At 61.4% G+C, this 56,355-nt stretch carries 54 protein-coding genes (1 of these 54 only partly in view); 21 read left to right on the forward strand and 33 right to left on the reverse strand.

Going from position 1 to position 56,355, the window contains the following annotated elements:
• The coding region (locus M2366_RS12955; protein ID WP_259269900.1) for a hypothetical protein at window positions 1–280 on the forward strand (280 nt) is incomplete at its 5' end.
• A gap of 150 nt (window positions 281–430) precedes the next feature.
• Here M2366_RS12955 and M2366_RS12960 read toward each other — a convergent pair.
• The 3 genes from M2366_RS12960 to M2366_RS12970 form a co-directional block, all read right to left on the reverse strand.
• On the reverse strand, window positions 431–1,474 hold the full coding sequence (locus tag M2366_RS12960; RefSeq protein ID WP_259269901.1) for a nitronate monooxygenase family protein: 1,044 nt from the start codon (window positions 1,472–1,474) through the stop codon (window positions 431–433).
• Window positions 1,475–1,529: 55 nt separating this feature from the next.
• Window positions 1,530–1,790 (reverse strand): helix-hairpin-helix domain-containing protein, encoded by a 261-nt coding sequence (locus M2366_RS12965; RefSeq protein ID WP_259237055.1) that lies wholly within the window; start codon window positions 1,788–1,790, stop codon window positions 1,530–1,532.
• A 96-nt stretch (window positions 1,791–1,886) separates the two neighbouring features.
• Window positions 1,887–2,534 carry a ribonuclease T2 family protein gene (locus tag M2366_RS12970; RefSeq protein ID WP_259269902.1) on the reverse strand — a complete coding sequence of 216 codons (648 nt, stop codon included), beginning with the start codon at window positions 2,532–2,534 and terminating at the stop codon, window positions 1,887–1,889.
• Between the two features lie 247 nt (window positions 2,535–2,781).
• Here M2366_RS12970 and M2366_RS12975 point away from each other — a divergent pair, with 247 nt between their 5' ends.
• Window positions 2,782–3,342, forward strand: a complete 561-nt coding sequence (locus tag M2366_RS12975) for a carbonate dehydratase (RefSeq protein WP_042039636.1) — start codon at window positions 2,782–2,784, stop codon at window positions 3,340–3,342.
• An 82-nt stretch (window positions 3,343–3,424) separates the two neighbouring features.
• On the opposite strand, the gene M2366_RS12980 is transcribed toward M2366_RS12975, so the two are convergent.
• Complete coding sequence (locus tag M2366_RS12980) at window positions 3,425–5,320, reverse strand: PhoX family phosphatase (RefSeq protein ID WP_259269903.1); 1,896 nt, start codon at window positions 5,318–5,320, stop codon at window positions 3,425–3,427.
• 198 nt (window positions 5,321–5,518) lie between these two features.
• Here M2366_RS12980 and M2366_RS12985 point away from each other — a divergent pair, with 198 nt between their 5' ends.
• The 4 genes from M2366_RS12985 (at window position 5,519) to mauJ (ending at window position 9,768) form a co-directional block, all read left to right on the forward strand.
• Window positions 5,519–6,007: a hypothetical protein gene (locus M2366_RS12985; RefSeq protein WP_259269904.1), complete on the forward strand. Its 489-nt coding sequence runs from the start codon at window positions 5,519–5,521 to the stop codon at window positions 6,005–6,007.
• 218 nt (window positions 6,008–6,225) lie between these two features.
• Window positions 6,226–7,467, forward strand: coding sequence for a DEAD/DEAH box helicase (locus M2366_RS12990; protein ID WP_259269905.1), 1,242 nt, complete (start codon window positions 6,226–6,228; stop codon window positions 7,465–7,467).
• Window positions 7,468–7,503: 36 nt separating this feature from the next.
• The gene (locus tag M2366_RS12995) at window positions 7,504–7,959 is read left to right on the forward strand and encodes a GNAT family N-acetyltransferase (protein ID WP_259237050.1); all 456 of its coding nucleotides are present in this window, start codon (window positions 7,504–7,506) and stop codon (window positions 7,957–7,959) included.
• 480 nt (window positions 7,960–8,439) lie between these two features.
• Window positions 8,440–9,768, forward strand: a complete 1,329-nt coding sequence (gene mauJ, locus M2366_RS13000; protein WP_259237049.1) for a methylamine utilization protein MauJ — start codon at window positions 8,440–8,442, stop codon at window positions 9,766–9,768.
• A 227-nt stretch (window positions 9,769–9,995) separates the two neighbouring features.
• Here the strand turns inward: mauJ and M2366_RS13005 are convergent, their stop codons facing one another.
• Window positions 9,996–11,699 (reverse strand): amidase, encoded by a 1,704-nt coding sequence (locus M2366_RS13005; RefSeq protein ID WP_259270043.1) that lies wholly within the window; start codon window positions 11,697–11,699, stop codon window positions 9,996–9,998.
• 139 nt (window positions 11,700–11,838) lie between these two features.
• Window positions 11,839–12,936, reverse strand: a complete 1,098-nt coding sequence (gene aguA, locus M2366_RS13010) for an agmatine deiminase (RefSeq protein WP_259269906.1) — start codon at window positions 12,934–12,936, stop codon at window positions 11,839–11,841.
• 146 nt (window positions 12,937–13,082) lie between these two features.
• Here aguA and M2366_RS13015 point away from each other — a divergent pair, with 146 nt between their 5' ends.
• Both M2366_RS13015 and M2366_RS13020 read left to right on the forward strand, forming a co-directional pair.
• Entirely contained in the window at window positions 13,083–13,994 is a 912-nt protein-coding gene (locus M2366_RS13015) for a LysR family transcriptional regulator (protein WP_259269907.1), read from the forward strand.
• Window positions 13,995–14,494: 500 nt separating this feature from the next.
• Window positions 14,495–14,830 carry an endonuclease domain-containing protein gene (locus tag M2366_RS13020; protein WP_259269908.1) on the forward strand — a complete coding sequence of 112 codons (336 nt, stop codon included), beginning with the start codon at window positions 14,495–14,497 and terminating at the stop codon, window positions 14,828–14,830.
• 122 nt (window positions 14,831–14,952) lie between these two features.
• Here the strand turns inward: M2366_RS13020 and M2366_RS13025 are convergent, their stop codons facing one another.
• A complete protein-coding gene (locus tag M2366_RS13025; RefSeq protein WP_042040478.1) occupies window positions 14,953–15,519 on the reverse strand; it encodes a TetR/AcrR family transcriptional regulator in 567 nt (188 codons plus the stop codon).
• A gap of 159 nt (window positions 15,520–15,678) precedes the next feature.
• Between M2366_RS13025 and M2366_RS13030 the strand changes: the two genes are divergently transcribed.
• On the forward strand, window positions 15,679–16,716 hold the full coding sequence (locus M2366_RS13030) for an alkene reductase (protein WP_259269909.1): 1,038 nt from the start codon (window positions 15,679–15,681) through the stop codon (window positions 16,714–16,716).
• Between the two features lie 242 nt (window positions 16,717–16,958).
• Window positions 16,959–17,870: a bifunctional helix-turn-helix transcriptional regulator/GNAT family N-acetyltransferase gene (locus M2366_RS13035; protein ID WP_259269910.1), complete on the forward strand. Its 912-nt coding sequence runs from the start codon at window positions 16,959–16,961 to the stop codon at window positions 17,868–17,870.
• Between the two features lie 85 nt (window positions 17,871–17,955).
• Here the strand turns inward: M2366_RS13035 and M2366_RS13040 are convergent, their stop codons facing one another.
• The 4 genes from M2366_RS13040 to M2366_RS13055 form a co-directional block, all read right to left on the reverse strand.
• A complete protein-coding gene (locus M2366_RS13040) occupies window positions 17,956–18,909 on the reverse strand; it encodes a bile acid:sodium symporter family protein (protein ID WP_259269911.1) in 954 nt (317 codons plus the stop codon).
• Window positions 18,910–19,022: 113 nt separating this feature from the next.
• A complete protein-coding gene (locus tag M2366_RS13045) occupies window positions 19,023–19,361 on the reverse strand; it encodes a nuclear transport factor 2 family protein (protein ID WP_259269912.1) in 339 nt (112 codons plus the stop codon).
• A gap of 170 nt (window positions 19,362–19,531) precedes the next feature.
• Window positions 19,532–21,118 (reverse strand): peptide chain release factor 3, encoded by a 1,587-nt coding sequence (gene prfC / locus M2366_RS13050; RefSeq protein ID WP_259269913.1) that lies wholly within the window; start codon window positions 21,116–21,118, stop codon window positions 19,532–19,534.
• Between the two features lie 234 nt (window positions 21,119–21,352).
• Window positions 21,353–23,245, reverse strand: a complete 1,893-nt coding sequence (locus M2366_RS13055; protein WP_259269914.1) for a GGDEF domain-containing protein — start codon at window positions 23,243–23,245, stop codon at window positions 21,353–21,355.
• Window positions 23,246–23,447: 202 nt separating this feature from the next.
• On the opposite strand from M2366_RS13055, the gene M2366_RS13060 reads away from it, so the two are divergent.
• The gene (locus tag M2366_RS13060; protein WP_224431273.1) at window positions 23,448–24,455 is read left to right on the forward strand and encodes a sensor domain-containing diguanylate cyclase; all 1,008 of its coding nucleotides are present in this window, start codon (window positions 23,448–23,450) and stop codon (window positions 24,453–24,455) included.
• Here M2366_RS13060 and M2366_RS13065 read toward each other — a convergent pair.
• A complete protein-coding gene (locus M2366_RS13065) occupies window positions 24,448–24,915 on the reverse strand; it encodes an Lrp/AsnC family transcriptional regulator (protein WP_224431274.1) in 468 nt (155 codons plus the stop codon). The genes M2366_RS13060 and M2366_RS13065 overlap by 8 nt on opposite strands.
• A 133-nt stretch (window positions 24,916–25,048) precedes the next feature.
• Between M2366_RS13065 and M2366_RS13070 the strand changes: the two genes are divergently transcribed.
• Complete coding sequence (locus M2366_RS13070) at window positions 25,049–25,966, forward strand: DMT family transporter (protein ID WP_259269915.1); 918 nt, start codon at window positions 25,049–25,051, stop codon at window positions 25,964–25,966.
• Here M2366_RS13070 and viaA read toward each other — a convergent pair.
• Together viaA and M2366_RS13080 are read right to left on the reverse strand one after the other, a co-directional pair.
• Window positions 25,913–27,370 (reverse strand): ATPase RavA stimulator ViaA, encoded by a 1,458-nt coding sequence (gene viaA / locus M2366_RS13075; protein ID WP_259269916.1) that lies wholly within the window; start codon window positions 27,368–27,370, stop codon window positions 25,913–25,915. The genes M2366_RS13070 and viaA overlap by 54 nt on opposite strands.
• A gap of 95 nt (window positions 27,371–27,465) precedes the next feature.
• Window positions 27,466–29,079, reverse strand: coding sequence for an ATPase RavA domain-containing protein (locus tag M2366_RS13080; RefSeq protein ID WP_259269917.1), 1,614 nt, complete (start codon window positions 29,077–29,079; stop codon window positions 27,466–27,468).
• A 161-nt stretch (window positions 29,080–29,240) separates the two neighbouring features.
• On the opposite strand from M2366_RS13080, the gene M2366_RS13085 reads away from it, so the two are divergent.
• Together M2366_RS13085 and rimI are read left to right on the forward strand one after the other, a co-directional pair.
• Entirely contained in the window at window positions 29,241–29,687 is a 447-nt protein-coding gene (locus tag M2366_RS13085; protein ID WP_224431278.1) for a DNA polymerase III subunit psi, read from the forward strand.
• Window positions 29,688–29,754: 67 nt separating this feature from the next.
• Window positions 29,755–30,216: a ribosomal protein S18-alanine N-acetyltransferase gene (gene rimI, locus M2366_RS13090; RefSeq protein WP_042044161.1), complete on the forward strand. Its 462-nt coding sequence runs from the start codon at window positions 29,755–29,757 to the stop codon at window positions 30,214–30,216.
• 52 nt (window positions 30,217–30,268) lie between these two features.
• Here the strand turns inward: rimI and M2366_RS13095 are convergent, their stop codons facing one another.
• Window positions 30,269–30,811: a hypothetical protein gene (locus tag M2366_RS13095; protein ID WP_259269918.1), complete on the reverse strand. Its 543-nt coding sequence runs from the start codon at window positions 30,809–30,811 to the stop codon at window positions 30,269–30,271.
• 184 nt (window positions 30,812–30,995) lie between these two features.
• On the opposite strand from M2366_RS13095, the gene M2366_RS13100 reads away from it, so the two are divergent.
• The gene (locus M2366_RS13100; protein ID WP_259269919.1) at window positions 30,996–32,786 is read left to right on the forward strand and encodes a long-chain fatty acid--CoA ligase; all 1,791 of its coding nucleotides are present in this window, start codon (window positions 30,996–30,998) and stop codon (window positions 32,784–32,786) included.
• A 191-nt stretch (window positions 32,787–32,977) separates the two neighbouring features.
• On the forward strand, window positions 32,978–33,691 hold the full coding sequence (locus M2366_RS13105) for a lipopolysaccharide kinase InaA family protein (RefSeq protein WP_224431281.1): 714 nt from the start codon (window positions 32,978–32,980) through the stop codon (window positions 33,689–33,691).
• A 69-nt stretch (window positions 33,692–33,760) separates the two neighbouring features.
• Here the strand turns inward: M2366_RS13105 and M2366_RS13110 are convergent, their stop codons facing one another.
• The 5 genes from M2366_RS13110 to M2366_RS13130 all read right to left on the reverse strand — a co-directional run bounded on the left by M2366_RS13110 (window position 33,761) and on the right by M2366_RS13130 (window position 41,189).
• Window positions 33,761–34,975 (reverse strand): aldose 1-epimerase family protein, encoded by a 1,215-nt coding sequence (locus M2366_RS13110; protein ID WP_259269920.1) that lies wholly within the window; start codon window positions 34,973–34,975, stop codon window positions 33,761–33,763.
• A 264-nt stretch (window positions 34,976–35,239) separates the two neighbouring features.
• Window positions 35,240–36,835, reverse strand: coding sequence for a glutamate--cysteine ligase (gene gshA / locus M2366_RS13115; protein ID WP_259269921.1), 1,596 nt, complete (start codon window positions 36,833–36,835; stop codon window positions 35,240–35,242).
• A 61-nt stretch (window positions 36,836–36,896) separates the two neighbouring features.
• Window positions 36,897–39,710 (reverse strand): pitrilysin family protein, encoded by a 2,814-nt coding sequence (locus M2366_RS13120; protein WP_259269922.1) that lies wholly within the window; start codon window positions 39,708–39,710, stop codon window positions 36,897–36,899.
• 27 nt (window positions 39,711–39,737) lie between these two features.
• Window positions 39,738–40,163 carry a YqaA family protein gene (locus M2366_RS13125; RefSeq protein ID WP_224431284.1) on the reverse strand — a complete coding sequence of 142 codons (426 nt, stop codon included), beginning with the start codon at window positions 40,161–40,163 and terminating at the stop codon, window positions 39,738–39,740.
• A gap of 63 nt (window positions 40,164–40,226) precedes the next feature.
• A complete protein-coding gene (locus M2366_RS13130; protein ID WP_224431285.1) occupies window positions 40,227–41,189 on the reverse strand; it encodes an NADP-dependent oxidoreductase in 963 nt (320 codons plus the stop codon).
• A 56-nt stretch (window positions 41,190–41,245) separates the two neighbouring features.
• On the opposite strand from M2366_RS13130, the gene M2366_RS13135 reads away from it, so the two are divergent.
• Complete coding sequence (locus M2366_RS13135) at window positions 41,246–41,413, forward strand: hypothetical protein (RefSeq protein ID WP_259270048.1); 168 nt, start codon at window positions 41,246–41,248, stop codon at window positions 41,411–41,413.
• A 115-nt stretch (window positions 41,414–41,528) separates the two neighbouring features.
• Here M2366_RS13135 and M2366_RS13140 read toward each other — a convergent pair whose 3' ends face one another.
• Window positions 41,529–42,593, reverse strand: coding sequence for a Preprotein translocase subunit SecY (locus tag M2366_RS13140; RefSeq protein ID WP_259269923.1), 1,065 nt, complete (start codon window positions 42,591–42,593; stop codon window positions 41,529–41,531).
• 232 nt (window positions 42,594–42,825) lie between these two features.
• On the opposite strand from M2366_RS13140, the gene M2366_RS13145 reads away from it, so the two are divergent.
• Window positions 42,826–43,140, forward strand: coding sequence for a hypothetical protein (locus tag M2366_RS13145; RefSeq protein WP_042044173.1), 315 nt, complete (start codon window positions 42,826–42,828; stop codon window positions 43,138–43,140).
• Window positions 43,141–43,157: 17 nt separating this feature from the next.
• Here M2366_RS13145 and M2366_RS13150 read toward each other — a convergent pair whose 3' ends face one another.
• The 4 genes from M2366_RS13150 to rpsF form a co-directional block, all read right to left on the reverse strand.
• Entirely contained in the window at window positions 43,158–43,901 is a 744-nt protein-coding gene (locus tag M2366_RS13150; RefSeq protein WP_259269924.1) for a ferredoxin--NADP reductase, read from the reverse strand.
• Window positions 43,902–44,003: 102 nt separating this feature from the next.
• Entirely contained in the window at window positions 44,004–44,450 is a 447-nt protein-coding gene (gene rplI / locus M2366_RS13155; protein WP_042044176.1) for a 50S ribosomal protein L9, read from the reverse strand.
• 49 nt (window positions 44,451–44,499) lie between these two features.
• The gene (rpsR, locus tag M2366_RS13160) at window positions 44,500–44,730 is read right to left on the reverse strand and encodes a 30S ribosomal protein S18 (RefSeq protein WP_005313392.1); all 231 of its coding nucleotides are present in this window, start codon (window positions 44,728–44,730) and stop codon (window positions 44,500–44,502) included.
• Between the two features lie 32 nt (window positions 44,731–44,762).
• Complete coding sequence (rpsF, locus tag M2366_RS13165; RefSeq protein ID WP_005895384.1) at window positions 44,763–45,149, reverse strand: 30S ribosomal protein S6; 387 nt, start codon at window positions 45,147–45,149, stop codon at window positions 44,763–44,765.
• A gap of 299 nt (window positions 45,150–45,448) precedes the next feature.
• Between rpsF and M2366_RS13170 the strand changes: the two genes are divergently transcribed.
• On the forward strand, window positions 45,449–46,687 hold the full coding sequence (locus M2366_RS13170) for an Nramp family divalent metal transporter (protein WP_404972799.1): 1,239 nt from the start codon (window positions 45,449–45,451) through the stop codon (window positions 46,685–46,687).
• Window positions 46,688–46,773: 86 nt separating this feature from the next.
• Entirely contained in the window at window positions 46,774–47,622 is an 849-nt protein-coding gene (locus tag M2366_RS13175; protein WP_259269926.1) for a hypothetical protein, read from the forward strand.
• A 45-nt stretch (window positions 47,623–47,667) separates the two neighbouring features.
• Here M2366_RS13175 and M2366_RS13180 read toward each other — a convergent pair whose 3' ends face one another.
• The 6 genes from M2366_RS13180 to rnr form a co-directional block, all read right to left on the reverse strand.
• Window positions 47,668–48,504, reverse strand: a complete 837-nt coding sequence (locus tag M2366_RS13180) for a DMT family transporter (protein ID WP_259269927.1) — start codon at window positions 48,502–48,504, stop codon at window positions 47,668–47,670.
• Window positions 48,505–48,637: 133 nt separating this feature from the next.
• Complete coding sequence (locus tag M2366_RS13185) at window positions 48,638–49,498, reverse strand: DMT family transporter (protein WP_042044181.1); 861 nt, start codon at window positions 49,496–49,498, stop codon at window positions 48,638–48,640.
• A 255-nt stretch (window positions 49,499–49,753) separates the two neighbouring features.
• Window positions 49,754–50,203: a GNAT family N-acetyltransferase gene (locus M2366_RS13190; RefSeq protein WP_259237024.1), complete on the reverse strand. Its 450-nt coding sequence runs from the start codon at window positions 50,201–50,203 to the stop codon at window positions 49,754–49,756.
• Between the two features lie 109 nt (window positions 50,204–50,312).
• Window positions 50,313–50,870, reverse strand: a complete 558-nt coding sequence (locus tag M2366_RS13195) for a Crp/Fnr family transcriptional regulator (protein ID WP_224431294.1) — start codon at window positions 50,868–50,870, stop codon at window positions 50,313–50,315.
• Window positions 50,871–50,879: 9 nt separating this feature from the next.
• A complete protein-coding gene (rlmB, locus tag M2366_RS13200) occupies window positions 50,880–51,629 on the reverse strand; it encodes a 23S rRNA (guanosine(2251)-2'-O)-methyltransferase RlmB (protein ID WP_042044185.1) in 750 nt (249 codons plus the stop codon).
• Entirely contained in the window at window positions 51,626–54,004 is a 2,379-nt protein-coding gene (gene rnr, locus M2366_RS13205; RefSeq protein ID WP_042044186.1) for a ribonuclease R, read from the reverse strand. Before rnr ends, rlmB begins: the two co-directional genes overlap by 4 nt.
• A 133-nt stretch (window positions 54,005–54,137) precedes the next feature.
• On the opposite strand from rnr, the gene M2366_RS13210 reads away from it, so the two are divergent.
• The gene (locus M2366_RS13210; RefSeq protein ID WP_224431296.1) at window positions 54,138–55,160 is read left to right on the forward strand and encodes a GGDEF domain-containing protein; all 1,023 of its coding nucleotides are present in this window, start codon (window positions 54,138–54,140) and stop codon (window positions 55,158–55,160) included.
• A 74-nt stretch (window positions 55,161–55,234) separates the two neighbouring features.
• On the opposite strand, the gene luxS is transcribed toward M2366_RS13210, so the two are convergent.
• Complete coding sequence (luxS, locus tag M2366_RS13215) at window positions 55,235–55,744, reverse strand: S-ribosylhomocysteine lyase (protein WP_005895411.1); 510 nt, start codon at window positions 55,742–55,744, stop codon at window positions 55,235–55,237.
• A gap of 18 nt (window positions 55,745–55,762) precedes the next feature.
• Window positions 55,763–56,355: the 3' portion of a transglycosylase SLT domain-containing protein gene (locus M2366_RS13220; RefSeq protein WP_042044188.1), read on the reverse strand. 4 nt of this gene lie beyond the right edge of the window; 593 of the gene's 597 nt are visible here — the last part of the coding sequence; the start codon falls outside the window, past its right edge — the gene reads right to left on this strand; it ends in the stop codon at window positions 55,763–55,765.

Below are 56,355 nucleotides of genomic sequence, written 5' to 3' on the forward strand. Positions count from 1 at the left end.
GGTCACTTCACCAGACATTGAAAATCAAAAATTAATTTTGATGCTCGATGCTGTGAGTGCCCACACAGATTGCTTGATTCAAATTGTTAAAGAGCGTTGCAACGTTTCGTCGCTGCGGGAGTGGCATTCTACTCAACCGCCTTCTCGAGTCAAGCCTTATTTGGTAAGGCTTTTCCGAGGCACCGACCGGCTTGTTTGCGTTGCCGCTTGCCCTGTCGATGTGGCGCATTATAGAGAGATTGATCGCGCTGGCAAGGGGCCAACTGCAATAAAACTGTAAAAATCGGCACTTTATGAGTTATTCATAACCAACCACAGCTTTTATACAAACTTATCCACAGAAGAGGCACTTTCGGCCTATTTCCCCCCCTCCTTTCATCTATCCTGGCGCCGGTATCGTCCGGACTTGATGGCTGAAAGATGCGATGGCTTAGTCCCTGAAGGCAGCTGACAACTGCTGGACCAAGTCGGCGGCAGCCATCTCATAACAGCCCGTCATATTCTGGCCCGCCCAGAGCGGTGAGAAATCCCCCCGCTCCAGTTGCTCCGCTGCGGCGCGCAAGGGTGCCAGCGCGGAGCTGGCATGAGGAAAGGGTGGCGCCAGTTCACTGAGCGGTCCCAGCTCCCTCATCAGCCGATTGACGATTCCCCTCGCCGGACGCCCGCTGAACAAACGGGTCAGGGCCGTATGGGAGCCGCCATCCGAGCGCAAGGCCATTCGATGCAGGGGCGATGTGGTTGCCTCATGGCAACAGAGGAAGGCCGTCCCCAGTTGCACGCCACTTGCACCCAATGCCATGGCGGCGCGGATCCCCTTGGCATCGGCAATGCCCCCGGCCGCAATCACCGGTAAAGAGACCGCCTCGACTATCTGTGGCAACAGGCTGAAGGTGCCCTGCTGCAAGCTGAGATCTTCCGAGAGGAAGTGACCGCGATGGCCACCCGCCTCCAGCCCCTGAGCGATGATGGCGTCCACTCCCCTGGCCTCGAGCCAGCGCGCCTCGGCCACCGTCGTTGCACTCGCCAAGATCCGGCTCCCCTGTTCCTTGACGCGCGCCATCAGCCTTTCATCAGGCAGGCCAAAGTGAAAGCTCACCACAGGCGGGGCAAATTCGGCCAGGATCTCGGCTTGAGCCACGCCGAAGGGGGAGCGGCTGGCACTCCGGGTCACCACATCCGCTGCCAAGCCCAGCTCCTGATAGTAGGGCGCAAGCGCCTGACGCCAACGCGCTTGCTGCTGGGCATTGGCTGGCAACGGCTGATGACAGAAGAAGTTGACGTTATAAGGAGAGGTCGTAGCGGCACGGATCCTGGTCAACTCATCACGCAGCCCGGTTTCATCCAGCATGGCGGCAGGCAATGAACCCAAGCCGCCCGCCTTGATGACGGCAATGGCCAAGGCGCTGCCTTGCACCCCGGCCATGGGAGCCTGGATAAGCGGAACGCGGATACCCAGCAGTTCAGTCAGCATCATGATCTCGCCTCAATCCCTTTCATGACTCCGGATGCCATCACGACGGTGCCTCTGTTCATATCCGATGAGCCTCCCGAATGCCAACCTCCTGCCTGGCCAACGCGATGGCACCTTCTATTGCTCCTCTGGCCTGAGGGCTGTTTTGCCAGCAGCTGGATCCCAGCATGCTGGCCACCAACTGGACTATCTCCTGACTGCTGGCCTGGGCCAGTTGCTCGAAGGAACAGAAGCCCAGCTGTTCCAGGCGTGACACCACTGTCGGCCCCACCCCCTTGATGGCAAGCAGTAACGCTCTGTCTCTGGTATCAAATCCCATGCTGACTCTCCTCTCTCTTCTCTTTATACAGGGCGCCTGATCGGGCCAGGCCGCCACAGGCTCCCCACCGCTGGTTCGCTCACTGACCCGGCGGGACTAGCGGACATTGCGCAGCAGAAAATCTGGCTGGGCACAGGAGCGGCGTTCTCGCCTCACCATCTCATCCGGGCAGGTCATGGACTCGGTACCCGCCTTGTTGACGCAGATATAGATCTCCCGCAGGAAGCGGCCACCATCGGCGCAGGCAAGGGTGATGGTATCCGGGGCCAGCCACTCATTGGCACTGGCCAAGTCCGCCTTGAGCTCGAAGTTACTCTTGCGCAGCGGTTGCGCTGGGGATTGGTAATCGGCGGGGATCTGCACCTTGTTGCGCAGATCCTCGGCTAGCTGGTGAAATGCCGGCTGGCTCAGCCCGGAGCAGGTGCCGTGCTTTTGCCACTCATGGCGATAGAGGAAACGGCTGGGGTAGAGGCCGGGGAAGTCGCGCTCCACATCCCCTGCGAGGCTTTCAGTGCTGCAATCGGAGGGATAGCCCTTCAGATACTGCGGCCAGAGACCGTGCAGCACGAAGCCAAGTTTGCGGCTGCACTGCTCCCGATCCGAGGGCTTGGCGGCGCAGTGCTCCGGTGACCAGGAGAGGGTCAGGGCATAGTAGTCAAAATCACCGCTGCGGCCCTTGGCCTGCACGGAGGCGGGCAAGGCGAGCAAGGTGATGAGGGCGAGCAGGCCCACTGTTCTTGTCATGGCATCTTCCTTATCGCCTCAACACTAGCCGTCACTGTCCGGCCATGGCGATGAGGCGGACTGGGCATGGATAGCGCGATAATCCCACAAACCGCCCAGATTGACAGCCATTTGAAGCCGCTTGTCCCGACAGGGTCAGACCAGTAAGGGGTTCCGCACCCGCGGCCGCGGGGGTAAGCTCGGGGACATGTGCGCGCCGTGCTGGCGCCGCGCCCCTCAACTTCCCATAGCCAAAACAGGATACGACATGATCCGCAAAAATCCCTCCGGCCACCTGCCGGTCATCGACGAATCGGCCTATATCGACAAAACCGCCATCATTTGCGGCAAGGTGATCATCAAGGAGAATGTCTTCGTCGGGCCCTACGCGGTGATCCGCGCCGACGAGGTTGATGAACACGGCGAGATGGAGCCCATCGTCATTGGCGCCAACTCCAATATTCAGGATGGGGTGGTGATCCACTCCAAGTCCGGCGCCGCCGTCACCATCGGCGAGTTCAGCTCCATCGCCCACAGATCCATCGTCCATGGCCCCTGCGTGGTGGGCAACAAGGTGTTCATCGGTTTCAATACGGTGCTCTTTAACTGCCACATCGGCGAGGGCTGTGTGGTGCGCCACAACTCGGTGGTCGATGGTTGCGATCTGCCCCCCGGCTTCTATGTCCCCTCCACCACCCGCATCAACCAGCAGAGCGATCTGGCCGAGATCCCGCGCGTCACCGTGGACGCCACCGAATTCTCCGAAGACGTGGCCCACACCAATATCGATCTGGTCAAAGGTTACAAGGCGCTCTCCAACGAATTCTGACGCCGCCCCCTTCATGACAAAAGCCGCCCGAGGGCGGCTTTCTCATTTCTGACGATGTCTCTGCTTATATAAGCATGCCGACTCAGGCCCCTATGATGCCGCCATCGTCGCGGGTGATGCGCAGCACGGCTGAGCGAGGGATATGCTTGCCGCCATCCGGGAAGTGGGAAGGGGCCAGCTCTTCACCCGGATGCTGCACCCCGACAAACAGGGTGCGCCAGTCCGGGCTGAAGGTGAGACCGGTTATCTCGCAGGCGATGGGGCCGGTCAGGAAGCGGCGTACCTCACCGCTCGCCGGATCCGCGCACAACATCTGGTTGTTGCCCATGCCCGCGAACTTCTGCTCGTTGGAGTAGTCGCCATCGGTCTGGATCCAGAGCCGTCCCGCCTCATCAAAACCGATCCCGTCCGGGCTGTTGAACATGTTGTCTGGATTGATATTGGCGCTGCCCGCCATCAGTCCCTCTTTGTTTACCTGGGGGTTGCCCGCCAGCAGGAAGAGATCCCACTCGAAGTGCTCGCTACTGTGATCGCCACCGGCCGGACGCCAGCGAATGATCTGACCATAGGGGTTCTCGGCACGGGGGTTGGCACCATCCAGCGGCTGATTATCCTTGAGGCCCCTGTTCTTGTTATTGGTCAGGGTGCAATAGGCCTCGGCACGATGGGGATGCACCGCCACCCACTCGGGTCTGTCCATGGTAGTGGCACCGAGCCGGGTCGCCGCCTCCCGGGCGAAGATGAGCACCTCCCCCTGATCGGCGAAGCCGTTCTCCTTGGTCAAACCATGCAGACCGTGCTCCAGGGGCAGCCACTGACCCGTGCCCTTGAGCTCCCCTTCCTTGGCATCGAAGCGCGCCACATAGAGGGTGCCTTCGTCGAGCAAGTCCCGGTTCGCCGCATCATTGCCCGGCGCCACCTTGTTCTTGGAGATGAAACGATAGATGTGCTCGCCCCGCTCGTCATCGCCCAGATAGACCACGGCGCGGCCATCCTGGTTGATGGTGAAGGCGGCATTTTCATGCTTGAAGCGGCCCAGGGCCGTGCGCTTCTTCGGGGTCGAGGCGGGATCCTTGGGGTCTATCTCCACCACCCAGCCAAAGCGGTTCGGCTCCTGGGGATGTTTGGCGAGATCGAAGCGCTCGTCAAACTTGTGCCAGCCAAAGCCCGCATCCTCGGCGGCCAATCCATAGCGGGCGGCCCGTTTGTCCAGATCTGGCTTGCCCTCACTGCCGAAGTAGCCGTTGAAGTTCTCCTCGCAGGTGAGGTAGGTGCCCCATGGAGTCTGGCCGTTTGAGCAGTTGTTGAAGGTGCCGAGGGCGGTGCGCCCTTCGGGATCGGCCTGGGTCTTGAGCAGGGCATGACCCGCCGCCGGGCCGCTCAGGGTCATGGGGGTATTGGCGGTGATACGACGATTGAGCGCGCCCTTGGGATTGACTTGCCACTTGCCGTCGGTCTGAACCAGCTCGACCAGGGAGACGCCATGGGCCGCCTGGGCCTTGGCCACACCGGCAGCACTGAGCTGCTTGCCGCCATCCCTGAACAGGTATTCGTAGTTGGTGTATTCGTTGTTGACCACCAGCAGGGCGCGATCCCGGCCAAGCAGGAAGAAACTCATGCCGTCATTGTTGTCACCAAACTGACGGGCCTGGGCCTTGGCATCATTGTCCTGGCTAAAGGCGGGCGCATCGGCGAACAGCGCATCTCCCCAGGCGATCAGCACCTCGGCCTTGTAGCCGGGCGGCACCACCACGGTATCTGCCACCGAGGCGGGCACGGCCTGGAAGCCGAGCAAGGGTTGGGTCGCGGCCGCCACGGCGCGGGCAACGGGACTGGCGGCAAAGAAAGCCACCATGCTGGCGGTGCCAACGCCCTTGATAAAGCCCCTGCGGCTCAGCCCCGCCTCGATCAATCGACTGAATTCGGGCTCTTGTTCACGGGGGTGGTTGGCGCTATCAATCTCGTCAAAACGGCTCATCTGCTCTTTCCTTGTTATCTGCTCTTACGTCATTGTCCACTCACTGCGTCCGGCCAAAGGATGGCGACGTTTTATTAAACAATGATGACAAAGAGCGCCAATCTTGTCCGGCCAGCGCCACCGCCCCCTAGGCAGCCTTCACAACTTGTGCCTCAATAGGGGTGGATTGATAAGCCCCACCATCAGGGAGAGTGCAACATGGATGAGTCACAGAAAGAGCAGGCTGGTGCAGGGGAAGGAGATCTCTGCCTGCTGACCATAGGCGAACACGAGAGCTGGCTGGTGCAGGGACGGCAGGAACCCCTGCGCCTTGCCATGGGATATCGAGCCCTGGTGCCCGGCCAGACCCTGGGCCAGTTTCACCGCGAGCCGCCCAGCCCCCTCGAACTGGAGCAGGCCATCGCCTGGGTGGAGGATATCGTCATGCCGCTGGCCACCGACCTGGCCCCCTGCTCGGCCTTGCGGCTCGGTCCAAGCCCCCTCACCCCACTTTTTGGCCCCGTCACGCTGCCCCTGGCCCGCATCGAGCAGAGTTTTGCTCAGCTCGCCGCCATGGCAGAGAGGGATCCCCTGGCAGCCAGAGACTTGCCTGCCGGAAGGGAGTTTGCCGCCACCTTGCTTATCTTGCGCGAGTTCATGCACCACCTCGGCTTTATCGAGGTGAGCCTGCTCGCGGCTCAGCCGTGATGACAGGCCCTGTTTTCGCCTCAAACCTGCAGCGACCATGACAATCCAGGGCTGCGAACGGGAGCAGCCCGCCCCCTCGCTATCAGGAGAAGCACGGAGCGATCAACCGGGCATCCCTTCAACCGTCTTCTGCCAGGGGCACCGCTTCTGCTACCATCCCGGCCACGATCACTGTTCCCGTCACGGCCCTGGCCGCGATAACCCCACACTGGTGCCCTATGTCCATTGCCTCCTTTGCCGAACTGGCCCTCTCCCCCCGCCTGCAGCAGACCTTGCGCGAGCTCGGTTATGTCTCGCCGACCCCCATTCAGGCCAGCGCCATTCCCGTCATTCTGGCGGGGCGAGATCTGATGGCGGGGGCCCAGACCGGCACCGGCAAGACCGCCGCCTTCGTGCTGCCGCTGCTGGAGCAGCTGATGCAGCAGCCGCAAGCTGGCTCCTCCCGTCCCATCCGCGCCCTGGTGCTGGTGCCGACCCGCGAGCTGGCGGTGCAGGTGCACGAGAGCGTGCTGCGCTATGGCCAGAGCACAGGTCTCACCAGCGCCCTGGTCTACGGCGGTGTCAGCATTGCGGCCCAGGTGGAGGCGCTAAAGAACGGGGTGGATCTGCTGATCGCCACCCCGGGCAGGCTGCTCGATCATCTGCGCCAGGGGGCCCTGAGCCTGTCCCGGCTCGGTCATCTGGTGTTCGACGAGGCGGACAGGATGCTCGACATGGGCTTTATGGACGAGATCAAGGCGCTGCTAAAGCAGATCCCCGCCGATCGCCAGACCCTGCTGTTCTCCGCCACCTGCGATGACAACCTGTTTGCCCTGAGCCGTGTGCTGCTGCGCGACCCCGAGTTGATCGAGGTGGCGCCGCGCAACACCACGGCGGCGGAGGTGGAGCAGCGGATCTATGCGGTGGACGGCGATCGCAAGCTGGCACTGGTGGAGCACCTGCTCAAGGTGAAGGGCTGGGCGCCGGCGCTGATCTTCAGCCGCACCCGCCAAGGGGCGGACCAGCTGGCCCAGCGGCTCGGCAAGGCCGGCATCAACGCCCTCGCCTTCCATGGGGATCTCTCCCAGGGGGCGCGGGAGAAGGTGTTGCAGGAGTTCAAGGCCGGCAGCCTGCAGGCCCTGGTCGCCACCGATGTGGCCGCCCGCGGGCTGGATATCAGCGATCTCAACTATGTGATCAACCTGGAGTTTCCCCATCAGCCGGAGGATTACGTGCACCGCATCGGGCGCACCGGCCGCGCCGGCAACAAGGGGCTCGCCATCACCTTGTTCAGCCCGGAGGATGCGCCGCTCTTGGAGAAAGTCGAAGCCGTGCTCGACACCCGCTTGCCCCAGCAGTGGTTCCCGGGTTTTGAGCCCGATCTCACCCGCTTCGACCCAGAGCCCCGTCGCAGCGGCAAGGCCGCCCAGAAGCAGAAGGCCAGAAAGCAGGCGCTCGCGGGTGGCAAGGGTAAACGTTGAGCCCCCTTAACCAGACACTATGCGCCTTGGAGAGATATGACACCCCCACATGAAATGGCACTGATCCATTGCGAACAAGACTCGCCCTATTTGGCGCGGCTGGAACAGCTGTTCCAATCGGCGTGGCCAGACTTTCTGTTTTGCGATACCTACACCGACAGTGCGAACCTGCCGCCGGTGCTGGTTGCCGTCATGAATGAGGTGGTGATGGGAGGGTTGGCTTACTCTCGCTTCAAGGAGCCCCATCGCAGCGGTGAAGTCATCTGGATCAATGCCGTGTTTGTCAGTGCAGAATACCGGGGTAAAGGCCTTGCCAGCCGACTCATCAATGCCGGTGTGTCACAGGCATTGGCATCGTCACAAGACTATCTCTATGCCTATACGAATGTCCCGGCACTGTATCAATCCTTGGGTTGGTCTGAGGTTGATATTGAAAGTGAGCCAGATCATAAGGTCATGGGCATTTCACTCAAGCCCCGGCTACCCGAATAAAAAGCGTCGAGGAAAACAGCCAGGATCCGCTAGGGAACAGGTGCAACTCCCTGTGTTTATCTGCCCCAAAACGGCGGCGCAATCTTGGGTGAGCTGCACTTCCGCCGCCCGCACGCTACCGCCCCAGAAGCTAGCTACCAGTATCAAGGCCCCGGCCAACCCGTATTTGATCCACGATTTCATCGTCTTGCTCCCCTCTCACCGGCCCCTCGCCACCCCTGTGGCAAGCGGGCCCTTTTATCAGTGGGCAGAAGATAGGGGGGATTTGTGAGGAAAAAATGAGGTTGTGTGAAGCCAAGGTGAAGTCTGGGGAAATCGCGGCTGAAATTGCAGTTGGCAAAATAATATTGAACATCCAACAGATCAGAGCATATTAAAAATCCCTTACTTTCATCATCTTTGGCTCATTACCTCGCTGGAAAGCAGTCTTGTAGGACTGGCGAATATCTATCTGCACAAAATCATCTTGAGGCTAATCATATGCTGGCGACACAAGACCCTTTCGAAGAAGCGGAGAAGCTGCAACAGCGACGTGGGCATTGGATAACAGCAGGAGTGGAAACGAGGGTCTTTTGGCCCAAGCGATCACAAACGCTATCCTTCGAGGGCATACAGTTCTTGCTGCAACCTGCTGAACGTGGCGAGCACGGGGAAATTCTGCCCGCTATAGCGCTTCATACCGATGGCTTAGGCCTGACCGACCACCAGTGCAAAGCGGTAATCATGCGGCTCGCAACCGCCATAGCATGGCGTGAAGGTCAAAAAGTAGAACTTGTCATGTGGGGAGGCGGGAGCTCACCTTTCCGGTTAGGTATGTCACGGAATAATACTATTTCGAACTATTTTTCGGCTGACAACCTATGCGCTCCAAGCAGTAATGAAGCGCGCAAAGCCCTGGCTTATTACCGAGAAGGCATGTCCATCGATAACCCCTTTTACTCATTTCTTGGGTTCTATAAGGCCTTCAGTCGGTCACTGCCTAATGGGAAGGAGAGAGGGCCTTGGATCACGGCAAAACTACCTCAACTAACCGACAGGGCAGCCATCGAACGAAGGGATGAGCTGATTCAATCAGGCGAGGATATTTCGACCTATGTAGCCAACCAAGGTCGCCATGCGATCGCTCACGCCGAACGGGATGACATTGTTGACCCTGACGACCCAGCAGACCATCAGCGCATCATTCAGGACCTTCCTCTCATGCGCCATTTGGCTGAAATTGCCATGGAAGAGCGCCTTGAGGTTCCTCAGCCAGACACTTACTGGAGAGACCATCTCTATGAGCTCGCAGGTTTCAGGGAGCTTTTCAACAAAATCGAACTAGAAACACTTCGCCGCGGAGAGATGGCACCAGATGAAAATTACAAATGTCCGGATCTCTATTTCGTCCTCGCCCGTAAGCAAGGTAAATGCTCTCCGTTGGGGAAAATGAAAATCTCCGGGGGCGGGTTAATCGAAGGGGGCCTAGTTATTGATCTCGAAAGTGGGAGCCAGAACTTCTTGGTTCGAATTACGCTCGATTTCGCCAACGAACGCTTACTGTTTGATCCATTACGGGATGTGCGCTGCCGCCAAGATAGAAGCAGCCGTGCTTCAGTTCGGGAAGAGCTAGCACTCAGGGAGTTTCTCTGGTGCATGTACTGCAATGGTCGAATAGAAGTGTGGGATGAAACGGGGGAACGACGAATGGCAATGTCGCAACCTTGCATCCTTACGAATATGGAGCTGAGCCCAGCAAGTCATCAGCAGCATGTAGACGAACTGACCACGTTACTTGATCAATTCCCGTCTGACGAATCAGTTATATGATCCTTAAAGCACGAAGTCCCCAATGTGGCTTATCCTGCGATACTCTGCGTTATGTTATGTGGGCTCAGGTGCATCTGTAAATATTTGCCCATTCTTCGCGTAAGAACGCACAAGAAAAAATAGCGCCCAAAAGCGTATTGCCAGTCAGTTAAGCCTGACTGGCAAGAGACATCACGCCTCCCTCTCGCTTTGCCCCTGATACCTCGCGGACAGGGCGCTACAACAATCTACCCCAACGGCGGCGTACGCGGCGGCACCCGGCGCTTGCTGCCGGTGGACTCGAAGGCCGAGGCGACGCGCAGCAGGTTGTTGTCGTCATAAGCGCGACCGGCGAAGGTCAGCCCCACCGGCATACCGATATCGGCCATGATGCCCATGGGAACGGTGACGGTCGGCACGCCGAGATGGCGAATGGCGAGGTTGCCGTTGGCGACCCAGATGCCGTTGCTCCAGGCGATATCGGCGGAGGCCGGATTCACGTCCGCATCGGCGGGGCCGACGTCGGCGACGGTCGGGAACAACACGGCATCGAGCTTGAGCCTGTCCATCCACTCTTCCAAGTCCAGCTTGCGGGTCTGCTCCAGGCCGCGCAGGCCGTCCGGCACAGAGGCTATCTCGTCCCAGGATTTCAGGCCGCGCTTGGCCATCTTGACGTACTCGTCCATGCCCGCCGCCAGATCCCCCTCGCGGTTCGGCAATGTGCCCGGATCGTGGGGGAAGATCTTGGGGCCATCCACGTCGGCCAATTTGCTCAGCTTGGGATCGCCGTTGGCACGCAGGAAGTCGTCGAAGGCCCAGCCGGACAGCTCCCACAGCTCGTCATTGAGGAACTCTGGCGAGACGATGCCGCGATTGAACACGGTCGGTGCGCCGGGCCTGTCCCCTTCACAGTTGGAGACCAGCGGAAAGTCCACTTCAACAACGATGGCGCCAGCGGCTTCCAGCGCCTGACGGGCCTCTTCCCAGAGGGCAATCACGGATTCGCGGGTATGGATGCGCTGGCCGGTCGGGCCGCCGATGCCGGGGTTGTCGCTGGTGCCGGCCAGCTCATCCTTGTTGATAAACATGCGCGGCACCCCGAGGCGCTTGCCCTTGAGGGCATCGGGCTTGGCAGCCAGCTCCAGGTAGGAAGCCGGACGCACTTCCGAGGCCTTGGGGATCTTGACCCAGGGCTGCATGCGCCAGAGATCCCCACGGGTATCGGCATCGTCGGCGACCACCACATCCAGCACTTCCAAAAGGTCTGCCATGGTGCGGGCGTAGGGCACGACGACGTCCATGGTCGGGGTCAGGGGCCAGTTGCCACGCACCGAGATGACGCCACGTGATGGTGTGTAGGCACAGAGGCCGTTGTTGGAGGCAGGGCCACGGCCGCTCGACCAGGTCTCTTCGGCGAGACCGAAGGCGGCGAAGCTGGCGGCGGTGGCGGTGCCGGCACCGTTGGAGGAGCCGGAGGCAAAGGGCGCGGTCAGGTAGTCGGCGTTGTAGGGGCTCTCGGCACGGCCGTAGACGCCGCGCTGCATGCCGCCATTGGCCATGGGCGGCATATTGGTCTTGCCCAGGCAGATGGCACCGGCGGCGCGCAGGCGCTCCACGGTAAAGGCATCGCGCTGGGCCACCAGATCCTTGAAGGCAGGGCTGCCGGAGGCGGCGGTCAACCCCTTGACCAGATAGCTGTCCTTGGCGGTGTAGGGGATGCCGTCGAGCGGCCCCAGGGTTTCGCCACGGGCGCGGCGGGCATCGGAGGCTTTCGCCTCTTTCAGGGCATCGGGATTGGGCACCACGACGGCATTGAGGCGGGTTTGTGTCTCGGGGCCATCATAGGCGGCGATCCGGGCCAGATAGGCCTTGACCAGTTCGACCGCGCTGGTGCGGCCCGATTCGAGCGCGGCACGCAGCTCGGCAATGGAAACCTCGGTGACATCTACCATTTTGGGGATCATGTTGATCTCCTGTAAAAGGGTGACTGTTTGTCATGATGATCGCCGCATCGGCACCTGCGACCATCACATTATCAAGAGATAAAACCCCACGGCGTGGGGTTTTGAATTTCTACACTCTTCGGCCAGATTACTGACCAGATGGGATCTGCTGAGTAATACAGTGAATATTGCCACCCCCCAGCAGGATTTCCCGGGCGGGCACGCCGACCACTTTATGCTCGGGGAAGATCTCTTCCAGAATGCGCTGGGCCTCGCCGTCGGTGGCGGCATCCAGCAGCGGGTAGACGATGCTGCCGTTGGTGATGAGGAAGTTCACATAGGAACCGGCCAGACGACCTTCGGCCTCGCGCGGCACACCGCTGCCGCTCTCGACACCGGCGGACTCCTCTTCGGTGCAGTAGAGCGGGCCCGGCTGGGGCAGCTTCCACACTTTCAGCTTGCGACCCTTGGCGTCGACCGCCGCTTCCAGAACCTTGAGGGCAGCCAGGGAGCGCTCGTATTGCGGATCTGTCTGGTCGTCGGTCCAGTGCAGGGCCACTTCACCCGGGCGCACGAAGCAGCAGATGTTGTCGATGTGGCCGTCGGTTTCATCCATATAGACGCCTTCGTCCAGCCAGATAAAGCTCTTCACCCCCAGATAGTCGCGAAGCAACGCTTCGATCTGATCCTTGCTCAGGTGCGGGTTGCGGTTCTCGTTGAGCAGGCACTCGGCCGTGGTCATGCAGGTGCCTTCGCCGTCCACGTGGATGGAGCCCCCTTCCAGAATGAGCGGCGCGTCATAGCGATCCATGCCGTGCTGCTCCAGCATCCGGGCTGCCACTTCCTCATCCTGATTCCAAGGCGCGTAGAGGCCGCCCTTGAGGCCGCCCCAGGCGTTGAAGCCCCAATCCACGCCACGGCACTCGCCTGCGCGGTTGGTGACCACGGTCGGGCCGCTGTCGCGGGCCCAGCAGTCATCGCTGTTCATCTCCACCAGGGTGACGTGGGCGGGCATGATGGCGCGGGCCTGCTCCATGAACTGGGCGGGGACCCCCATAAAGACCGGGGTGGCCTGACCTATGGCATCCGCCACCTTGGCGAAGGTGGCCTGCGCGAAGCGACCGGCCTCCCGCCAGTTGTCCGGGCGGAACGGCCAGATCATCCAGACGGCCTGCTGGTGCGCCCACTCGGCGGGCATGGTGAAGCCGTCGGCGGCCGGAATGGAGTTGATGGTCTTGATGCTCATCGCAAGGCTCCTTGCATGGATTGAGGCCCCCACCTTGACCTGGGAACCCTGGAAAAATAAGAGTGGGTCGCAGTGTAAGAAGTTGCGTGCCCATCCATCAAATGAATAGGATGGATTGTCCCATAAACACGGCGAATAATCCCTCCATGAAACTGCACCAGCTCGACCTCAATCTGCTGCTCGCCCTTGACGCCCTGATGACGCAAGGCAGCGTGACCCGCGCCGCCGAGTCGCTCTTTATCAGCCAGCCCGCCATGAGCCACGCCCTCAATCGCCTGCGGGCCTTCTTTGACGATCCGCTGCTGGTGCGCACGCCTCAGGGGATGCTGCCGACGCCCCGGGCCCAGCGGCTGCATCTGGGGGTGCAGCAGGTGCTGCGGCTGCTGGAGCAGCAGCTCTGGGAAGAGGAGCTGTTCGAGCCGCGCCAGTCGAAGCGCCGCTTCGTGCTCTGCACCACGGATTACGTGGAGTGCGTGCTGATCCCGCCCCTCATCCAGCGCCTCAAAAAGCTCGCGCCCGGGGTCACCATAGAGATCCGCATACTGCGCGACACCCTGCCGGAGGCGGAGCTGGCGAGCGGCGAGATCGATCTGGTGCTGGGGTTTGACGAGTACATGCAGGTGCCGGGCTATCTGGGCAAGGAGACCTGGCTCACCGAGCCCCTGGCCGGGCTGGTGCGCGCCACCCTGGAGCTGGAGGAGGAGCGCATCACCCTCGCGCAGCTGATTGATATGCCCCACGTGTTCCACTCGCCGCTCGGCACCTCGGAGGCAAGTCTGGACCGATTCCTGAAAACCCTGGGCTTTAGCCGCACCATCTCGGTCAACAGCCAGAGCTATATGTCCGCCGCCGCCATCGTCAGCCAGAGCGATCACCTCTTGGTGCTGCCGAGCATGGTGGCCGAGCTGCTCGCCAACCACTGGCCGCTGAAAAGCCTGCCCCTGCCGGCGGACGTGCCGGATTACCACCTCAACTGCGTCTGGCACCCGGTGCATGCGCAACAACCGGCCTTGATCTGGTTGAAGGACCTGATGAAGGAACTGGTGAGCCCGGTGTAAGCCCGCTGCGTCTGGCACGCTCTCAGCGGCATGCCCAGCAACCGGCCTTGATCTGGTTGAAAGACTTGATGAAGGAACTGGTGAGCCCGGTGTAAGCCCGCTGCGTCTGGCACGCTCTCAGCGGCACGCCCAGCAACCGGCCTTGATCTGGTTGAAGGCGTTGATGAAGGAGCTGGTGAGTCCTGACTGATCCCCCTCATCCCCAGCCCTTCTCCCGCGAGGGGAGAAGGGAGCAGATCGGCGTTAAATAGAAAGAATCGGGACAGCAGACACGCCAAAGCGACAAAGCGACAAAGCGACAAAGCGACAAAGACCCAAAATGCCAAGGCTTCAATGTTTTGGCACTATGAGGCCCTTTGTGATCTTCACTTTCAAGGATTCCCCGATCGGTTCCCTCTCCCTCTGGGAGAGGGCCAGGGTGAGGGCTGCTATGACCAGCGGGTGAGCAGACTGGCGGATGGCTATACCTATATAGGTTCAAACAGCACCGCAGGTTCGTGATGAAGACCCATCCTTTCGCCAAACACCTACGTACCGAAGCGACCCTGGCCGAACAGAGGCTCTGGTTCCAGCTTCGCAATCGCCGGTTTGAGGGGCTCAAGTTCCGCCGCCAGTTCCCTGTCGGGCCCTACATAGTGGACTTCATCTGCCTGGAACAGCGGCTGGTGATCGAGGTCGATGGCTCGCAGCATAATCAGCCGGAGGGTCAACAACAGGATGAGGCCAGAACGGCCTATCTCAATGGCGAAGGGTTTCGGGTGATCAGGGTGTGGAATAACGAGGTCCTGGGGCGGATGGATGGGGTGCTGGCGTTTATCAGATTGTCATTGCCGTGACTAGATTCCCCCCCTCATCCCCAGCCCTTCTCCCGAGGGGGGAGAAGGGCTGGGGATGAGGGGGTCATTCTCAGAAACAACAGTGGCTCCCGCGGGAGCCACTGTTGTTTCCCTCTCCCTTGTCAGGCGCGCAGGGAGGCCATGATCTGGCTGACCACATCGCCGAGCAGCTCGGGCTCGGGACGACACTGACCGACGGTGACCAGACCCTGGATGCTGACCAGCAGGAAAGCGGTCAGGGTGGGGGTGGCGACCTCAGCGCCAAGCTGCCCCTTCCCTCTGGCTTGTTCGAGCACGACCGCCAAGTCCTCCTCCAACTCGCCATAGTTCGCCTTGAGGCGCAGACGCAGCTCCTCATCCTGTTCGGCAAGCTCCACCAGGGTGCGGGTGATCAGGCAGCAACCATCCAGAGTATCGCTCACCACCTGCCGCAAAAAACCCTCGATGGCCGCCAGTGGCTCACCCTGTGCAAACCGGGCTCGACGACAGGCCCGCTTGCTCTCGATGTAGTGATCCACCGCCGCCAGCAACAGGCCGCGCTTGTTGCCAAAGGCCGCGTAGAGACTGCCAGGGTGCAGACCGGTCGCCGCCACCAGATCCTGCATGGTGGTCTTGGCATACCCCTTGGATCGAAATGCTTCCATGGCATTTTGCAAGACGGTTTCGCGGTTGAACTCGGCGCTGCGCATCGGGGATCCTGTGGCTAGGGGTTGATATGGCGGCAAGTCTACCCCAGGGGCAGGGTCGGGCCAACTTATCTTGAATGCACATTCAAAAAAGACTTGCACACAAAGCAAAAAACATCTTGAATGCACGTTCAAGAATCATCTTCCCCAGGACACATCGCCATGGATACTCTGTTTCAGCCTTATCGCCTCAATGCCAGCCTGACCCTGGCCAACCGTTTCATGATGGCGCCGCTGACCCGCTGCATGGCTGGTCCCGGCCTGGTGCCAACCGAACAGATGGCTGCCTATTATGGCCGCCGCGCCGACATCGGCCTCATCATCTCCGAAGCGACCATCATTCGCCCGGACGGTCAGGGCTATCCGGACACCCCCGGCCTCTACAGCCCTGAGCAGATCGAAGGCTGGAAGAAGGTGACCGATGCCGTACACGCCAAGGGCGGCAAGATCTTCGCCCAGCTGTGGCACGTGGGCCGGGTCTCCCACTCCTTCTTCCACGGCCAGCAGCCGGTTGCCCCGTCCGCCATCGGTCTGGAAGGCACCCTGCCGCGCATGCGCGAACTGAGCTATCCGGTGCCGCGCGCCCTGACCGTGGATGAGATTGTCGAGCTGACCGAGCAGTACGCCCAGGCCGCTGCCAACGCCATGGCAGCCGGTTTCGACGGGGTCGAGATCCACGGCGCCAACGGCTACCTCATCGATCAGTTCCTGCACCATGCCAGCAATCTGCGCGATGACCAATATGGTCAGACCCCGGAGAATATGAGCCGCTTCGCCCTGGAGGTCGTGGATGCAGTCAATGCCCGCATCGGCGGCGATCGGGTTGGCCTGCGCCTCTCCCCCGGTGCCTATGCCCACATGGAGGGCGATGCCCGGGATCGCGCCGTCTTCGATTACCTGCTCGGCGAGCTGAATCAGCGCACTCTGGCCTATCTGCATCTGGGCATCTTCGATGACAGCCTCACCTTCGACTACCTGGGTGGCCGCGCCTCCGATTACCTGCGCGAGCAGTACGATGGCCATCTGGTCGGGGTCGGCAACTACAGCGCAGAAACCGCTGCCGAAGCGATCAAGGCTGACCGCTTCGATCTTATCGCCATCGGTCGTCCGCTCATCGCCAATCCGGACTATCTGGCGCGGGTGAAAAAATCCGAGCCCCTGGTGCCCTACTCCGACACCATGCTGGCCGAGTTGGTCTAAACCCCGACATGAAGCCTGGACAGGGCCCTGTTCAGACCATGCCGTCCCCTCACTATTTTTTGACCAAGGATGGGATCCGCGCCCCGGCGCGGGTTTCCAATGTTTGGGCCCTCTCAGGGCCCTTTTTTTGCCCGCCTTTCCACCTCTGCTGGCGGCTCAGCCGAGCGCCCCAACAAAAAGGTTGTTGATAACAACCTGATGGTTATATTGGTTGTCATCCACAACCAAAAGGACAGACAGAGATGGATCCCCGCCCCCTGCGCGCCCTGTCGCGCGATCTGGTTCGTGAACTCGGCATGCTCTCCCAACAGTGCGGCTCCCTGGCCCTCAGCCCCCTCGAAGCCCATCTGCTGATCGAGCTGGAGAGCGGCCCTGCCACCAATCAGCAACTGGCCGATCGGCTGCGCATTGACAAGTCCAATGCCAGTCGCCCCCTTGCCCGGCTCGTCGAGCGGGAGCTGATCGCGTGGCAGGCCCATCCCTCGGACGGGCGCAGCAAGCAGGCGACCCTCACCGCCCATGGTGCAGCTCAACTGCACGATCTGCACCGACAGATGGACGAGGCCATGAGCGATACCCTGGCCCAGCTCGCCCCCGAGGAGAGCGAGCGGCTCTGGGAGGGGTTGCGGCTCTATCGCAGCGCCCTGTCCCGTGCCCGTCGCCAGCAGGGTTATCGCATTCGCTCCATCGCTCCAAAAGACAACGCCGCCATCGCCGCCGTGGTGCGCCGCGTCTCCGCCGAATATGGCCTCACCGCCGACAAGGGTTACGGCGTGGCCGATCCCGTACTCGACGAGCTGTTCGAAACCTACCACCGGGCCACGAGTCACTACTGGGTCATTGAAGGGCCGGACGGCACCATTCTTGGCGGCGGTGGCATAGCGCCGCTGGCGGGAGAGGAAGGGGTGTGCGAGTTGCAGAAGATGTACTTCCTGCCCGACTTGCGCGGGCTGGGATTGGGGCGACGACTGGTGTTGCAGGCGTTGGAGGAAGCCAGGCAACTCGGCTACCAGCACTGTTATCTGGAGACCACGGCCAGCCTGCGTGAGGCGACCGCACTCTATGAATCCCTCGGTTTCGAGCACTTGCCGGGGCCGCTCGGCAGCACAGGTCACGACGCCTGCGAGATCTGCATGGTGAAATACCTTGGCTAGACCAGCAGGCCAGTGCGGCCACAGATTGTACTAGACAAGCAATCACCCTGGCGTCCCGAGGGACGCCAGGGATGACGGGTCTCTCTTAGCTCTCTTTGATGGCCGCCTGGTCAGCTTCCCGAGTGACCGGGGTCAGGGGGCGTTTGGCCCAGAACCCGGCGAGCAGGGAGCCGGACAGGTTATGCCAGACCGAGAACAGGGTGCCCGCCACGGCGGACGCCGGGGTGAAGAACTTCATCGCCAGCGCGGTGGCCAGTCCGGAGTTTTGCAGGCCCACCTCGAAGGCGACGGTGCGGCAGATCCGCTCATCGAAGCCCAGCAGGCGGCTGACCCAATAGCCCGCGGTGATGCCGATGCCGTTATGCAGTATCACCGCCAGCGCCACTATGGGGCCTATGGTGGCGAACTGGCCGGCATTGAGAGCGACCACTATGGCGATGATCAGCACGATGGCCGCCATGGAGATGAGGGGCAGCACGGGTTCAAGCTTTTCGGTCAGCGCCTGCAGCCAGCTATTGAGCACGACCCCGATGACGACCGGCACCAGCACTATCTTGACCAGGCTCAGCAGCATATCCAGCACGGGGACATCGACGCTCTTGCCCGCCAGCAACTGTACCAGCAGCGGGGTGATGATGACCCCTAGCAAGGTGGAGAGCGCCGTCATGGTGATGGAGAGCGCCACGTCCCCCTTGGCGAGATAGCACATCACATTGGATGAGGTGCCGCCTGCGACACTGCCCACCAGCACCATGCCCACGGTCAGTTCGGCATCGAAACCGAGCAAGAGGCTGATCAACAGCGCCGCCAGCGGCATGACGCTGAACTGCAACACCAGTCCCAGCCCGATGGCTCTCTTGTTGTTTACGACATCGATAAAATTCTTGGGGCTGAGGGTCAGCCCCATGGCCAGCATGATGATGGTGAGCAACGGCACTATCTGCGTCTTGAGGTCAACGAACAACGCTGGCTGCCAATAAGCCAGCAGGGAAAACAGCAAGGCCCAGAGTGGGAACAGGTTGGTAATGCGTCCAAGCATGACGATCTCCTTATGGTGATTCGAACGCGGGCAAAAAAAGAGGACCCGCGAGGGCCTTCTCTTATATCAGCTTTACCAGCAGGAGACCCGCTCGCCGTGCCATCACAGACGCATCAGGACGGGAAATAAAACCAGGCGGTCTTGATGAGGCCGGCTTCTACCTCGAACACGGCCAGGCTCTCAAGCGGCTCGGGGGAGAGGCCATGGATCCTTTCATGATCACATACCTTGTTGCCCATCACAGTCCTCGACAGCAGCTCGGCCCGCAGGGCCGGATTGTTGAAGCGATGCTCGGCATAGAAAGCCCCCAGCGCCCCCTTGCCAACGGTGGAGGGAGCCTCTGTCGGCATCCGGTACCCCTTGAACTCCTCGGCAAAGCAGGCGAGAAAGGCGGTGAGATCCCGAGCATTGTAGGCTTGAAATTGTGCCTCTACGGGCAGTTCTGCGCACATCTGTCACTCCCTGATGATGGAACAAGGTCCTTTATAGGGCGCTTTGCTCCCCCTGTCGATAGCCATGCCCGGGCATCATTCCCTGCCCCCTATCACCCTGCTGCACAGACAAAAAAAGACCCCGCCAGTGGGCGGGGTCTCTCTTATCAGCAACCCAGGGTTGCGCGGGATCAGTGCTCGCGGGTCTGGCGGAACAAGACGTCCGGGTGACGCTCCTGAGACAGACGCAGGTTGACCATGGTCGGTGCGATATAGGTGAGGTTGTCACCACCATCCAGGGCCAGGTTGACCTCGTTCTTGCGCTTGAAGTCTTCGAACTTCTTGACGTCAGTGCCTTCCACCCAGCGGGCGGTGGCGACGTTGACCGCCTCGTACAGGGCCTCGACGTTGTATTCGCTCTTCAGACGCGAGACCACCACGTCAAACTGCAGCACACCGACCGCGCCGACGATGAGATCGTTGCTGATCAGCGGACGGAACACCTGCACCGCCCCCTCTTCGGAGAGCTGTACCAGCCCCTTGAGCAGCTGTTTCTGCTTAAGCGGATCGCGCAGGCGAATGCGGCGGAACAGCTCGGGGGCGAAGTTCGGTATGCCGGTGAACTTCAGCATCTCGCCCTGGGTGAAGGTGTCACCGATCTGGATGGTGCCGTGGTTGTGAAGCCCTATGATGTCACCGGCGCAGGCTTCGATGGCCTGCTCGCGGTCACCGGCCATGAAGGTGACGGCGTCGGAGATGTTCACATCCTTGCCCAGGCGCACATGGCGCATCTTCATGCCCTTGCTGTAAGTCCCTGACACTATGCGCATGAAGGCGATGCGGTCGCGGTGCTTGGGATCCATGTTCGCCTGGATCTTGAACACGAAACCGGAGAACTTCTCCTCGGTCGCCAGCACTTCACGCTCTTCGGTCTTGCGCGGCATGGGGGACGGCGCCCAGTCGGTCAGGCCGTCCAGCATGTGGTCAACGCCGAAGTTACCCAGCGCAGTACCGAAGAAGACCGGGGTCATCTCGCCGGCGATGAAGGCGTCGTGGTCGAACTCGGGAGAGGCGCCTTGCACCAGCTCCAGTTCACCGCGCAGCTGGGCAGCCAGATCCGGGCCTATGGCGGCATCGAGCTCGGGGTTGTGCAACCCCTTCACCACCCGCTTCTCCTGGATGGTGTGACCCTGACCGGTCTGATACAGGTAGGTCTCATCCTTGTAGAGGTGATAGACCCCCTTGAAGGATTTACCGCAGCTGATGGGCCAGGTGATGGGGGCGCACATGATGTTGAGCTCGCGCTCCACCTCGTCCATGACCTCCATGGGGTCGCGCACTTCGCGGTCCATCTTGTTCATGAAGGTGAGGATGGGGGTATCGCGCAGCCGGGTGACTTCCATCAACTTGCGGGTGCGGTCTTCGACGCCCTTGGCGGCATCGATCACCATCAGGCAGCAATCCACGGCGGTAAGGGTACGGTAGGTATCTTCGGAGAAGTCCTCGTGACCCGGGGTATCGAGCAGGTTGACCAGGCAGTCGCGATAGGGGAACTGCATCACCGAGGTGGTGATGGAGATGCCACGCTGCTTCTCCATCTCCATCCAGTCGGATTTGGCATGCTGGCCCGAGCCACGGCCCTTGACGGTACCGGCGCGCTGAATGGCCTGTCCGAACAACAGGACTTTCTCGGTGATGGTGGTTTTACCCGCATCCGGGTGCGAGATGATCGCAAAAGTGCGTCTCTTGGAGACTTCACTCAGAAATTCAGCTGACATAGTTCGACGTTCTTCTATTGAGCGGCGGCCTCAAGCCACCGTGGGAAATAAGAGATTGCGACGCGCGCAACGCGAGCCAACCCGAGCAGGGCGGGTCTGATGAAAAGCGAAAGGCGTTGCGTTACATGGGTGCGAGTGTCCGGCGTCTTAGCAAAATTGCGCCACATTATACCCGCGCGAGTGAAAAATACCCAGCCCGGCATGCGCCGGATCTGCCTGCGGAGTCCATGACGGTCAGTCGGCGCGGCACACTCGATTGCGACCGCCCTGCTTGGCGCTGTACATGGCCTCGTCGGCGCGATGGATCAGCTCGCTGAGGCTCTCTCCCTCGCGCAGCTGGGCGCAGCCGATACTGACCCGGACCGGGTACTCGGCGGGCAATTCGGCTACCTGGAGTGCCGCCACCTGCTGGCGCACGCGCTCCGCCACCTCGGCGGCCTCGGCCAGCAGGGTGTCGGGCAGCAACACCAGAAACTCCTCGCCACCGTTGCGCCCCACCCTGTCCAGACTGCGCAGCGCCTCAGAGATGCAGTTCGCCACCGCGACCAATACCCGATCCCCCGCCTGATGACCCCAACCATCGTTGATCTGCTTGAAGTGATCGATGTCGATAAGCAGCAGGGAGAAGGGTTGATCCAGGCTCTTCGCCTGCTGCAGCATGGTCTGCGCCTTGGCCTGGATCTGACGTCTATTGTGGATGCCGGTCAGCTCATCCGTCATGGCGAGCCTGCGCATCTTGCGACTGCGCCTGAGTTGATAGAGCACCATGGATCCGAGCAGCAGCAGCGCCAGCACTGTCACCAGCGTCTGCCAGTAGCGCCGCTCCTGGACCTGATCCAGCAGCTGAGCCTGCAACGCCTGGTGAGTCTTGAGGTTCTCGTTCTCCACCTCCTTGCGCGCCAGGTCGAACTCGAAGCGCATCTGGATAGAGCGCTGTGCGCCGAGATCCCGCTCCAGCGCCTCCCTGATCGCCACGTAGCGTTTGAGGGACGCCAGGGCGGCGGCGGCCTCCCCCTGTTTTTCCAGGATCCGTGCCTGCACCCGGTAGATAGTGCCGAGGAAGCGCTTGTTATGCTCCTGAATGAAGATGGGTTCGGCCACCGCCAGGAAATAGAGCGCCCGGTTTAGCCGGCCGTGGGCCTCCTCGGCCAGCCCCATGACCAGTCGCCACTGGCCCAGGGTGGCGGCGTCCGTCTCCTGCTTGCGATTGAGCAAGGTCTCGGCCTGCTGCAAGTGGACCAGCGCCTCATCCACTCGCCCCAGTTTGAGCTGGCTGTGGGCAACCTCGGTCAACGCCCAGGCCTCGTCCATGCTCCACCCCTTGCCCTTGAAGTAGCTGGCCGCCCCCGTAAACAGCGCCAGCGCCTCGGCGTGGCGCCCCGTGTCCGAGTAAAGAATGCCGAGTTGAGCCCGAATGTCATTCAGGTTCTCCTCATCGCCCTGCTGCAGGTAGGCATTCTCCAGCTCCTTGAAGTATTCGAGGGCTCGATCAAACACCTCCATGCGGCGATAGGTATTGGCTATCTCCCCCAGCTGGTGCAAACGCCAGGCCTCGAGCCCGAGTCGCTCATAGAGGTCGTGGGCGACAAGCTGATCCTTGAGACCGGCGGCCAGCTGCCCTTGATAGGCCTGCATGTTGCCGCGATAGCTCAGGGCGTCCGCCATCAGCCGCTGGGCCCCCGCCGCCTCCGCCAATTTAAATGCGGCATCATAGTCGCGACGGGCATTGGTCATCTCGCCCAGCAACTGGTTATGCCAGCCCCGGCAGTTGAGCAGGGCTATCTCGGTCAGCTTATCCTGCCGTGCCCGCGCCTGTTGCAACTGCTGGCTGGCAAAGGTGATGGCGGCGCTGTAGTCGCTGGTATTCTCGGCAGGCTGGGCCCAACACTGCAGGCTCACCAGGCGGCCATAGAGGGGGTGGGTCGCATCGATCTGCCCTGACAGCCCCTGCACCCTGGCCTGAAAATCCCTGTGGGGCTGGAAGCCATTCTCCAGCTGAGTCAGCTCGCTAAGCAGGGATTCGCCCTTAGGGAGCCCATGCTCGGTATCATGAGGAATTGCCCAGACGGGCCCCATCAGCAGGGTCAGGCAGAGCAACCAGGGGGAGATATGATGTACGCCGATCACGGGCCTCCAGCGGCATTTATTTGATAAATCGAATAATTGGCCTTTCTATCATATCCTGCAACCGGTGGACTTATGGTGAAATAATCATCCATTCCCTCTATAGTCAGCGCTCTAACCGGGGCCAAGAGACGCCGTATCATCCTGAGCCCTCCCCCACGGCCTGTGCCATATGCCAGGGCATCCAGAGACAAATGGTCCCAACGTGACAGGAAAGGTCCCCCAGGATTACGAGGCGCTGCTTGTCGCCTACCGGAAACTGCAACAGGAAAACGAGCGGCTCAAGCGCATCGCCGATGACGCACGGGAGAAGCTGGACGCCGCCATGGATGGTACCGGTCTGTGCATCTGGCAAAACCATATTCCCACCGGCAAGCTCGTCATCTTCAATCGTCGCTGGGGCGCCATGCTCGGCTATCAGCCCAAGGAGATGGAGGCTCACTTCGACGTCTGGCGTGCGCACCTGCATCCGGAAGACAGGGAGCGGGTGCTGCAAGCCTTCTTCGATCACCTCAATGGCAAGACCCCTTTCTATCAGGCACTGCACCGCATGCTGGCCAAGGATGGCAAGGTGACCTGGGTGCTGGACAGGGGCCGGGTCGTGGAGCGGGATCAGGCAGGCAATCCCCTGCGGGTCATGGGTTCCCACATGGATGTCACCCACGAGAAGGAGTACGAGCAGCAGCTCGCCCTGCTCGCCCACAGGGATCCCCTCACTCACCTGCTCAACCGCGCCGCCTTGCAGCGCCAGTTTCCCGGTTCCCATCAGACCCTCTGTTTCATCGATCTGGATGACTTCAAGCAGGTTAACGACAGCCTGGGCCACAGGGCCGGTGACGAGTTGCTGGTCGAGCTGGCCCGCCGGCTCAGGAGCATCTGTCCCGAGGAGGCCATCCTCGGCCGTCTCGGGGGGGACGAGTTCATACTGCTGCTCTCCTGGTCAAGCCTGGATGCCCGCACCTTGCAGCTTGCCCAGGCTTGCCAGCAGGCCATCTCGGCCCCCGTCCCCCTCGCCAACGGCGAAGCCAGCATAGGGTTGAGCATGGGGATAGCCCAGATCCGGCCTCAGGATGACTTCAGCACGGCCCTGGCGCGGGCGGACAAGGCCATGTATCAGGTCAAGCATGGGGGAAAACGCGGCTTCCATATCGCCCATCCCAGCGGCCAGCCCCTGCTCGATCAGGAACAGGTCAACGAGCGGGCCCTCAGATAGGCAGCGGCCCCATCACCTTGACCGCACGAATGGCGAAGTGGCTATTGATGTCATTGACCATCGCCAGAGATTGCAGGCGCCGCACCCACTGCTCGTAAGCGGGCAAGTCGGGCACCACCACTTCCAGCAGATAGTCATAAGTCCCCGAGACGGTATGGCAGCTGATGAGCTCCCCCATGGCGGACACCGCCTGCTCGAACGCCTCCACCAGCGCCTCCTTGTGCTGGCTGAGCCGCACATTGACGAAGACGGTGATCCCCAGCCCCAGTTTCTCCCGCGCCAGTATGGCGCGATAGCCCTGGATATGGCCCTCGCCCTCCAGCCGCTTGAGGCGCCGGGCACAGGGTGACGCGGACAAGCCCACCTGTTGAGCCAGTTCCACCGTGCTGAGTCGGCCATCCTGTTGCAGCAGCCGCAGCAGTTGTAAATCTATCCTGTCGAGCATTTGGGTGTTTTCCATCAAAAGTCCCTTTCAAATCACCTGAAGCCACCAATATACCCCCGAAATCACCGAGAGTTTGCCCTGAAACACCCCTCGACTTGGCGGGATAATCGAGGCTCACCCCTGAAGCCTGACCATGCAAGGAGCGCCTGTGTCTCACCTTCCCCATTCCCGCCTCGGTGGCTGGGCCGCAGCCCTGGCGACAGTGCTGCTCTGGTCCGGCTTTTTTCTCTCCCTCAAGGCAGGAGCCCAGGCCAGTCTGCCTCTGCTCGGCCTTGCGCTGCTCCGTTACGGGATCCCCGCTCTGCTGCTGGCCCCCCGTTACTGGCAGGCCAGAGTCAGGTTCAAGGCCGTGCCTGCCCGCTGGCGGCTCGCCATCATGGTCGGTGCCGGGCTCCCCTTCTTCTGGCTGGGGGCCAGCGGCATGCAGCTTGCCCCCGTCAATCAGGGCAGCGCCCTCATCCCGGGTCTGGTACCACTCTGGGTCGCACTGCTGTTGTGGGGACTGGGGGAGCGCTGCGGCCCGGGGCGTCGGCTCGGACTGAGCCTGATCGCCTCGGCGCTGCTGGTGATGATACTGACCGGCGCCCCCGGGATCTGGCTCGGTCAGCTCCATTTCATCGGTGCCGCCCTGCTCTGGGCTCTGTTTACCCTGGGTGTGAAGCGCAGCGGGCTGGGCCCATTGGATGCGGCCGCCCTGGTCGCCGTGCCCTCAACCCTGGTATTGCTGCCCATGGTGATCTGGCTGGGCTGGCCAGCGGGTGGCACAGTGCAGGTCTGGATATGGCAGGGGATGATACAGGGAGCGGGGGCGGGTCTGGGGGCCGCGCTCTGCTACGGCCACGCCATCCGGGTCTTGGGGGCCGAGATCACCTCGGCGGTCGGCTCCCTCACCCCGCTGGTGGCGAGCGCCCTGGCCTGCCTGCTGCTTGGCGAGGTGTTGACCCTGCCCCATTGGCTGACCCTGGCCTTGCTGGCGATTGGTGTCATGCTGGCCAGCCGGGTGGCCAGCCCTTCAGCTCTGCTGCCAGCGGCGCAGCAAGCGACCACGCAAGCCACAGTCCAGTAGCCAGCTGTTGTCGAACACCCGCAGCAGCGCGGGTTTGGCATGGCGAGACATGGCCACTGCGTGAAAGCGCGTCTGCTGGCGGCGCCGCTCGTTCATCTGATCCAGCAGGCTGTGGGGCAGGCTCTGGGCGATGAAGTCGGAGATGACCAAGACATCCGCCTTGGCAAAGGCGGGCTCCTTGAGCTGCTCCAGCGCCTGGGCGAGACAGGGCACCAGATCGGTACCCCCATGGAAGCTCATGGAGAGGAAGCGCTCCGCCTGATCCAGGCCGGTGTCGGCGCGGATCTCCAGGGTAGCCACCTCGGTGGAGAACAGCATCAGGAAGCAGCCACGCTGCTCATCCATCGCCACCTTGAGCAGGGCGAGGAAGAGCGCCTTGGCACACTCCTCCGGGTAACCGCCCATGGAGCCCGAGGTGTCGATGCAGACGATGAAGGGGCCGCGAGACTGGGGATCCGCCCCCCCCGCCTGGGGTGTGCGCAGCAGCAGGCGCTGGCGTGGCAAGGTGCCACGGCACTGGTAGCTGAGCAGGCGCCGCTCGAGATAACGGCGATAGAACTCCAGCTCCAGCTCGGGCAAGCCAAGCATCACCGCCTCGCTGGGCAGCATCCGCATCAGATCGTTGCCCGGGTGTATGCCCACCAGATCATCCGGCACATCATCGCTCACCGCCTCCGCCAGCTCCTGTATCGGGACAGGGGGCAGGGGGCGCTCGTGGGAGTGGCGATCCTGCTCGCTGCGCCCGAGCAAGTCTGCGATCTCCCGCAACAGGGGTTCACGCTCGAGCATGCGCGCGTACTGCTTGATGAGTTCCAGGCTGCGCTTGTGCCAATGACCCTGGGCGAGATCCCAGAGGCCCCCCGCCGAGATCTGGTGTGGATCCAGGGCGTCGGCCAGGGTGCGGTTTGCCAGCAGCTGATCCTCTATCTCCTGGCGCAGCTTGTCTCGCTCCGCCTCGGCTATCTGGTGCTGCAGCTGCAACAAGGCGCCGACCAGGCTGCTGCGCCACTTCTCGACAAACAACTTTTGCAGCCCTTCACTGGGGTGCTCGCTGAGCTGGCGCACCAGGCTGCGCGCCTCACCGGCGAAGGGGCTGCTCGGCGCCAGCAGATCGAGCAGGGCCGGTAGCTGACCCACCAGCTCGGAGAGGGGCAATCCCTTGTGGCGTTGATAGAGTTGATACTCCTGCTCCAGCACCACAGGCACAGGTTTGTGTTTGATCTCCTCGTTCAGCCGCTCGCTCCAGCTCATAATGCGCCGCTTGAGCCGCTTGCCCTGGCTGGCTGGCGCGCGCCGGATAAATTCGGAGATCTTGGGTGAGGCGGCCAACAGCAGCGCCATCTCCCCAGCTATCTCCCCCTCCTCCATCAGCAGGGCCAGGTCCATCATGCCGATCTCGATCATGATGACCTCAGGATGCGGCGAGCAGGGCCCATGGCACTGGACAGGATCCTATCAGACGATGGACCGGTGACGACAAGGTGTGCGGCAACCACGGCTCAGTGCCTCTCACCAAACAGGGCGAGGCGTTCGCGCCAGCTGCGGGCATCCCCCTGCAACTGGCCCAGATCCCGGGCCAGCACGAAGAAGCTCTCTTCTACCTTCTGCAACCACTCCTGACCGAGGAATAGGTGGCTCTGCTGGCGCTCATACAGGCTGCGTTGCCGACGCAGATCCTGGCTGAGGGTCTCGAGTTGACTCAACAACTCTGTCAGCGTCTGCTGCCAGGGTTCGAGTACCACGGCAGACAGGGGCTGCTGTCCCACCAGTACCAGCGGCACGCTCTGGCGCTGCACATCCAGCACCCCCAGGCGCAGTTGATCATCGAGCACCAGCTCGTAGTGCCCCTCGGCCGGGCTGCCCAGGTGCCAGCCCACCAGCTTCTCGCCGGTGGGGTGCCAATGCGCCAATCTGTGGCGATCGAATGCCAGGGTCTCGGTGAGTCGGGTCGGATCTTCCGCGCCGAGGGCTGCGGGGTAGAGCAGATGCAAATGCACCTGCTTGCCGAAGGCGTGAGCCCCGGTCAGCGGCAGCGCAATGCCACGGGCGCGACGTCCGAACCACTGTTGGCGCTGCCTGGCCTTGTGCGCCAGACGCTGGGCCATCTCCCCTTGCAGCAGGCGGAAACGCTCCTTGAGGTCGAGCAGCTGACGGGTCAGGGCGAGCTGGCGGTAGCAGTGCAGCCGGGCAAACTCCCCCAGCATCTCCTGCAGCGCCTCGCGGGAGGCCTCGTCATGCCAGAGGCAATCCTTGAACAGCAGCAGATCCAGCGGCGCCACCTCTTCACGGCCATTGAAGAAGGCGCTGGCCTTGATGAGCCGCACCGCCTTCTTCCAGCGCCGATCCGACACATAACAGCTGTGGGCCAGCTGGCTGTCGAGCTGCTGGCGCAGCTGATAAATCAGCTCGAAGCAGCCATCGGGCAGCCGCACCTCGTCTATCTGGCCCTGCCAGGCCAGGTACTCATCGCTGCGGATCTGCACCGAGGCGGGCAAGTTCTGATGAGACTGCCCCTCGCTGGCCAGCATGGCCTGGAAGTTGCCCTTCTCCTGCACCCTGTCCAGCCAGATCCGCACCAGCATGCGATCATAGAGCGCCTCCAGGCCGCTGTCCGGCGCGGGCAACTCGTTGGACGCGGTGACCAGCAGCCGCATGGGAATGGGATGCTGACTGTCGCCGTTGCGAAACTGCCGCTCGTTGATGGCGGTGAGCAGGGTATTGAGGATGGCCGGGCCCGCCTTCCAGATCTCGTCGAGAAACACCACCTCGGCCTCGGGCAGATAGCCTGCGGTGAGGCGCAGGTACTTGCCCTCATCCTTCAGCGCCTGAATGGAGAGGGGACCAAACACCTCTTCCGGGGTGCTGAAGCGGGTCATCAGGTATTCGAAGTGACGCGCCTCATGAAAGGCGAGCTTGAGACGCCGCGCAATCAGACTCTTGGCAATACCGGGGGGCCCGAGCAAGAAGACACTCTCCCCTGACAGGGCGGCTAGCAGCCCCAGACGTAAGGCATCCTGGCGTTCGTACAATCCCTCCCCCAGGGCGGCCAGCAGCCGTGGCAAGCGCTCAGTGATGGCGTTAGCAGAGTGACTCTTCTGGGACAACAGCGACATAGGCAAATTCCGGCTCGAGATAGGGATGGGGATTCAGGTCGGCGGCGTCGGTCCATGGGAAGAGGCGCCGGGTTTCGGGCTGCATAACGGCAAAGGGTGCAGCAAACGCCGTTCGAGTGTACCCTTCCTTGAGTTTTTTTTGCCAATCCAGAGTCAATCAGATGCTAGATCCCTTACGCCAGGGCCTGCTTAGCCGCATGGGCATACCCCAGTGGCAAGTGCGCCGCCCGGCCCTGCTGGGCGCTGAGCCTGCGCCCACAGAGGACACCACCGACGCGGCCGCCCCCTCACCGCCGGGCCAACTGGTGGTCGAACCGCTGATCAACCTGCCAAGCCCCCATGCCAAGCCCCCCTTGCCGGCGGGCCGACTCTGGATAGTGGCAGACAGCCTGCCTGCCCCCACCCTGCTGGCGGATGTCTGCCTGCTGCTGGGATTCGGGACTCAGGAAGTGAGCCTGGTGCCGAGTCTGGATCCTGGCATGGCAACGCCCCTGCTCTGGCTCGAAGCGGCGGATCCCGCCTGGCCCCAGGCACTTGTCTGCCCGCTGCAACCCAGTGCGGCCCAGAAACGGGCACTCTGGCAACAGCTTCGCCAGCGCCTGAGCTGAGTCATTGCCACCCTAGCCTTGCCACCTTTTCATGGCCCAGATTGCCGCCCCCCGTTTCGGAGTCCAGATGTCCCAAGCCCAGCCCGCATTTCGCCCCCTGCTGGAGAGCGATTTTTCCCTCATCTACCCCATAGAGCAGGCCGCACACCAGGAGCCCTGGAGCCAGGCCAATCTGCTCTCCTGCTTCGGGCCCCGCTACCTCAACGGTTTGCTGCTGGTGGAGGGACGTCCCGCCGGTTTCTACATCTCGGATCTGGTGGCCGGAGACAGCTCGCTGATGAACATCTGCGTCCATCCTGACTTTCAGGGCAAGGGATTGGGGCGGGCACTGCTGAGGGAATATCTGGCCAGCAGCAAGGCGAAAAAAGCCGAGGCCTGGTTCCTCGAAGTGCGGGCTGGCAACAAGGGCGCCATCGCCCTCTACGAGAGTGAAGGCTTCGCCGAGTATTGCCGCCGCGCCGATTACTATGGCACAGGCCCGGATCGGGAAGATGCCGTGCTGATGTCGCGGCTGTTCGACTTCGGCTGACCCCTCAGCCGGGCCTGCCCCTGATCTGGCGCGAACCCCGCTCTGCTGCCACTCAGGGTGCCAGTGACACGAAGGCGGGATCGTCCAGTGCCAGGGTGGTGCGTAACACCGCATCGAAGCCCGCGACCGACAGCGGCATGAAGAAACCGCGCCGATAGGTCACTCCCGGCATCCAGATCTGCTCGATATCCACCACTATCTGTATCGGTTTGAGCGGGCCACCGCCCTGTTGCAGATAGATGCCAGGGGGCGTATTCACCTTGGGGAAGCGACGCAGTACCCGCTCACTGCCATCCCCCGCACTCGGGTTGAGGCGCACCTTGGCCAGCCCGGCCAGGGTGGATGTCAGCGCCGGATCCTGCCACAGCGCCTTGTCGAGCAATTTGCAGCGCCGGCACTTGTCTGACTCGATCACATAGAGCACCGCCATGCCGGATTCCCGGGCGAGCTGCTCGGCCCGTGCCGCCCCCTGTTCGCCCTTGAGCCAAGGGTTGCCACGAGCCAGCGCCTGTTGATTCCATGCATACCAACCCACGCCCCCGGCCACCAGCAGCAAGGCCAACAGAAGTCCTAACCATTTCCCCAGATTTTTCATTGATCTAGCCTCCCACGACCGCCTCTCCCAGTTATCGCCGATTTTGATTAATTTCGCAGCAAAATCCGCTCTCCCTGATCAGGAACAAAACAGCGCACACTTGTAAGCCGTAATCTTAGAGTTTACACTCCAGCCCGATTTTCACGCCCCTGCCGGGCGTCTCTCTGTCATTGAGGATCTACGGATGTCACAGCTTCATTTGGTTCATCTGCTTCGCGAACGCATCGCCCGTCTGGGTAATAAAGCCGCCCTGCGAGTGCAACAGGATGGCCAATGGCGTGCCATCGGCTGGCGCACCCTGGGACAGGCCATGGACTATTGCGCCCAGGCGCTGATCCGGGCCGGTCACCAGGAGTGTGACATGGTCGGTCTCTATGCCCGCAACATGCCGGAATGGACCCAGGCCGACCTCGGCATCCTGGCCGCCCGCGGGATCAGCGTGCCCATCTACCCCACCAGCACTCAGGATCAGCTGCGCTACATAGTGCGCGATGCAGGCATCCAGCTGCTGTTCGTGGGGGAGCAGCCACAGTTCGATCAGGCGCTCCACTTGCTGAAGGCTGGCGAGATCCGCCAGATTGTGGCCCTCGATGGCAGTGTCGATCTGCGCGGCTGCGAACAGGCCAGCCACTTCCAGACCTTCCTCTCCTCCGGCAACCATCAGCCCAGCGAACAGACGCTGCGCGCACGCGAACAGCACTACCGGATGGATGATCTGCTGACCCTCATCTATACCTCGGGCACCACGGGCGAGCCCAAGGGGGTCATGCTCGACTTCGCCAACATCGCCGCCTGCTTCGAGATGCATGACAGCCGCCTGGATCTGAACGAGCAGGACGTGTCCCTGTGCATGTTGCCCCTGAGCCATGTATTCGAGCGGGCCTGGAGCTACTACGTGCTCTATTGCGGCGCCGAGAACGTCTATATCCGCGATCCCCAGAAGGTGATGGAGGTGATTGGCGAGGTGAAGCCGACCGTGATGTGCGCCGTGCCGCGCCTCTACGAGAAGGCCTACGCCATGATCCAGGCCAAGGTCGCCCAGGCGCCGGCCTTGCGCCGCGCCCTGTTCGGCTGGGCCACCGGGGTCGGCAAGCAGATGGTCGCCACCCGCCAGGCGGGCAAGTCCGCCTCGCCCCTGCTCTACCTGCAGCTGGCCCTGGCCGAGCGGCTGGTGTTTCGCAAGCTGCGGGCCCGCTTCGGCGGCCGTACCCGCTTCCTGCCGGTGGCGGGCGCCCGCCTCGCCGACGATGTGAATCTCTTCTTCCAGGCCATGGGGCTCAACCTCAAGTACGGTTACGGCATGACCGAGACCACGGCCACCGTCTGCTGCTACGAGGACAGCCAGTTCAAGCTGGGATCCATCGGTACCGTCATGGACGGCATCGAGGTCAAACTCGGCGAGAACAACGAGCTGCTGGTGCGCTCCCCCACCGTGATGCGCGGCTACTACAACAAGCCGGAGGCCACGGCCGAAGTGATGACCGAGGATGGCTTCCTGCGCACCGGCGATGCGGGCGAGCTGGATGGCGAGGGCAACATCTACTTCACCGAGCGCCTCAAGGAGCTGATGAAGACCTCCAACGGCAAGTACGTGGCGCCGCAACTGGTGGAGGGCACCCTCGGCAAGGATCGCTTCATCGAGCAGATCGCCATCGTCGCCGACGCCCGCCACTTCGTCTCGGCGCTGATCGTCCCCTGCTTCGAGTCCCTGGAGGAGTACGCCCGCTCCATCAACCTGCAATATCAGTGCAAGACCGAGCTGCTGCGCCACTCCCGGGTGGTGGAGTTCTTCGAGGCGCGCATTCAGGGTCTGCAACAGGAGCTGGCCAAGTTCGAGCAGGTGAAGAAGTTCACCCTGCTGCCGAGCGCCTTCTCCATGGAGCTCGGGGAGATCACCCCCACCATGAAGCTGCGCCGCAAGATCATCGAGGCCAAGTACCAGAGCGAGATCGAGGCCATGTACAGCCACCTCTGATCTCACTGCCAATCCCCCGATATCGCCGCAGGATCACCAGGTCCTGCGGCGTTTTTCATATTGAAAGCAGTGTTTTTGTCCCGTCATTCAGCTGATGTCAGCAACAGAGTCGCACCATGGCTTCATAGCAGATGAGCCCCTCTTGCCATCCCGTCAAGTCAGGCTCGCACCACTCCCAGAGCGACTCTCTTATGAAGCTGACTTCACTCGAATTCGATGGCCAAACCCATCACTACCTGCTGTTTCATGATCAACTGCAACTGCCCCGCTGGTCCCTGGACAAGACCCAGGATACCGCCCACTTCGAACAGATCGGCAGCAGTCTGTTTCGCCGCCACGACGCCAGTCACTCCCTGTGCAAACTGGTTGCCGACAAGCATCCACGCTGGTCGCTGGCCTGGTTGTGCCGCGATCAACTCGGCAAGCGGCTGATCGGTCACATCGACGCCCTGCGTGAATGGCGCAGTAACCGGATACTGCGCCAGGTCGGTCTCAATGTGGTGCCTTGCCAGGCAGCCGGGATCGCCATCAACCCCCTCAATCCCCTCGCCTCTTTCCTGGCGGTGCAGTACCTCCAAGATGCCGTTTCGGGGGAGGATTACTTTCTCGGCGCCGACGAGGCACAGCGCCTCGCCCTGCTACGCCGACTCGCCAGGGAGATTGCCACCCTGGCCAGCCACGGTTACTGCCACCGGGATCTCCATTTTGGCAATCTGATGATTGATCCCATGGGGGAGATCATCTGGATTGATACTCATGTACGTCGCCTGCCCTCTGGCGCCAAGGCTCGTCAGCAGATCCTGGCGGCCACCCTCAAACCCGGCAAGCTGCATGGGGAAGGCTATCGCGACTATCTGTTGCAACAGATTAAGCAGTGTCCCCCTCAAGTGCCTGTGCGCCACTGACGCCCGCTCATGGCCTCCGCCCCATGAAAAAGCCGCTCATGGAGCGGCTTTTTGCTGTTTGCCTGCCACTCAGGGCAGCTTGACCAGGGGCTGCTCCCGCAGCTCTGTGGGACGACCGGCCTGGATCTTATCCACCTGGGCCAGGGCCTGCTTCACCTCTTCCCCATTGCGCAGCAGGCGATAGGTCAGATCGAAGGTCTTGGTCTCCCCCGGCTGGATCTTGGGAACCAGCCCCAGCGGGCGCTGGTACTTGGTGCTGTAGGCATAGCTGGTGCCGGGCTCTATGCCGGTCACATAGCCCTGGGCCAGGGTGTCGGTGTTCTTCCACAGGGTCAGCACAGGCAGCTGGTGCGTGTTGTAACCCACAGCCACCCCGACATTGCCCGCTTTGTTGTTGAGCACCGCCAGGGTATTGCCGTCGGCATCGCTGTAGGGCACCAGGTTGAACACCATTTCGTCGAAGCCCTTGGTCGGCCCCAGGTAGGTTTGCCAGCCCTTGAGCCCCGCCTTGGCGTAGTCATTGAACGGGGATATCTGCTTCACCGGGGTGCTGACCCGCGCCCCCTCCTCCAGGATGGGCGCCCCGAAGTTGCCGTGATAGATGATCTGGTACTCGTTCTCGTAGTCGGCGTGGTTGGTCAGCTTGTCCTGCAAGGCAAACTCCGCCTGACCGGGCACCACGCTCAGCTGGGTCCAGGTGACCAGCTCGCTCATCTTGAAGGTGCGCTCGTCCACCCGGCCCCGCACGTGGATGGCGTAGGGCGGCTCTTCGTCCACTGTCACGCTGACCACTGAGGCCGGTATGTTCTGCACCCGGCCGTGCAGGCTCTTGAGGCGGCCATCGTCGTCCACCCCGGGGTGGCCGGTCCACTCATAGCCGCAACGTACCAGCATCTCGTTGAAGCCATCGAGCCAGCCGAGACCGGCGCGGCTCTCCAGATCGATGAAGGCCGGGTTGACCACCTCCTTGACCGGGGAATCCCAGCCGAGGCGCACATCGGCCCCCTTGACCTCCTTGATCCCCATGCCACGGGTCGGCACCAGGGTTATCTTCATCACCCCGTTGTCGACGATGAGCAAGTCCACCCCCTCCTGGCGCCCGCCGTGCAGGCGCTTCTTCTCGATGGAGAAGGGTACCGGGCTCTTGATCCCCAGCTTGTCGCTGGTGATCTTCCAGTCCCCCACATCCAGCCCCTGCTGGGAATCGGTCAGCAGGAATTCGGCGGCCTGAGCAGAGCTCGCGCCCAGGGCGAGCAGCACGGCAATGGAGAGTCTCTTCAACATGGCTTTATCCTCGTGTCTCTTGTTCTTGTGAGTGGTTTTCGCGAAAGCTGAATCGTTTCAGTGATCGAAAACTAGGCGCCTGACGCGCCAGACTCAAGGGACAAAAGGGGGAAATGTGAGCCGTTTGACAATAAAGACGTCAATCCGCCTGCTGAAGTGAAGGCTGACTCACACTTCTTTTTCCCGATAACAGGGCAGCCAGGAAGACGACCCGCGGCCATGAAAAAGCCGCTCCGAGGAGCGGCTTTTTGTATCAGGAGACGATCAGGCGGGCACTGTGCGGCCGAAGTAGTCGGCCAGGAAGTCATCGAAACTCAGGCTGTCGCCCCGCTCCCGTTCCCGCTGTTTGAGCAGGGACTCCCGCGCCTCACCGGCAAAGTAAGCCTCATCCCAGTACTGCAGTTCACCGGCCAGCAACTGTTCGCGATACTGACTGGCCAAGGCGTCGCCGAAGCAGCCGTTATCCAGGTCGCTCTCCTTGAGTAGCTTGAGCAGGCGGGCCGAGTAGGTGAGTTCGGGGTTGTTGAGCTTGGCTCTGTGCGTCGCCACCGTCTCACGATAGCGATTACGGCCACAGCAACGGTCCAGCAAGGCCGCGACCTCATCCAGCTCGTCAAACAGGCTGAGTCCGTACTCCTTGAGGCCGAGGGCTGTGCCCTGCTCATCTTCAAGCTGCAGGCCGGGGCGACGCCCCTCCAGCACGACCTTGTTCATGTTGCGACGATTGCGGGCGATCTCCTCTTCCGACAGCTGGGCAGAGGGACGCAGAAGGCACCACACCAGGAAGACGTCGAAGAAACGTACCTGCTCCACGTCGATACCGAGCGGCGTGAAGGGGTTCACGTCCACGGTGCGCAATTCTATGTATTCGATACCACGCTGCTCCAGCGCATCCGACGGCTTCTCGCCGCTGCGGGGGGTACGCTTGGGGCGGATAGGCGCATACAACTCGTTTTCGAGTTGCAAGACATTGTCATTGAGCTGGCGATACTCACCGTTCACCTTGACCCCTATCTTGGCAAACTCGGGGTCATGGGTACTGATGGCCCGGCGCAGGGAGGCCACATAGGCAGGCAAGTTGTCGTGGCTGATATTGAGCATGCTCTGGGAGCTGCTGGTATAGCCGAGATCGGACAGGCGCAGGGAGGTGGCATAGGGCAGATAGAGAGTCCCCTTGCCAATCTTCTCGAACGGCAGGGTGCTGGTCCGCCCCTTGAGGAAGGATTGGCAGATGGCAGGGGAAGCGCCAAACAGGTAAGGCACCAGCCAGCCGAAGCGGTAGACGTTGCGAATAAGCCCCATGTACTTCTCGGAGATGAAGCGCTGGCTGCAACAGGGCTCCCCCGCCAGATCCTGCCATTCACACCAGAAGCTGTCCGGCATGGAGAAGTTGAAGTGGATGCCGGCGATCACCTGCATCAGGCTGCCATAGCGATTCTTGAGGCCCTGGCGATAGAGGGTCTTCATCCGGCCTATGTTGGAGCTGCCGTACTGGGCAAGCCGTATGCTCTCCTCGTCACCGACGAAGCAGGGCATGGAGAGCGGCCAGAGGCGCTCTTCGCCGATGTGCTGGCTGACATGGTGATGAATGTCGCCCAGCTGCTCCATCAGGCTCTCGATAGAGTCGGTGGCCGGGGTAATGAACTCCAGCAAGCTCTCGGAGTAGTCGGTGGTGATGTTGGCATGGGTCAGGGCCGAGCCCAGACTGTGGGGGTGATCCCCCTGGGCCAGGCCACCCTCGGGGGTGATGCGCAGGGTCTCGCGCTCCAGGCCACGCCGGATCCCTTTGAGGGCAGACAGACGTTCCGGGGTTCCCAACGCCGCCAGTAACTCGCGCAGTGACAAGCTAGATGTGGTCATATTCAAGACTCATTGTTGGCCGCCCCAGTCGGGGCGGCACTCAGGCATGCCGCACGCTTCTCTAGGGAAGTTGCAGCGGATAGATAGGAAGATGAAGCTGGCTTAAGGGTTTTTCAAGCTTTTGCTTGTCTCCCACCACCACTATTACCATCTGCTTGGGATCGAGCCAGTGGGCCGCGCTCTGCTTTAGAGTCTCTTGTGAAACCGTTTTAATCAGTTGGCTCTGGGCCTGAACGAAATCCGGTTTCAGGTCATACATGATCATCTGCAGCAGGAAGCCCGCCTTCTGGCTCAGGGTCTCATAAGAGAGCGCATCCTGCTGGGAGACGGCACTGCGCATGTAGGCCAGCTCCACCGGGGTGGGGCCGCTCCCCTGATACGCCTCCAGCTCCTTGAGGAACTGGCGAATGGCATCCACGGTGGCATCCGCCCGCACATTGGCACCGGTGGCGAAGACACCGACATCACGATTGGCGGAGAAACCCGAGCTGGCGCCATAGGTGTAACCCTTGTCTTCCCGCAGGTTGAGGTTGATCCGGCTGTTGAAATTGCCCCCCAGGTTGAAGTTCATCAGACCGGCGGTGAAGTAATCCCCCGTGGTATCAAACGCCATGGCGCGGCGACCGATGCGGATCACCGACTGGGGCGCCCCCGGCTTGTCCACCAGATAGATGCCCGGCTTGGCTTGCGCCACCTTGGGTTTGAGGTCGCCAAGGGTAGGAGCCGTGCCTTGCCATTCGGTCAGGAAGCCGAGCTGATCCTCCACCTGCTGCTGGGTGACGTCACCCACCACCACCACCTTGGCATGGCTCGAGTCGTAGTAGTGCTGATAGAAGCGCTTCACATCGCTCAGGGTCAGCTTGGCGACATCCGCGGGCAGACCCTCAGCCGGCTCCCCCAGACGGCTGCCCTTGCCATAGATCAGCTCGCGAAACGCCTGACCCGCCAGCCACTCAGGCTGCTGCTCGCTCTGCTTCATGCCTTGCAGCAACTGAGCCTTGGTGCGCTCAAAGTCTGCCTCACGCAGGCCGGGGCGCAGCCACAGCTCCTTCACCAGTGCCAGGGTCTGGGGCAGCTTGTCGGTCAGGCTGCTGATGGTGATCAGGTTGTTGTACTGGGCGCTGGAAAACTCGATGCTGGCCCCCAGCTTTTGCAACTCGTCGCTGAGCGCTGCCTCGGAGAGGCGTACCGACCCCTGCTCCATCATGGCCGCGGTCAGATTGGCCAGTCCCAGCTCCCCCTTGCTCTCGGCACTGATGCCACCGGGCAGGGCAATCATGATGGAGACGGCCGGGATCTCGTCACTCTGGCTGCCGATGATCTCGATGCCCTTGTCGAGCTTGCCATGCCAGATGGCCGGCACCTTGGCACTGACCGCATCGCTCACCCTGGGCTGCACACCGCGATCGAAACTGTCGGTCACCGGGCGCAGCGGCAGGGCCGCTTCATGCTTGTTGTAATCGGGTAGCTCACGCTTGGCCGGGGTGAAGTTGGGGGGAGCCACCTGCCACTGGCTCTTGCCTTTGGGCACCACACTCATCACCACCGCAGGCTTGCCCGCAATGAACTTGTCATAGGCCGCCTTGACCTGCTCCGGGGTCACCTTGCCAATGGCATCCAGGCTCTTGAACACGTAGTTGGGATCACCGGCCAGCACCTGGCCCATGGCCAATTGGCTGACCTTGCCCTCGACGCTATCGAGTCCCCAGATGGTGGAGGCGCGATACTTGCTGATGGCTTTCTCCAGATCCTCCGGCTTGAGGCCACGCTGGGCGAAGTCGCCGATCGCCTTGTCCACCTCAGCCTTGAGGCTCTTGAGGCTGCCATCCACCGCAGGGTTCGGATAGGCGTAGACGGTCAGGGTACAGGCCAGCTCCTCGCAATAGTGAGTGGCCCCCACTTCCAGCGCCTTGCCGGTCTTGACCAGGGATTGATAGAGCATGGAGCTGGCCGAACCGCCCAGCACATCGGCGAACATGTCCAGCGCAGGCTCCTGGGGATCCCCCAGGGCGACGGTCGGATAGCTGATGTAGAGCAGCGGCAGGTGCACCTTGTCTTCCAGGGTGATGTAGCGGGTCTCGGGCAGACTCACCGGCTCGGGGGTCGGCTCGGCAACCTCGGGCCCTCGGGGAATGGTGCCGAAGTACTGCTCAATCCAGGCCAGGGCCTGCTTGCTGTCAAAATCCCCCCCCAGAGTCAGGGTCGCATTGTTGGGGCCATACCAGCGCAGGAAGAACTGCTTGAGGTCATCCACCCCGACCCGGTCCAGATCCTCCACATAGCCGATCGGCTGCCAGGAGTAGGGGTGAGTGCGCGGGTAGAGCGCCTCGCCCATCCGCTCGCTCACCAGGCCATAGGGCTGGTTATCGACCCGCTGACCGCGCTCGTTCTTGACGGTGGCGCGCTGGATCTCGAACTTCTTCTGGCTGACCGCATCGAGCAGGAAGCCCATGCGATCCGCCTCCAGCCAGAGCACTTTCTCCAGCTGATTGGCTGGCACCGTCTCGTAGTAGTTGGTTCTGTCCTTGTTGGTGGTGCCATTCATGTCACCACCGGCCTCGTTGATGATGCGCATGTGCTCCTGATCCCCCACATGCTTGGAGCCCTGGAACATCATGTGCTCGAAGAAGTGGGCGAAGCCGGACTTGCCGACCGTTTCGCGCGATGAGCCGACGTGATAGGTCACATCCAGGTGCACCAGGGGATCCGATCTGTCCGGCGCCAGGATCACGGTCAGGCCATTGTCCAGCTTGTACATCTGGTAGGGAATGGCGAGCTGGCCCGCCGTCTTGGTCTGCTGGGATACCAGGGTTGGCGCGGCCAGAAGTGGCAGGCTGAACCCGAGCAATATGCCGAGTGGGATGAGTTTGTTCACTGTTACCTCGTAGATGAAAGGCACCGGCTAGAAGAATTGAATCGCCAGCAACAGGACCAGGCCATAACGGATTAACTTACCGAGACCGATGAGAATAAGCGAGCGCCAGAATGAGAGGCGCAGCCAGCCGGCCAACAGGCAGAGCCCGTCGCCGAGAATGGGCGTCCAGGCGAGCAGCAGACACCAATGACCATGTTGTTTGAGCCATCCAAGCGCCTTTTGTTCCCCACGTCCCTGAAAATCTTCGGGTTTTTTCTTGAAGGTCGCCAGCCAGCCGAGCCACCAGCTGGTCATGGATCCCAAGGTATTGCCGAGGGTGGCCCAGAGCAGCAAGCTGGCCGGGCTCCACTCCCCCCGGCTCGCCATGGCCCCCAGCAGCAGCTCGGAGCCACCGGGCAAGAGCGTCGCCGAGCCAAAGGCGCTCAGAAACAGCCAGCCGAGACTCATCTCCATGAGAGGGGCGCCGCCCGACCCGCAAGCCGAGCCTGATGCGCTCGGTCAGCCTGCGGCCTGTGGTTAGTCATCCACGCTCGCCGCGGGCATGCGCAGCAGCAGTTTGCCACGAGTGTGACCCGCTTCGATGGCGGTGTGGGCCAGGGCCCCGTCGGCCAGCTCGAACTCGCGATTGATGCAGATCTGCGCCTCATCGATGCGCAGCAGGGTCAGCATCTGGGCCAGCTGCTTGGGGTTGGGCTGCACCAGCATGCCGCGCACCTCGATGCCGCGCTCGCTGCCCGCCAGCTTGATCGCCTCCGCCGTGATGGTCGGCACTGTGATCAGGCGGCCGCCGCTGGCCACGCAAGCCAGCGCCGCCTTGCCACTCTCGCCACCGACCAAGTCCAGGACCAGCTCAACCTGACCGACCTGAGCAGCCCAATCGGCATCGTGGTAATCGACCAGCCGCTCGGCGCCTATGCCGTGCAGGAAACCATGGTTATCCGGGCTGGCCAGCGCGGTCACCTTGGCGCCATAGGCCCTGGCCCACTGCACCGCCAGGTGGCCGACACCGCCCGCCCCGGCCAGGATCAGTACCCGCTGCCCCTGTTTGAGCTCACCATGGTCGAACAGGCCCTGCCAGGCGGTCAAGCCTGCCAGGGGCAGGGCCGCGCCCTGTTTGAGGCTCACCTCTTCCAGCGGCACCAGCAACTCGGCCGGGGTCAGGGCAGACTCGGCGTAGGCGCCGCCCTGCAGCGGGAAGCCGATCATGCCACACACCTTGTCGCCCACCTTGAGGGTCTCTACCCCTGGGCCAAGGGCTTCCACCACACCGGCCATGTCATAGCCTGGTGTCCAGGGCAGCTTGTCCTTGTTTTCGGCGGCAGCCCACCCTAGACCGGCGCGGGTCTTGGCGTCGATGGGGTTGACCCCGGCGTAACAGATGCGCACCCGCACCTCACCCTCGGCGGGCATGCCATCCAGAGAGGGGTTTAGTCTGAGTACCGAGGGGGGGCCGAATGCGGTAATCTGTAGTTGCGTCATTGCAGATTCCATCCTTATGGTTGACGGTGAGGCGACAGGATAACAGTGAGGACACCATGGCTCGAATGTTTCTTATCCCGCTGCTGCTGGCCCTGGCCTGGTGGCTGTTTCTGCTCTACTTTCGCATCCCCATCAAGCGGGGCGCCAAGGGCTTTTACTGGATCATCGGGCTGGGTGGCGCCCTTGCCGCCTTCCTCAACCTGATGATGATACTCACCCACTAGCAAACCCCCATGCTAACCGGGCTTAACCCCCTCCCGCTGGAGCTTCGATGCCAGCTGGCACTGCCATTGACGCTGCTAACTTGCCCATCCAAGAGGCCCTGGGCGAGCCTCTCTGTCAGGGCCCAGTCTGATATTGACCCGGTTCGGATTGCCCGGTCTCTTGCAGGGCATAGTGACGGTTGCTGCCCTGGGTCAGCACCCCCTCGCGCATCAACTGCACGAAGATCTTGTCCACCTCTTCAAGGGGCAAGGAGAGCGCCTGAGCGACCGCCCGTTTACCACATTTGAGTCGCCCGCTTTGCAGACCCTGGCGTACCGCATCCAGCGGCGTGAGCTGAGGGGCTGGCTCAGATTGCCCCTCATCATGGTCATGCTGATCCATGCGCCCCCTCTCCCCTGAGACCCGGGAGACGACACACCCACTGCTGCGCTGAGCCTGCCAGTGGCGGCGAAAACGGGTCTCATCCCCAATCAGGGAGACGAAAAAGGCTCCGAACACATCGAGCAGCACAGAGAGGAAACAGACCAGCAAGAATTGCACCTGGCCTATGCTCACCCCCATCCCCTCCGCCAGACTGCTCATCAGCCCCAGCATCGAAGATTGTTCATTGAGCGGCTTGGCATCACGCTCAAGGCGCAGTTCATCCTGCTTCAATCTGAGTTGGGTATTGGCCTGCTGCAAGCCACTCACGCCACTGGAGATGCGGGCCATTTCGATGTACTTGCGCGCCGCCTCCTCATTGAGGCGGATCTGGCGCTCTATGCTGTCGATCTGCTCATCAAAGCGCGCGACCTCCCGCTCATGTTTGGCCTGAATGCCGAGCACGGTGTTGGTGGCGCTGTTGATGCCACCTATGCTGCCGCCGATGGAGATGGCCGCCAGCACGGCGTAGAACAGCAGTGACCAGAAGGCACCACCCAGCTCCCGCCGCGCCCGGCGCTCGCCATATTCGTACCAGATGTAGAATTTGCCGAGCTCAAAAATGATGGCAAGGCCGCCAAACAACCACTTCATCAAGGGGTTGTCGTCGATGGAGAGAAACAGCAACAAAGAGAAAACGATGGAGGCCAAGATGGCCAGCCCGGTAAAACCATAGACGGTGGTGAGTGCGAACCAGCCTTTGGGGTAACGTAACTGGGATGAGGGAGACGCTGAGGGCAAGGAGATGGCTGTCTGCATGATGCTGCGCTGGCGGTTGGAATATCAGACCGCCGATTATAGAGTCGCTCCGCCAAGATTGAAGGCTATCACTCTGAAATGGCAAGATATTACCGACGTTCGGACAGGGGATGACCAGTTTGGTCAGATTTTCGACCTGCATCCACTTTCCCCAGGCTCATTAGGCTGGGATCCAGCTAGCTGACACTATACTGGCACCAGTCATCAGTCATCACCACATCGAGGATCTATCATGCGACATAGTGCACTGCTGCTCACCCTGCTTGCCCTGAGCGCCACCACCCAGGCCGCACCACCCAGTAATAAAGATGGTGGCGTCAGCCTGTCGGGCGGCGCAATCAATGTCGATTTTGACACCAAGGAGTACGACTGGTGGCAACACAACTGTCTGGATATCCGCATAGGGGACAGTCGCCTCAAGACTGACTGCGGCAACATGGATGGCAAATACCGCGATCACTACAATCGCAGCGTCCACGGTGACAACAACCCGGGCCAGGGTCACAACAAATCCAAAGGTAATAATGGCAAGGGTAAGCACAATTAAGCCCCCTCATTGCCCTGCTACCAGTAGTTTTCCGAGCTGATCTGACCTGGGGTACGGCGCAGATTTTTGGTCAGGCCCTGCTCAATCAGGGAGAGCTGGGTCGCCTTGACCATCTCGGGATTGCCGCAGATCAGTACCTGGCTGCGCTCGGGGCTAAAGCCCAGTCCCACTCGCTCTTGCAGGGCGCAGCTGTCGATGGCCGCAGGAATGCGACCCACCATGGCATCCGGCCAGGGCTCACGACTGACGAAGGGCACATAGTGAAGCCGCGAGCCGAGCCGGGCTTTCAACTCGCCAATCAGCGGCTGATAGCTGAGCTCTTCCCCCTTTCTTACCCCGTGCACCAGGATCAGATTCTCGAAGCGCAGCTCGGCCTCCCCCGCAGTCAAAAGCGAAAGGAAGGGACCGATGGCGGTGCCGGTGGAGAGCAGCCAGAGATCCCGTCCCGCCGGGATCTCATCCAGGGTGAGAAAACCGGTCGCCTGGGATTGCACCAGCAGTGGATCCCCCACGGCCAGGGCGCTCAGCGCGGGGGTCAGCTCGCCACCCGGGATCTCGACCAGATAGAACTCGTGGTAGGGGGACGATGGCGGGTTAACGAAGGAGTAGGCGCGCTGAATGCGGCGCTCGCCCTGCTCGAGGGCCAGCTTGGTGAATTGTCCCGCTTGATAGGGGAGCAGCGGCGCTTCTACCCTCAGGGAAAACAGGGTATCCGTCCACTGGATACGCTCGATGACACGCCCTTCTACCCAAGCCGCCATGGAAACCTCTCTCGTTGCAACAGTCCCTTACTCTAACTCGGTGCCCCAAAATAAAAAACCCGCGCCGAGGCGCGGGTTTTCTTCTGCAAAAGCGAATCGCTATTACAGAGCAACAACCTGGATCTGTACGGTTGCCTTGACGTCAGCGTGCAGCTGAACAACAACTTCGTACTCGCCGGTGTTACGCAGAACGTTGCCCATACGGACTTCACTCTTGGCAACAGCAACGCCGGCAGCAGTGATGGCATCAGCCACGTCACGGGTACCGATGGAACCGAACAGCTTGCCTTCGTCACCAGATTTGGAGGCGATAACAACAGCAGCCAGTTCACCCAGCTTGGCAGCGCGCTCTTCAGCGGCAGCTTTACCGGCAGCCAGTTTGGCTTCCAGTTCAGCACGGCGAGCATCGAAGGTCTCGATGTTGGCCTTGGTAGCCATAACGGCTTTGCCTTGCGGGATCAGATAGTTACGGGCGTAGCCAGCTTTAACGTTGACTTGATCACCCAGACCGCCCAGTTTGGCGATTTTGTCGAGCAGGATAACTTGCATTACCTTTCCTCTATGAGAGTTGAGTTAGGCTTAAGTGCCGGACCGATTCTTACTTGTTGTGCAGATCGGTGTACGGCAGCAGAGCCAGGTAACGAGCACGCTTGATGGCGCGTGCCAGCTGACGCTGATACTTGGCGCGAGTACCGGTGATACGGCTCGGTACGATCTTGCCAGATTCAGTGACGTAGTTTTTCAGAGTAACGATATCTTTGTAGTCGATCTCGGTAACGTTCTCGGCAGTGAAGCGGCAGAACTTACGACGACGGAAATAACGTGCCATGGCCTTTATCCTCTATGTCAGTGATCTAAGAATTACTCTTCGGAAGAAGCTTCAGTCGCTTCTTCGCGGCGCTCGTCGTCACGACGTGGGAAGCGCTCTTCTTTGGCCTTGGCCATCGGAGAAACTTCAGTCACAGCGTGCTTGGTGCGCATGATCATGTTGCGGATAACGGCATCGTTGAAGCGGAAGTTGGTTTCCAGCTCATCGATAACGGCTTGCTCTGCTTCTACGTTCAGCAGAACGTAGTGGGCTTTGTGCAGCTTGTCGATCGGGTAAGCCAGTTGACGGCGGCCCCAATCTTCCAGGCGGTGAATAGTGCCGCCGGCAGTGGTGATGGCGCCAGTGTAACGCTCGATCATGCCGGGGACTTGCTCGCTCTGGTCCGGATGAACCATGAAGACGATTTCGTAATGACGCATTTTAGCTCCTTACGGATTAATTCAGCCTCCGCCCAGGTGCAGCCAGACCTCGGAGGCAAGGAACGTATGGTGTTTAGACGCTGCTTTCATAGGGCGGCGTATTGTACGAAATCGACACACCGACTGCAACTGGCCGTTGTGATTTTGATAGCCGATAGTTTCTCCTGCCGCCCCCTTCTGCCCACGCCAGGGCCACAGGCATTACTGGCCGAGTAAATAACGGCTCTTTCCTATCGATCCCATCCAAAAACCCAATTGATAATAGTTATCAGTTACAGCTATGCTAGGGCTATATCCTTATGGAGGGTGCCGTTATGCAACCCGCAGTCAGTGCCATAGTGACCCAGCGCAAACTCAGATTCAGCCTGTTGGGCCCCGCCTTTATCGCCGCCATCGGCTATATAGACCCGGGTAACTTCGCCACCAATATTCAGGCGGGCTCCACCTTCGGCTATCAACTGCTGTGGGTGGTGGTCTGGGCAAACCTGATGGCCATGCTGGTACAGACCCTCTCGGCAAAGCTCGGCATCGTCACCGGCAAGAACCTGGCCGAACACATTCGCGACCGGCTGCCCAGACCGGCGGTCTGGGCGTACTGGGTACAGGCGGAGATCATCGCCATGGCGACCGATCTCGCCGAATTCATCGGGGCGGCGGTGGGCTTCAAGCTGCTGCTTGGCGTGACCCTGATGGAGGGGGCCTGCATGACGGCGGTGATCACCTGGGGCATTCTCATGTTGCAGAGCCGCGGCCAGAAGCCCTTGGAGTATGTGGTCGGCGGCCTGCTGCTGTTCGTGGCAGCCGCCTATCTGGTCGAGCTGATGCTCTCCCGCCCCCATCTGCCCAGCCTGCTGGAAGGGGCCCTCTTCCCCGGTCTGCCCAACAGTGAGGCCATCTACCTGGCCGCCGGCATCCTGGGCGCGACAGTCATGCCCCATGTTATCTATCTGCACTCGGCGTTGACCCAGCACGGCGAAGGGCAAGGCTCGGTCGACCAGCGTCTGCACAGCACCCGGGTCGATGTGGCCATTGCCATGACCATCGCCGGTTTCGTTAACCTGGCCATGGTGGCCATGGCCGCGGCGGCCTTCCATGCCACGGGTAACCAGCACGTGGCCGAACTGGAGTCCGCCTACCAGACGCTGACCCCCTTGTTGGGTCAGGGGGCGGCCACCCTGTTTGGCCTCTCCCTGGTCGCCTCAGGCATCTCCTCCACCGTGGTGGGAACCCTGGCGGGCCAGGTGGTGATGCAAGGCTTCGTGCGCTTCACCATTCCGCTCTGGCTGCGCCGCCTCATCACCATGGCTCCGGCCTTCATCGTGATTGCCATGGGCCTCAACACCACCGAAGTCCTGGTACTGAGCCAGGTGATCCTGAGTTTTGGCATAGCCCTGGCGCTGATCCCGCTGCTGATGCTGACCGGGGAGCGTGCCCTGATGGGGGAATATCGCAATCATCCTGTCACCCAGGCGCTGGGGCGTCTCATCGTCGCCTTGGTCATTGGCCTCAACGCCTACCTGCTGGTCTCCCTGCTCTGATCTCCCCCAGGCTCATTAACCCAAGTTAATGAGCCTGGGCTCCCTTTGCGCTATCCTGCCCTTCAATCCCATTGCAGGAGTGTCCCATGCACCATACCCGCGCCAGCTTCGTGCTGGGTCATCACAACGAGCTGGCTAAGGTGATCCATTGCCAAGTCGGTGAACCGACCCTGCTGGTGACAGACCTCAGCCCCTTTCACCCCCAGAGTCATCTCTGGCCCGATCAGCCTGGGGATATGGGCAGGGTGTGCTGGGAGGGGGGTGAGGCCAAGGTGGCCCCCTGTCGCATGGGGGCTATCAGCCCTGCGGGTGAACTCTTTGTCGATCTCGATATACCCGTGAAACGGGGTGAGCCCGGTTGGGCGTTCGTGGTGGTTCACCCCTTGTCCGGTCGATATGACCTGGCAGTCGGCACCGAGATAAGCCTGCAGGTGGATAGCGAGCGACGCCTCGCCCTTAGCCTGGGTCACAGCGGCTGCCACCTGGCGGCGCTGGCTCTCAACCGGACACTCGTCCCTTACTGGCGCAAGGAGGTGAGCGAGCGCGACACCCTGGATCAGCCCGACTTTGACCGCCTCGCCATCCAGACCTCGCGGGTCGAGCCCATGGGCTCCCAAGAGCAGTACCGGATCGGCAAGAGTCTGCGCAAGAAGGGTGTCAACGGCGAGGCACTGCTGGCAGCACTCGAACAGATTGAAAGCAAGGTCAACGATCAGCTGGCGAAGTGGCTGGCGGCAGGAGGGGCTATCCGTCGCAGCCGGGCCGGCGAAGCCATCATAGACTCGCGCTATTGGCACTGTGCACTCGAGGGCCAGGAGGTGACTATCCCCTGCGGTGGTACCCATGTGACCGGTCTGGCCGAATTGGGCCAGGTGCGGGTGCAGCTCGCCCCCTGCGAGGAGGGCTTTACCCTGATCACCCGGGTCACTCCTTAAGCCAAACATCAGGCCGGTAGCATGCCGGCCTGATGTAGTCACCCATCAGCCGAGGCGGATCAACAGGATACCGCAGAGGATCACCAGCGCGGCCCACAGCCGTACCCGACCCAGTGTCTCCCCCAGCCAGCACCAGGAGAGCAGCACCGCAAACAGTACGCTGCTCTCGCGCAGCGCCGCCACCAGCCCGATGGGCGCCTGGGTCATGGCCCAGATGACGATGCCGTAGGCCAGCAGTGACAAGACGCCGCCGAGGGCGCCGGTGCGCCATGCCGCGAGACTGAGCGCACGCCAGGCGGTACGACTCTGCCAACGCATCAGCAGCGGCATCGTCAAGGCCGTCAGGGCAAACAGCCAGAGGGTATAGCGCACCGGTTCTCCGGCCGAGCGGGCACCAGCCCCATCGGAGAGGGTATAGGCGGCGGTGAACAGCGCAGTGATCAGCACGGCACGCAAGGCCGCAGGCGCCAGTCTGACACCACCGCGCCAGGCCATCAGCAACACCCCGCTGACCAGCACCAGGGCACCCGCTATCGCCATCCCACCGGGCACCTCCCCCAGCAGCAGAGCCCCGAGCAAGAGGGTCACCAGGGGGGCACTGCCACGGGCCAGGGGATAGACTTGGCCGAACTCTCCCAGCCGATAGGCACGACCGAGAAACAGGCAGTAGCCGCAATGCAGCAGGATGGAGAGTGCCAACCAGGGGTATTCGGCAGGCGCTGGCAACCCCACCAGCGGCAAAAAGGGGGCGGCAAACAGCCCGGAGCAGAGGGAGACCAGCAAGACGCTGACCCGCCCCTCGGCCTGGCGCTTGGCCAGCGCATTCCAGAGGGCATGCAGCAGCGCGGCCAGCAAGATGGCCGCAAAGAGGGTGGATGTCACGACGGCGTTCCTGTCACTATGAGCGAGGCAGGCTACCCTATTTTCGGTGCCACAACCGGGATCGGCCTCATAAGCTGCTCATATGAAAAACCGGCCAGTGGCCGGTTTTTCATTGGCAGGAACACAGAGCGCGCTAGCGCAGGCGACGCTGCCAATGGATGGCCAGCAGGATGAAACCCACGCCGACCCAGAGGTTCCAGCTCGGGATCTCGCCAAACAGCCAGACCCCCAGCAGCACCACAAACATCAGCCCGGAGTACTCGGTCGTCGCGATGCGGTTGGCCTCGACCTGCCGATAGGCATAGATGCAGCTGGCATGGTAGAGCAGTTGCATCACGCCGCTGCCCCCGATCAGCACCAGCAGACGCCAATCCACCGGCTGCCACTGATGCACCGCCAGCCCCGCCGTCAGCGGCAGCGCCAGCAGGTTGGCCCAGAACAGGGTCGCCACCACAGAGATACCCGCTGGCAGCTTGCGACCGGTGACATTGAACAGTGCCAGGGTAAAGGCCGTGACCAGCGCCCCCAGCCCGGCGAGATGGAAATCCCCCGGTTTGAGTACGAATACCACCCCAAGCAGCCCCATCCCTCCCAGCAGCCAGACCCGGGAGTTGATCTTCTCCTTGAGCAGCCAGGCCGCCAGCGGCAGGGTCAACAGGGGAGAGACATAGAAGATGGCGTTGGCCGTGGCGAGCGGCAGCTGGGTCAGGGCCAGCATCATGCCCCCGCCGCCGATCAGACAGAGATGACCGCGCAGCAGGTGCCATTTCCAGGCGCCCAGTCCCCAGGCCGCTCTCGGCACCCGCAGCATGAAAGGCAGCAACACCAGCAGGGTCAGCAGCTGGCGCAGGAACATGTATTGGAAGGGGCTGAAACCGGGGCCGATCAGCTTGACCAGCACATCGGAGAAGGCCTGGGCTAGATTGCCCAGCACCAGGGTGATGATGGCGAAGGTTTGCAGATCGAGGGCGAAGCGCTTGCGGATCAGCTCCATCGCCCCTCCCCATTCAGGACAGGGGCAGTCATAAATCGGTGAAGCAGCAAAGCTTTCGGATCTTGTTCAGTATTTATCGCAAGATTTGCCACTTTAGGATGCCTCTGCCGAATATTGTCGATTAATCATTCAAAGAATACGGACTAAGTCCGAGAGAGGCATCCGTTTTCTTTACTACCTCAAGACATAATAATTTCATTGTTATGCCAAAAAGGCATTAGAGGTCCTGAGGGTTGCGCACAAGGTCGCTCACCCTCAGGGGCGAACCATGCCGATGTGCAGTATGTCATCTTCGAGATAGGCCTCCCCCTCGGGTCGATAGCCGTGACGGCCATAGAACTCCTGCAGCTGCGCCTGGGCACCCAGGTAAATGGGCGCCTGGGGCCAGAGCCGTTCGCACTCGGCGCTTGCCGTCTCCATCAACTGATGGCCCAGACCGCCGCCACGGGCCTCAGGCGCCGTCACCACCCGCCCTATCACCGCATGGCCCGGCTTCACGACATCGGGTGCCAGCAGGCGAGCATAGGCGACCAGCTCACCGTCTTGCCACCCCAGCAGGTGCAACACATCGCCGCGCTTGTCCAGCCCATCCAGATCGAGGAAGGGGCAGGTCTGCTCCACCACGAACACCCGCGAGCGCAGTACCAGCAGATCATAGAGTTCATGTAACGAGAGGGCGTCGAAGCCCTTGAGGGTCCAATCCATAACTGACTCCTTGGGAAGAAGCCGCCAGCATAGCGTCCCGCCAGTGGCCCCGCATTAACCTTGGTTAACGGACGGCAGGGATTTTCATGCAGGGAAAGAGCGAGACACCTTAGCGAGATCGCAGTCGTTTCCGGATCCGGCTCAGGCTGATGGGGGTAATGCCGAGATAGGCCGCCACCTGATGATCCGGCAGACGGGCATCGAGGGCGGGGAAATGGGTCAGGAAGTGCTGATAACGCGCCTCCGGGGTGCCGGTCAGCAACAGCAGCTCCTTCTCCTCCTTGATGCGCAGCTGGACGGCGATCAGATGCTGGTACCAGGCGGGCCAAAGGTGGTGCTGACGCAAGCTGGCGAGGGGAAATACCCGCAGACGGCACGGCTCCAATGCCTCCACGCTGTAGCGGGCGGGCTGACCACTGAGCTGATGATGGAAATCGAGAAACTCATCCCCCTCCCAGTAGAACTCCTTGATGTATTCGCGGCCGTCATCGAGGGCGACCCGGGCTCGCAACAGCCCTTGCTCGACCCTCACGAGCAGGTCAGGGCGCTCCCCTGCCCGCCACAAACACTCTCGCGGCGCCAGATGCTGCAAACGGGCAAAAGAGAGGAGGCCATTGGCCTCCTGCTCATCGATGTGGGGATCCCAGCTAAACAGGGGTCGCTCCATGGCGTTCACTCAACCACGGCGCTGACGCACCACTTCGAACAGGCAGACACCGGTGGCCACCGAGACGTTGAGGCTGGAAACCGCCCCAGCCATGGGGATGCTGACCAGCTCGTCACAATGCTCACGAGTCAGACGACGCATGCCCTTGCCCTCGGCGCCCATCACCAGCGCCATGGGTCCGGTCAACTTGGCCTGATAGAGGTCGTGATCCGCCTCGCCGGCGGTGCCGACCAGCCAGATGCCGCGCTGCTGCAACTCGCGCAGGCTGCGGGCCAGGTTGGTGACCTGGATGAGCGGCACCACGTCGGCGGCGCCACAGGCAACCTTGCGCGCCACCGAGGTCAGGCCGGTGGCCTTGTCCCGTGGCACTATCACCGCATGCACCCCAGCCGCATCGGCGCTGCGCAGGCAGGCGCCGAGGTTGTGGGGATCCGTCACCCCGTCCAGCACCAGCAGGAAGGGCTGCGCCTTCTGCTGCTCAAGCTGGTCAAGCAGGCTGGCCAAGTCATGCTCGGCCAGCTTGGGGGCCTCGATCACCTTGGCCATGATGCCCTGGTGATTGTTGCCTTCGGCTTTATCATCGAGGGTCTTACGGTTCACGCTCTGCACCTTGAGGCCCAGGGATTCCAGCTCATCCAACAGCGGCTGCAGCCTGTCGTCGTCGCGCCCCTTGAGGGCCCACACTTCAATGAAACGCTCTGGCTCACGTTCGAGAAGGGCGGCCACGGCATGAATGCCGTATATCAGTTCACTGCTCATTTCGTACTCTTGGCCTTGTCACGCGCCTTCTTGCTCGGACGGCGGTTGTTGGGTTTGGCGGCCGTGGTCTTCAGGGGTTTGCCCTCCTGACGACGCTCATGGCGGCGATTGCTCTTGGCCTTCTCGCTCTTGATCTCGGCCTGTTTGCGCGCCATCTCCTTGGCATTCTTGCCGGTCGCCTTGAGGGGCTCCTCCACCATGGTGAAGTCGATCTTGCGATCGTCCAGATTGACGGCCATGACCTTGACCCGCACCCGATCACCCAGACGATAGCGACGGCGGAAGTTCTCGCCGATCAGCTGCTGATGCATGGGGTCGAACTGGTAGTAATCATTGTCGAGGGAGCTGATGTGCACCAGGCCGTCGATGTGGATCTCCGCCAGACGCACGAAGAAGCCAAAGCCGGTGACGCTGGCGATGACGCCGTCGAACTCGTCACCCACGTGATCCAGCATGTACTCGCACTTGAGCCAGTCGGCCACATCGCGGGTGGCATCATCGGCACGGCGCTCTGTCATGGAGCAGTGCTCGCCCATGGGATCCACTTCTGCCAGCTGATAGTGGTAACCGCCACTCGGGGTCCACTTGTTACGCTGGGCCGCCTGCTCCTTCGCCGCCTGGAACTTGATGGCGCGGTGCAGGATCAAGTCAGGATAACGGCGGATCGGCGAGGTGAAGTGAGCATAGGACTTCAATGCCAGACCGAAGTGACCTATGTTGTCGGCCTGATAGACCGCCTGGCGCATGGAGCGCAGCAACATGGTGGAGAGCAGCTCGGCATCCGGACGGCCTTCGAATTTGGCAGCCAGCTCGGCGAAATCTTTCGGCTCGGGTTCCAGACCGCCTTTGAGCTCAAGGCCCAGTTCGGCAAGGAAGCCACGGAAGTTGGTCAGACGCTCTTCACCCGGACGGTCATGCACCCGGAACAGGGCGGCAGCCTCGTTCTTCTCGATGTAGCGAGCCGCAGCCACGTTCGCCATGATCATGCACTCTTCGATGATCTTGTGCGCATCGTTGCGCACCAGCGGCACGATGCGATCTATCTTGCGCTGGGCGTTGAAGATGAAGCGGGTCTCTTCGCTCTCGAACTCCACGGCACCGCGCTGATGGCGGGCATGCTTGAGCGCCTTGTAGAGGTTGTTGAGCTCCTCGATATGCCCCACCAGAGGGTCATACTGATGGCGCAACTTGGCATCGCCATCCAGCATGGCTGCCACCTTGTTGTAGGTCAGGCGAGCGTGGGAGTTCATCACGGCTTCGTAGAACTTGTAGCCGGACATGCGGCCGCCGGAGGAGATGGTCATCTCGCACACCATGCAGAGCCTGTCTACCTGCGGGTTCAGGGAGCAGAGGCCGTTGGAGAGCACCTCAGGCAACATGGGCACCACGTACTCGGGGAAGTAGACGGAGTTGCCACGCTGATAAGCCTCGCCATCCAGGGCGGTACCTGGGCGAACATAGGAGGAGACGTCGGCAATGGCAACCCAGAGGCGCCAGCCACCACTCTTCTTGGCCTGGCAGAAAACAGCGTCATCGAAGTCGCGGGCATCTTCGCCATCTATGGTCACCAACGGCAGGGAACGCAGGTCGATGCGGCCCACTTTGGCCTCTTCCGGCACCTGCTCGCCCAGCCCTGCAATCTCCTTGGTCACTTCGTCGGGCCAAGTGTGAGGAATGCCATGGGTGCGCAGGGCTATGTCGATTTCCATGCCGGGGGCCATGTTCTCGCCCAGCACTTCCAGCACGGTACCGACCGCATTGATGCGCGCCGTGGCACGCTGAGTGACACGCACTACAACCACTTGGCTCTGGCGAGCGCCCTTGTTTTCCCCTTCAGGGATAACGATGTCCTGGCCGATGCGGCTGTCGTCCGGCACCACGAAGCCCATGCCGTTCTCGACGAAGTAACGCCCGACGATGTCAGCCTCACGCGCCTTGAGCAGACGCACGACGCGCGCCTCCTGGCGGCCCTTGCGATCGATCTCGGTCGGTTGCACCAGCACGTAATCGCCGTGCATCAGCTTTTGCATCTCGCGGTTGTTCAGGAACAGATCCGATCCACCACCTTCAGGGCGCAGAAAACCGAATCCATCTTTATGGCCGAGCACATAGCCTTTCACCAGATTCAGACGATCCGGCAGGGCATAACATTGGTTGCGGGTGAAGACCAGTTGTCCGTCACGCTCCATGGCGCGCAGACGACGGCGAAGGGCTTCCAACGGCTCTTCTTCAGTCAGCTTGAGGACTGTGGCCAGCTCTTCGCGGGACATGGGTTTTTCATGACCGCGAATAAGCTCCAGCAGCATTTCACGGCTGGCGATGGGATTCTCGTATTTCTCGGCCTCTCGTTGGAGGAAAGGATCTTTTTCAGACATAAGCAGGCCTTAGAATAAGTAATGACTCGGCTAGTATATCGGAGGGGGGAGCTAATGGCATCCACCTGCTGCCTTTTACAACATCTCTCTGTCATACTGGCCGAAATTGTGTGCCCCATAAGACATGGAACTCATGAGCAAGGATTCATTCGCGCAGTCCGCCGCCTACCTGAAGCAGGCGGTTCCTCTGATGATCAAGTATCAGATCCCCACCACGCCTGCCAACTATACCCTCTGGTACAGCTATGTGTCGGCCAGCATGCCCGAGCTGAATCACGCCATCGATCAGGCCATCAAATTGCAGGGCACCTGCTCGTTGACGACCTGCGAGCGCCTGTTCCACCAGCATCTGGCGGCTCAGGACGAACAACAGATCGAAACCATGAAGCTAAGCCTCGCGGCCATGACCAGCGAACTTGGCCATACCATGCAGGATGCACTGTCAGACACCGGCGCCTTTCAGACCATGCTGGATCGCAGCTTCGATCGACTGAGCCAGATCGAGGATGAGGGGCTCAGCCTCGACGATACCATGGGTATATTACGGGATCTGGTGCGCGAGTCTCGCGATGTGCGCATGTCGACCATGCACTTTCGCAGCCAGCTAAGCAATGCCGAGAAGGAGATCAAGGAGCTGAGGGAGATGCTCAACGAGACCCGCAAACTCGCCAATGAGGATGCGCTGACCGGCCTGCTCAACCGACGCGCCTTCGGGCTGGAACTTGAGAGCCTGATCCGCAGCCGTCATCCCTTCTCCTTGATCCTGGCCGATATCGATCGCTTCAAGAGCTTCAACGACGAATACGGCCACCTGCTTGGCGATCAGGTGCTGCGCGCCTTCAGCCAACGCATGCGCGAAGGCTGCCGGGATGGCATCACCGCTTACCGCCTCGGCGGTGAGGAGTTCGCCCTGCTGCTGCCTGGCCGCAACCTCTCCCTTAGCCGTCAGATGGCAGAGAGTCTGCGCCGTGCCATAGAGAAGATGTCGATCCTGGATCGCAAGTCTGGCAAGCGCATCGATCACATCACCTCGTCGTTCGGAGTCGGTGAGTTCAACGGCCAGGAGACGGGGGATACCCTGGTAGAACGTACCGACAAGCTGCTCTACAAGGCAAAGGAACTGGGTCGTAACCGGGTGATGCCACTGGCACTCTGACGATCTTGCCTGCTTACCCTCCACCAAAAAGAGGGGCCGCTATCAGCGGCCCCTCTCGTGTTTGTCTTACCCTATTACAGGGATTTGAGCTGCTCTTCCGGCAAGGCGAGCGCATCGTTGTGGTTTACACCCACCCCACGAGCCAGCACGTTGCGGGCAATATCCTGAGCTTCATCCAGAGAGTGCATGGCATAGGTGCCGCACTGATAGAGGTTCAACTCGGGGATCTGGGACTGATCCTGCACCTTGACCACATCCGCCATGGCCGCCAGCCAGGCTTTGCCAACCCGCGCCTCATCCGGCGCGCCTATCAGGCTCATGTAGAAGCCGGTGCGGCAACCCATGGGGGAGATATCGATGATCTCGACCCCGTCACCGTTGAGGTGATCGCGCATGAAGCCAGCAAAGAGATGTTCGAGCGTATGGATGCCACGCTCGGAGAGGATCTCCTGATTCGGCAAGCAGAAGCGCAGATCGAACACGGTAATAGTGTCTTTGCTCGGGGTCTGCATTGTCTTGGCCACCCGCACGGCAGGGGCTTCCATACGGGTATGGTCGACGGTAAAACTGTCCAATAACGGCATGTCTGAACTCCTGATTAGTTACGAAAACCAGCCCCCGCTGGAGAGCTGATCCTTGCATTGTCGATACTGGGCTCCGTAGCGCTGGGCACGGGCCTCTACCTTGCGGGAGACCTTCATCAGCCACCCCTTGCTGCGGTAGCTGCCACGGCGATAGCCACCCCAGCCTTCGTGATAATTCAGATACTGGCCGTAGGCATCCCACTTGGAGGTGCCATTGAGCTTCTGAGCCTTGTTAGTGTACCAGCCCATAAAATCGATGGCGTCGGCAAAGTCATCGCGGCTGCTCCAGCTGTTGCCGGTCTCCCGCTGATAATCATCCCAGGTATCATCTTTGACCTGGGCATAGCCATAGGCCGAACTGGCCCGTCCCGTGGGGATAAAGAGGAAATACCCCATAGGTGGCTGGGCATCATGTACGAAGGAGGACTCCTGATACATCATGGCCATCACCACCTGGACCGGCGTGCCCCAACGTTTCGACATGTCGAGGGCCGCCTCATGCCAGTCAGGCTTCTCACGAAAGATCTGACACAGATTTTCCGGCTGGGCTGGCGGCGAACTACTGCAGGCGGCGAGCCCCAACGACAGGCTCCCAAGCACGAGGCGCTTCC

It is taken from the genome of Aeromonas sp. BIGb0405, from assembly GCF_024807335.1.
GTDB classification, from domain to species: domain Bacteria; phylum Pseudomonadota; class Gammaproteobacteria; order Enterobacterales; family Aeromonadaceae; genus Aeromonas; species Aeromonas rivuli.

Bases quoted from the DNA above. Each gene is read 5' to 3' on its own strand.
- M2366_RS13130 (WP_224431285.1), bottom strand. From the start codon at position 41,189: ATGACGCAACTACAGATTACCGCATTCGGCCCCCCCTCGGTACTCAGA.
- M2366_RS13195 (WP_224431294.1), bottom strand. From the start codon at position 50,870: ATGGAGCGACCCCTGTTTAGCTGGGATCCCCACATCGATGAGCAGGAG.
- M2366_RS12980 (WP_259269903.1), bottom strand. From the start codon at position 5,320: ATGAGCCGTTTTGACGAGATTGATAGCGCCAACCACCCCCGTGAACAA.
- M2366_RS13110 (WP_259269920.1), bottom strand. From the start codon at position 34,975: ATGTTGAAGAGACTCTCCATTGCCGTGCTGCTCGCCCTGGGCGCGAGC.
- M2366_RS12970 (WP_259269902.1), bottom strand. From the start codon at position 2,534: ATGACAAGAACAGTGGGCCTGCTCGCCCTCATCACCTTGCTCGCCTTG.
- M2366_RS13015 (WP_259269907.1), top strand. From the start codon at position 13,083: ATGAAACTGCACCAGCTCGACCTCAATCTGCTGCTCGCCCTTGACGCC.
- M2366_RS13185 (WP_042044181.1), bottom strand. From the start codon at position 49,498: ATGGAGCTGATCCGCAAGCGCTTCGCCCTCGATCTGCAAACCTTCGCC.
- rimI (WP_042044161.1), top strand. From the start codon at position 29,755: ATGTCCCAAGCCCAGCCCGCATTTCGCCCCCTGCTGGAGAGCGATTTT.
- M2366_RS13210 (WP_224431296.1), top strand. From the start codon at position 54,138: ATGAGCAAGGATTCATTCGCGCAGTCCGCCGCCTACCTGAAGCAGGCG.
- M2366_RS13025 (WP_042040478.1), bottom strand. From the start codon at position 15,519: ATGCGCAGCGCCGAGTTCAACCGCGAAACCGTCTTGCAAAATGCCATG.
- M2366_RS13190 (WP_259237024.1), bottom strand. From the start codon at position 50,203: ATGGATTGGACCCTCAAGGGCTTCGACGCCCTCTCGTTACATGAACTC.
- M2366_RS13095 (WP_259269918.1), bottom strand. From the start codon at position 30,811: ATGAAAAATCTGGGGAAATGGTTAGGACTTCTGTTGGCCTTGCTGCTG.
- M2366_RS13150 (WP_259269924.1), bottom strand. From the start codon at position 43,901: ATGGCGGCTTGGGTAGAAGGGCGTGTCATCGAGCGTATCCAGTGGACG.
- M2366_RS13080 (WP_259269917.1), bottom strand. From the start codon at position 29,079: ATGTCGCTGTTGTCCCAGAAGAGTCACTCTGCTAACGCCATCACTGAG.
- rpsF (WP_005895384.1), bottom strand. From the start codon at position 45,149: ATGCGTCATTACGAAATCGTCTTCATGGTTCATCCGGACCAGAGCGAG.
- M2366_RS12985 (WP_259269904.1), top strand. From the start codon at position 5,519: ATGGATGAGTCACAGAAAGAGCAGGCTGGTGCAGGGGAAGGAGATCTC.
- mauJ (WP_259237049.1), top strand. From the start codon at position 8,440: ATGCTGGCGACACAAGACCCTTTCGAAGAAGCGGAGAAGCTGCAACAG.
- M2366_RS13040 (WP_259269911.1), bottom strand. From the start codon at position 18,909: ATGCTTGGACGCATTACCAACCTGTTCCCACTCTGGGCCTTGCTGTTT.
- aguA (WP_259269906.1), bottom strand. From the start codon at position 12,936: ATGAGCATCAAGACCATCAACTCCATTCCGGCCGCCGACGGCTTCACC.
- M2366_RS13005 (WP_259270043.1), bottom strand. From the start codon at position 11,699: ATGGTAGATGTCACCGAGGTTTCCATTGCCGAGCTGCGTGCCGCGCTC.
- M2366_RS12965 (WP_259237055.1), bottom strand. From the start codon at position 1,790: ATGGGATTTGATACCAGAGACAGAGCGTTACTGCTTGCCATCAAGGGG.
- prfC (WP_259269913.1), bottom strand. From the start codon at position 21,118: ATGTCAGCTGAATTTCTGAGTGAAGTCTCCAAGAGACGCACTTTTGCG.
- M2366_RS13035 (WP_259269910.1), top strand. From the start codon at position 16,959: ATGGATCCCCGCCCCCTGCGCGCCCTGTCGCGCGATCTGGTTCGTGAA.
- rpsR (WP_005313392.1), bottom strand. From the start codon at position 44,730: ATGGCACGTTATTTCCGTCGTCGTAAGTTCTGCCGCTTCACTGCCGAG.
- M2366_RS13020 (WP_259269908.1), top strand. From the start codon at position 14,495: ATGAAGACCCATCCTTTCGCCAAACACCTACGTACCGAAGCGACCCTG.
- M2366_RS13140 (WP_259269923.1), bottom strand. From the start codon at position 42,593: ATGCAGACAGCCATCTCCTTGCCCTCAGCGTCTCCCTCATCCCAGTTA.
- M2366_RS13045 (WP_259269912.1), bottom strand. From the start codon at position 19,361: ATGTGCGCAGAACTGCCCGTAGAGGCACAATTTCAAGCCTACAATGCT.
- rnr (WP_042044186.1), bottom strand. From the start codon at position 54,004: ATGTCTGAAAAAGATCCTTTCCTCCAACGAGAGGCCGAGAAATACGAG.
- luxS (WP_005895411.1), bottom strand. From the start codon at position 55,744: ATGCCGTTATTGGACAGTTTTACCGTCGACCATACCCGTATGGAAGCC.
- M2366_RS13125 (WP_224431284.1), bottom strand. From the start codon at position 40,163: ATGGAGATGAGTCTCGGCTGGCTGTTTCTGAGCGCCTTTGGCTCGGCG.
- M2366_RS13065 (WP_224431274.1), bottom strand. From the start codon at position 24,915: ATGGAAAACACCCAAATGCTCGACAGGATAGATTTACAACTGCTGCGG.
- M2366_RS13175 (WP_259269926.1), top strand. From the start codon at position 46,774: ATGCACCATACCCGCGCCAGCTTCGTGCTGGGTCATCACAACGAGCTG.
- M2366_RS13100 (WP_259269919.1), top strand. From the start codon at position 30,996: ATGTCACAGCTTCATTTGGTTCATCTGCTTCGCGAACGCATCGCCCGT.
- M2366_RS12960 (WP_259269901.1), bottom strand. From the start codon at position 1,474: ATGATGCTGACTGAACTGCTGGGTATCCGCGTTCCGCTTATCCAGGCT.
- M2366_RS13135 (WP_259270048.1), top strand. From the start codon at position 41,246: ATGGCTCGAATGTTTCTTATCCCGCTGCTGCTGGCCCTGGCCTGGTGG.
- rplI (WP_042044176.1), bottom strand. From the start codon at position 44,450: ATGCAAGTTATCCTGCTCGACAAAATCGCCAAACTGGGCGGTCTGGGT.
- gshA (WP_259269921.1), bottom strand. From the start codon at position 36,835: ATGACCACATCTAGCTTGTCACTGCGCGAGTTACTGGCGGCGTTGGGA.
- M2366_RS13170 (WP_404972799.1), top strand. From the start codon at position 45,449: ATGGAGGGTGCCGTTATGCAACCCGCAGTCAGTGCCATAGTGACCCAG.
- M2366_RS12975 (WP_042039636.1), top strand. From the start codon at position 2,782: ATGATCCGCAAAAATCCCTCCGGCCACCTGCCGGTCATCGACGAATCG.
- M2366_RS13085 (WP_224431278.1), top strand. From the start codon at position 29,241: ATGCTAGATCCCTTACGCCAGGGCCTGCTTAGCCGCATGGGCATACCC.
- M2366_RS12995 (WP_259237050.1), top strand. From the start codon at position 7,504: ATGACACCCCCACATGAAATGGCACTGATCCATTGCGAACAAGACTCG.
- rlmB (WP_042044185.1), bottom strand. From the start codon at position 51,629: ATGAGCAGTGAACTGATATACGGCATTCATGCCGTGGCCGCCCTTCTC.
- viaA (WP_259269916.1), bottom strand. From the start codon at position 27,370: ATGATCGAGATCGGCATGATGGACCTGGCCCTGCTGATGGAGGAGGGG.
- M2366_RS13145 (WP_042044173.1), top strand. From the start codon at position 42,826: ATGCGACATAGTGCACTGCTGCTCACCCTGCTTGCCCTGAGCGCCACC.
- M2366_RS12990 (WP_259269905.1), top strand. From the start codon at position 6,226: ATGTCCATTGCCTCCTTTGCCGAACTGGCCCTCTCCCCCCGCCTGCAG.
- M2366_RS13030 (WP_259269909.1), top strand. From the start codon at position 15,679: ATGGATACTCTGTTTCAGCCTTATCGCCTCAATGCCAGCCTGACCCTG.
- M2366_RS13105 (WP_224431281.1), top strand. From the start codon at position 32,978: ATGAAGCTGACTTCACTCGAATTCGATGGCCAAACCCATCACTACCTG.